Source organism: Streptomyces sp. NPDC004435, from assembly GCF_042873895.1.
Taxonomy (GTDB): Bacteria; Actinomycetota; Actinomycetes; order Streptomycetales; family Streptomycetaceae; genus Streptomyces.
Window position 1 is genome coordinate 113,269 of record NZ_JBIAMB010000010.1, and the last position, 55,224, is coordinate 168,492.

At 72.5% G+C, this 55,224-nt stretch carries 52 protein-coding genes, 3 pseudogenes and 1 riboswitch (2 of these 56 cut by a window edge); of the genes and pseudogenes, 21 read left to right on the forward strand and 34 right to left on the reverse strand.

From position 1 onward, the window contains the following. Both ACFYT9_RS19745 and ACFYT9_RS19750 read right to left on the reverse strand, forming a co-directional pair. A protein-coding gene (locus tag ACFYT9_RS19745; protein ID WP_389165499.1) for a DUF885 domain-containing protein crosses the window boundary here: on the reverse strand, window positions 1-565 show its beginning. 1,145 nt of this gene lie to the left of the window's left edge; only the first 565 of its 1,710 coding nucleotides appear in the window; its start codon is at window positions 563-565; its stop codon lies off the left edge, out of view. A gap of 40 nt (window positions 566-605) precedes the next feature. Further along, a complete protein-coding gene (locus ACFYT9_RS19750) occupies window positions 606-1,103 on the reverse strand; it encodes an Lrp/AsnC family transcriptional regulator (protein WP_376597386.1) in 498 nt (165 codons plus the stop codon). A 59-nt stretch (window positions 1,104-1,162) separates the two neighbouring features. Here ACFYT9_RS19750 and ACFYT9_RS19755 point away from each other — a divergent pair, with 59 nt between their 5' ends. Next, the gene (locus ACFYT9_RS19755) at window positions 1,163-2,374 is read left to right on the forward strand and encodes a trans-sulfuration enzyme family protein (RefSeq protein WP_376597384.1); all 1,212 of its coding nucleotides are present in this window, start codon (window positions 1,163-1,165) and stop codon (window positions 2,372-2,374) included. On the opposite strand, the gene ACFYT9_RS19760 is transcribed toward ACFYT9_RS19755, so the two are convergent. The 5 genes from ACFYT9_RS19760 to ACFYT9_RS19780 all read right to left on the reverse strand — a co-directional run bounded on the left by ACFYT9_RS19760 (window position 2,301) and on the right by ACFYT9_RS19780 (window position 11,317). Further along, complete coding sequence (locus tag ACFYT9_RS19760; protein ID WP_389165502.1) at window positions 2,301-3,728, reverse strand: GNAT family N-acetyltransferase; 1,428 nt, start codon at window positions 3,726-3,728, stop codon at window positions 2,301-2,303. The genes ACFYT9_RS19755 and ACFYT9_RS19760 overlap by 74 nt on opposite strands. Before the next feature lie 88 nt (window positions 3,729-3,816). Then, complete coding sequence (locus ACFYT9_RS19765; protein WP_389165504.1) at window positions 3,817-6,531, reverse strand: DUF6493 family protein; 2,715 nt, start codon at window positions 6,529-6,531, stop codon at window positions 3,817-3,819. Window positions 6,532-6,583: 52 nt separating this feature from the next. Beyond that, a complete protein-coding gene (locus ACFYT9_RS19770) occupies window positions 6,584-7,951 on the reverse strand; it encodes an SWIM zinc finger family protein (RefSeq protein ID WP_389165829.1) in 1,368 nt (455 codons plus the stop codon). Between the two features lie 83 nt (window positions 7,952-8,034). Next, window positions 8,035-9,690, reverse strand: coding sequence for an alkaline phosphatase D family protein (locus ACFYT9_RS19775; protein WP_389165507.1), 1,656 nt, complete (start codon window positions 9,688-9,690; stop codon window positions 8,035-8,037). A gap of 154 nt (window positions 9,691-9,844) precedes the next feature. Further along, entirely contained in the window at window positions 9,845-11,317 is a 1,473-nt protein-coding gene (locus ACFYT9_RS19780) for a PLP-dependent aminotransferase family protein (RefSeq protein ID WP_389165509.1), read from the reverse strand. A 284-nt stretch (window positions 11,318-11,601) separates the two neighbouring features. Here ACFYT9_RS19780 and ACFYT9_RS19785 point away from each other — a divergent pair. After that, window positions 11,602-12,201 (forward strand): annotated as a pseudogene (locus tag ACFYT9_RS19785) (EamA family transporter); the annotation flags it as partial. 54 nt (window positions 12,202-12,255) lie between these two features. Here ACFYT9_RS19785 and ACFYT9_RS19790 read toward each other — a convergent pair. Further along, window positions 12,256-13,092, reverse strand: a complete 837-nt coding sequence (locus ACFYT9_RS19790; RefSeq protein WP_389165512.1) for an alpha/beta fold hydrolase — start codon at window positions 13,090-13,092, stop codon at window positions 12,256-12,258. Window positions 13,093-13,495: 403 nt separating this feature from the next. On the opposite strand from ACFYT9_RS19790, the gene ACFYT9_RS19795 reads away from it, so the two are divergent. Then, window positions 13,496-14,236, forward strand: coding sequence for a GntR family transcriptional regulator (locus tag ACFYT9_RS19795; RefSeq protein ID WP_376606221.1), 741 nt, complete (start codon window positions 13,496-13,498; stop codon window positions 14,234-14,236). Between the two features lie 150 nt (window positions 14,237-14,386). Here ACFYT9_RS19795 and ACFYT9_RS19800 read toward each other — a convergent pair whose 3' ends face one another. Next, a complete protein-coding gene (locus ACFYT9_RS19800; RefSeq protein WP_376603710.1) occupies window positions 14,387-15,544 on the reverse strand; it encodes an ROK family transcriptional regulator in 1,158 nt (385 codons plus the stop codon). 223 nt (window positions 15,545-15,767) lie between these two features. Between ACFYT9_RS19800 and ACFYT9_RS19805 the strand changes: the two genes are divergently transcribed. Then, window positions 15,768-16,205, forward strand: a complete 438-nt coding sequence (locus tag ACFYT9_RS19805) for a hypothetical protein (protein ID WP_389165516.1) — start codon at window positions 15,768-15,770, stop codon at window positions 16,203-16,205. Window positions 16,206-16,253: 48 nt separating this feature from the next. Here ACFYT9_RS19805 and mug read toward each other — a convergent pair whose 3' ends face one another. The 3 genes from mug to ACFYT9_RS19820 form a co-directional block, all read right to left on the reverse strand. After that, window positions 16,254-16,820 (reverse strand): G/U mismatch-specific DNA glycosylase, encoded by a 567-nt coding sequence (gene mug, locus ACFYT9_RS19810; RefSeq protein ID WP_389165519.1) that lies wholly within the window; start codon window positions 16,818-16,820, stop codon window positions 16,254-16,256. 62 nt (window positions 16,821-16,882) lie between these two features. Then, window positions 16,883-18,325: an adenylosuccinate lyase gene (purB, locus tag ACFYT9_RS19815; RefSeq protein ID WP_389165522.1), complete on the reverse strand. Its 1,443-nt coding sequence runs from the start codon at window positions 18,323-18,325 to the stop codon at window positions 16,883-16,885. A gap of 99 nt (window positions 18,326-18,424) precedes the next feature. Continuing rightward, window positions 18,425-19,207, reverse strand: a complete 783-nt coding sequence (locus ACFYT9_RS19820; protein WP_389165525.1) for an SGNH/GDSL hydrolase family protein — start codon at window positions 19,205-19,207, stop codon at window positions 18,425-18,427. Window positions 19,208-19,271: 64 nt separating this feature from the next. Between ACFYT9_RS19820 and ACFYT9_RS19825 the strand changes: the two genes are divergently transcribed. Next, window positions 19,272-20,291 (forward strand): maleylpyruvate isomerase N-terminal domain-containing protein, encoded by a 1,020-nt coding sequence (locus ACFYT9_RS19825; protein WP_389165527.1) that lies wholly within the window; start codon window positions 19,272-19,274, stop codon window positions 20,289-20,291. A gap of 188 nt (window positions 20,292-20,479) precedes the next feature. Here the strand turns inward: ACFYT9_RS19825 and ACFYT9_RS19830 are convergent, their stop codons facing one another. From ACFYT9_RS19830 to bioB, 7 genes are all read right to left on the reverse strand, one after another. Beyond that, entirely contained in the window at window positions 20,480-21,499 is a 1,020-nt protein-coding gene (locus ACFYT9_RS19830; RefSeq protein WP_389165528.1) for a hemolysin family protein, read from the reverse strand. Further along, window positions 21,496-22,836: a hemolysin family protein gene (locus ACFYT9_RS19835; RefSeq protein ID WP_389165530.1), complete on the reverse strand. Its 1,341-nt coding sequence runs from the start codon at window positions 22,834-22,836 to the stop codon at window positions 21,496-21,498. Before ACFYT9_RS19835 ends, ACFYT9_RS19830 begins: the two co-directional genes overlap by 4 nt. 209 nt (window positions 22,837-23,045) lie before the next feature. Continuing rightward, a complete protein-coding gene (locus ACFYT9_RS19840) occupies window positions 23,046-23,477 on the reverse strand; it encodes a GNAT family N-acetyltransferase (protein WP_389165533.1) in 432 nt (143 codons plus the stop codon). 87 nt (window positions 23,478-23,564) lie between these two features. After that, entirely contained in the window at window positions 23,565-23,909 is a 345-nt protein-coding gene (locus tag ACFYT9_RS19845; protein WP_376600919.1) for a VOC family protein, read from the reverse strand. A gap of 86 nt (window positions 23,910-23,995) precedes the next feature. Further along, window positions 23,996-24,712, reverse strand: coding sequence for a dethiobiotin synthase (gene bioD / locus ACFYT9_RS19850; protein ID WP_389165536.1), 717 nt, complete (start codon window positions 24,710-24,712; stop codon window positions 23,996-23,998). 68 nt (window positions 24,713-24,780) lie between these two features. After that, a complete protein-coding gene (locus ACFYT9_RS19855; protein WP_376600923.1) occupies window positions 24,781-26,061 on the reverse strand; it encodes an adenosylmethionine--8-amino-7-oxononanoate transaminase in 1,281 nt (426 codons plus the stop codon). Window positions 26,062-26,070: 9 nt separating this feature from the next. Further along, complete coding sequence (gene bioB, locus ACFYT9_RS19860; RefSeq protein ID WP_387270198.1) at window positions 26,071-27,366, reverse strand: biotin synthase BioB; 1,296 nt, start codon at window positions 27,364-27,366, stop codon at window positions 26,071-26,073. A gap of 205 nt (window positions 27,367-27,571) precedes the next feature. Here bioB and ACFYT9_RS19865 point away from each other — a divergent pair, with 205 nt between their 5' ends. Both ACFYT9_RS19865 and ACFYT9_RS19870 read left to right on the forward strand, forming a co-directional pair. Further along, window positions 27,572-28,759 (forward strand): 8-amino-7-oxononanoate synthase, encoded by a 1,188-nt coding sequence (locus ACFYT9_RS19865; protein WP_389165541.1) that lies wholly within the window; start codon window positions 27,572-27,574, stop codon window positions 28,757-28,759. Window positions 28,760-28,959: 200 nt separating this feature from the next. Further along, window positions 28,960-29,397 (forward strand): ATP-binding protein, encoded by a 438-nt coding sequence (locus ACFYT9_RS19870; RefSeq protein ID WP_376600927.1) that lies wholly within the window; start codon window positions 28,960-28,962, stop codon window positions 29,395-29,397. An 18-nt stretch (window positions 29,398-29,415) separates the two neighbouring features. Here the strand turns inward: ACFYT9_RS19870 and ACFYT9_RS19875 are convergent, their stop codons facing one another. The 4 genes from ACFYT9_RS19875 to ACFYT9_RS19890 form a co-directional block, all read right to left on the reverse strand. Beyond that, window positions 29,416-29,595, reverse strand: a complete 180-nt coding sequence (locus ACFYT9_RS19875) for a hypothetical protein (RefSeq protein WP_389165544.1) — start codon at window positions 29,593-29,595, stop codon at window positions 29,416-29,418. Window positions 29,596-29,727: 132 nt separating this feature from the next. Beyond that, entirely contained in the window at window positions 29,728-30,204 is a 477-nt protein-coding gene (locus tag ACFYT9_RS19880; protein WP_387270202.1) for a C40 family peptidase, read from the reverse strand. A gap of 3 nt (window positions 30,205-30,207) precedes the next feature. Continuing rightward, window positions 30,208-30,414: riboswitch (cyclic di-AMP (ydaO/yuaA leader) on the reverse strand. 314 nt (window positions 30,415-30,728) lie between these two features. Further along, complete coding sequence (locus tag ACFYT9_RS19885) at window positions 30,729-31,034, reverse strand: hypothetical protein (RefSeq protein ID WP_389165547.1); 306 nt, start codon at window positions 31,032-31,034, stop codon at window positions 30,729-30,731. A gap of 7 nt (window positions 31,035-31,041) precedes the next feature. Continuing rightward, a complete protein-coding gene (locus ACFYT9_RS19890; RefSeq protein WP_389165549.1) occupies window positions 31,042-31,665 on the reverse strand; it encodes an ATP-dependent Clp protease proteolytic subunit in 624 nt (207 codons plus the stop codon). Between the two features lie 58 nt (window positions 31,666-31,723). On the opposite strand from ACFYT9_RS19890, the gene ACFYT9_RS19895 reads away from it, so the two are divergent. Beyond that, window positions 31,724-32,023 (forward strand): type II toxin-antitoxin system Phd/YefM family antitoxin, encoded by a 300-nt coding sequence (locus ACFYT9_RS19895; RefSeq protein ID WP_389165552.1) that lies wholly within the window; start codon window positions 31,724-31,726, stop codon window positions 32,021-32,023. A 142-nt stretch (window positions 32,024-32,165) separates the two neighbouring features. On the opposite strand, the gene ACFYT9_RS19900 is transcribed toward ACFYT9_RS19895, so the two are convergent. After that, the gene (locus ACFYT9_RS19900; RefSeq protein WP_389165555.1) at window positions 32,166-33,182 is read right to left on the reverse strand and encodes an ABC transporter permease; all 1,017 of its coding nucleotides are present in this window, start codon (window positions 33,180-33,182) and stop codon (window positions 32,166-32,168) included. A 190-nt stretch (window positions 33,183-33,372) separates the two neighbouring features. Here ACFYT9_RS19900 and ACFYT9_RS19905 point away from each other — a divergent pair, with 190 nt between their 5' ends. The 8 genes and pseudogenes from ACFYT9_RS19905 to ACFYT9_RS19940 all read left to right on the forward strand — a co-directional run bounded on the left by ACFYT9_RS19905 (window position 33,373) and on the right by ACFYT9_RS19940 (window position 40,792). Beyond that, on the forward strand, window positions 33,373-34,005 hold the full coding sequence (locus ACFYT9_RS19905; protein ID WP_389165557.1) for a TetR/AcrR family transcriptional regulator: 633 nt from the start codon (window positions 33,373-33,375) through the stop codon (window positions 34,003-34,005). A gap of 162 nt (window positions 34,006-34,167) precedes the next feature. Beyond that, window positions 34,168-34,470: an urease subunit gamma gene (locus ACFYT9_RS19910; protein WP_376603278.1), complete on the forward strand. Its 303-nt coding sequence runs from the start codon at window positions 34,168-34,170 to the stop codon at window positions 34,468-34,470. A gap of 15 nt (window positions 34,471-34,485) precedes the next feature. After that, window positions 34,486-34,791: pseudogene (locus tag ACFYT9_RS19915) on the forward strand (urease subunit beta); the annotation flags it as partial. A gap of 223 nt (window positions 34,792-35,014) precedes the next feature. After that, window positions 35,015-36,736 (forward strand): urease subunit alpha, encoded by a 1,722-nt coding sequence (locus tag ACFYT9_RS19920; RefSeq protein WP_389165560.1) that lies wholly within the window; start codon window positions 35,015-35,017, stop codon window positions 36,734-36,736. Beyond that, a complete protein-coding gene (locus ACFYT9_RS19925) occupies window positions 36,736-37,404 on the forward strand; it encodes an urease accessory protein UreF (RefSeq protein WP_389165563.1) in 669 nt (222 codons plus the stop codon). The genes ACFYT9_RS19920 and ACFYT9_RS19925 overlap by 1 nt, the downstream gene beginning before the upstream one ends. 134 nt (window positions 37,405-37,538) lie before the next feature. Then, on the forward strand, window positions 37,539-38,234 hold the full coding sequence (gene ureG, locus ACFYT9_RS19930; RefSeq protein ID WP_376603275.1) for an urease accessory protein UreG: 696 nt from the start codon (window positions 37,539-37,541) through the stop codon (window positions 38,232-38,234). After that, on the forward strand, window positions 38,231-38,977 hold the full coding sequence (locus ACFYT9_RS19935) for an urease accessory protein UreD (RefSeq protein ID WP_389165566.1): 747 nt from the start codon (window positions 38,231-38,233) through the stop codon (window positions 38,975-38,977). Before ureG ends, ACFYT9_RS19935 begins: the two co-directional genes overlap by 4 nt. Window positions 38,978-39,123: 146 nt before the next feature. Further along, window positions 39,124-40,792 (forward strand): annotated as a pseudogene (locus tag ACFYT9_RS19940) (alpha/beta hydrolase). Window positions 40,793-40,899: 107 nt separating this feature from the next. On the opposite strand, the gene ACFYT9_RS19945 reads toward ACFYT9_RS19940, so the two are convergent. After that, window positions 40,900-41,577: a lysophospholipid acyltransferase family protein gene (locus ACFYT9_RS19945; RefSeq protein WP_389165569.1), complete on the reverse strand. Its 678-nt coding sequence runs from the start codon at window positions 41,575-41,577 to the stop codon at window positions 40,900-40,902. 95 nt (window positions 41,578-41,672) lie between these two features. Here ACFYT9_RS19945 and ACFYT9_RS19950 point away from each other — a divergent pair, with 95 nt between their 5' ends. Then, entirely contained in the window at window positions 41,673-42,725 is a 1,053-nt protein-coding gene (locus ACFYT9_RS19950) for a DUF3048 domain-containing protein (protein WP_389165572.1), read from the forward strand. A gap of 116 nt (window positions 42,726-42,841) precedes the next feature. Here ACFYT9_RS19950 and ACFYT9_RS19955 read toward each other — a convergent pair whose 3' ends face one another. The 5 genes from ACFYT9_RS19955 to ACFYT9_RS19975 form a co-directional block, all read right to left on the reverse strand. After that, the gene (locus ACFYT9_RS19955) at window positions 42,842-43,057 is read right to left on the reverse strand and encodes a hypothetical protein (RefSeq protein WP_389165843.1); all 216 of its coding nucleotides are present in this window, start codon (window positions 43,055-43,057) and stop codon (window positions 42,842-42,844) included. A gap of 162 nt (window positions 43,058-43,219) precedes the next feature. After that, window positions 43,220-44,167 carry a cytochrome c oxidase assembly protein gene (locus ACFYT9_RS19960; protein ID WP_376598236.1) on the reverse strand — a complete coding sequence of 316 codons (948 nt, stop codon included), beginning with the start codon at window positions 44,165-44,167 and terminating at the stop codon, window positions 43,220-43,222. Between the two features lie 164 nt (window positions 44,168-44,331). Beyond that, window positions 44,332-45,360 (reverse strand): 6-phosphofructokinase, encoded by a 1,029-nt coding sequence (locus ACFYT9_RS19965; protein ID WP_376598234.1) that lies wholly within the window; start codon window positions 45,358-45,360, stop codon window positions 44,332-44,334. Window positions 45,361-45,548: 188 nt separating this feature from the next. Then, window positions 45,549-46,277 (reverse strand): type 1 glutamine amidotransferase, encoded by a 729-nt coding sequence (locus ACFYT9_RS19970; RefSeq protein WP_376598232.1) that lies wholly within the window; start codon window positions 46,275-46,277, stop codon window positions 45,549-45,551. 31 nt (window positions 46,278-46,308) lie between these two features. Beyond that, window positions 46,309-47,556: a MurT ligase domain-containing protein gene (locus ACFYT9_RS19975; RefSeq protein WP_376598231.1), complete on the reverse strand. Its 1,248-nt coding sequence runs from the start codon at window positions 47,554-47,556 to the stop codon at window positions 46,309-46,311. Window positions 47,557-47,680: 124 nt separating this feature from the next. Between ACFYT9_RS19975 and def the strand changes: the two genes are divergently transcribed. Next, window positions 47,681-48,241: a peptide deformylase gene (gene def / locus ACFYT9_RS19980; RefSeq protein WP_376598229.1), complete on the forward strand. Its 561-nt coding sequence runs from the start codon at window positions 47,681-47,683 to the stop codon at window positions 48,239-48,241. A 118-nt stretch (window positions 48,242-48,359) separates the two neighbouring features. On the opposite strand, the gene ACFYT9_RS19985 is transcribed toward def, so the two are convergent. Further along, a complete protein-coding gene (locus tag ACFYT9_RS19985) occupies window positions 48,360-49,007 on the reverse strand; it encodes a TetR family transcriptional regulator (protein ID WP_376598227.1) in 648 nt (215 codons plus the stop codon). 173 nt (window positions 49,008-49,180) lie between these two features. On the opposite strand from ACFYT9_RS19985, the gene ACFYT9_RS19990 reads away from it, so the two are divergent. Beyond that, on the forward strand, window positions 49,181-50,395 hold the full coding sequence (locus ACFYT9_RS19990; protein WP_389165578.1) for an acyl-CoA dehydrogenase family protein: 1,215 nt from the start codon (window positions 49,181-49,183) through the stop codon (window positions 50,393-50,395). A 21-nt stretch (window positions 50,396-50,416) separates the two neighbouring features. Here the strand turns inward: ACFYT9_RS19990 and ACFYT9_RS19995 are convergent, their stop codons facing one another. Next, window positions 50,417-51,013 (reverse strand): hypothetical protein, encoded by a 597-nt coding sequence (locus ACFYT9_RS19995; protein ID WP_387270216.1) that lies wholly within the window; start codon window positions 51,011-51,013, stop codon window positions 50,417-50,419. A gap of 118 nt (window positions 51,014-51,131) precedes the next feature. On the opposite strand from ACFYT9_RS19995, the gene ACFYT9_RS20000 reads away from it, so the two are divergent. After that, window positions 51,132-52,451, forward strand: a complete 1,320-nt coding sequence (locus tag ACFYT9_RS20000; RefSeq protein WP_389165581.1) for a phytase — start codon at window positions 51,132-51,134, stop codon at window positions 52,449-52,451. Between the two features lie 16 nt (window positions 52,452-52,467). Here the strand turns inward: ACFYT9_RS20000 and ACFYT9_RS20005 are convergent, their stop codons facing one another. After that, on the reverse strand, window positions 52,468-52,953 hold the full coding sequence (locus ACFYT9_RS20005; RefSeq protein WP_387270218.1) for a VOC family protein: 486 nt from the start codon (window positions 52,951-52,953) through the stop codon (window positions 52,468-52,470). Between the two features lie 141 nt (window positions 52,954-53,094). On the opposite strand from ACFYT9_RS20005, the gene ACFYT9_RS20010 reads away from it, so the two are divergent. Then, entirely contained in the window at window positions 53,095-54,468 is a 1,374-nt protein-coding gene (locus ACFYT9_RS20010; RefSeq protein WP_387270219.1) for a cytochrome P450, read from the forward strand. A gap of 92 nt (window positions 54,469-54,560) precedes the next feature. Here ACFYT9_RS20010 and ACFYT9_RS20015 read toward each other — a convergent pair whose 3' ends face one another. Continuing rightward, a protein-coding gene (locus tag ACFYT9_RS20015) for a helix-turn-helix domain-containing protein (RefSeq protein WP_387270220.1) crosses the window boundary here: on the reverse strand, window positions 54,561-55,224 show its 3' portion. 548 nt of this gene lie beyond the right edge of the window; only the last 664 of its 1,212 coding nucleotides appear in the window; its start codon lies off the right edge, out of view; its stop codon occupies window positions 54,561-54,563.

Genomic DNA, 55,224 nt, shown 5'->3' on the forward strand with positions numbered 1-55,224 from the left:
CGAACCAGCCCGGCTCGCCCTCGCCGCCGGCCCAGTCGGCGAGCTGGCCGACGAAGGTCGCGGTGGCGCGCGGCCCGCCGTACAGCTTGCGCTCCAGACCGAGCGCGAGCGATGCCCGGTACCCCTCCAGCGCGGCCGGTACGGCGCGCAGCCGCTGGGCGACGGCCGCCCAGTCGTCCTCGGTGTCGGTGGGCATCACGGTGAAGACGATCCGGACGCTGTGCACCGGCGAGCGCATGTTGCTGACCGCGCACAGGCCCTCGTCGGCCTCGTGCACGGCCAGTTCGGCGGTGAGCCGCTCCCGGAGCAGGCGGGCGCAGCGCCGCTCGGCGTCGCTGTCCGCACCCGGTGTCCGCTCGGCCTCGTCGAGCAGAACGAGGGTCCGGCGGGCGAGGTCGGCCACGGCCTCCTGGCCTTCGGGGGAGAAGTCGGGAAGCCGCCCGGCGCTCTCCCGGACTCCCAGGTGGGTGCCGGTGATCGGGTCGAGGGCGATGAGGTCGTCGACGAAGGCGTCGGCGACCTGACGGGGCAGATTGCTGAGGGAACTCTCTGGCATGTGTCTCATCCTGATGCCTCCGGCAGCCTCCCGTCACTCTCGGCAGACGTCACACGGCTGACAAGGACGGTCCCGCGCCCGGCGGCATCAGTGGTCCGCAGTCCCACTGCTGGAAGATCAGCCGGGTTTCGACCCGCGCCACCTCGCGTTGCGAGGTGAACTCGTCGAGGACGAGTCGCTGCAGGTCGGACGGGTCGGCGACGGCCACGTGCACGAGGTAGTCGTCAGGGCCGGTGAGGTGGAACAGCGCCCGGGACTCGGGCAGGGCCCGGATCCGGTCGACGAACGGACCGATCAGTTCCCGTCGGTGGGGCCGCACCTGCACGAGGAGCAGCGCCTCCAGACCGCGACCGAGTTTGGCCGGATCCAGTCGTAGCTGGTGCCCGAGTACGACCCCGGTGCGACGGAGGCGGGCGACCCGGTCCAGGCAGGTGGAGGGCGCGACGCCGACTTCGGCGGCGAGCTCGCGGTAGGTGGTCCGGGCGTCGTTCTGCAGAAGGCGGAGAATGTGCAGATCGACCGTGTCCAGTACGACAGATTCGGCCATCGGTCGAACGTAGCACGGACATTCGATGCTACTTCCGGGTATCGGTTCACAGTGCCGCCATGGACGCCATGGATCACGCCCCTTCGGCCACCCCGAGGGCGCTCGCCACCGAAGCCGTGCACGCCGGCCGGGAAGACCTCGCCGCGCTCGGGGTGCACGCCCCGCCGCTCGACCTGTCCACCACCTACCCGTCGTACGACGCCCGGGCGGAGGCCGCCCGCATCGACGAGTTCGCCGCCACCGGCGCGCGCCTCGAAGGCCCGCCGGTCTACGCCCGTCTCGACAACCCGACCGTGGCCCGCTTCGAGGAGGCACTGGCCCGACTGGAGGGCACCGAGGCCGCCGTCGCCTTCGCGAGCGGCATGGCCGCCCTGACAGCGGTTCTGCTGGCCCGTGCGAGCCAGGGCCTGCGCCACGTTGTCGCGGTCCGCCCGCTGTACGGCTGCAGCGACCACCTCCTGGACGCCGGGCTGCTCGGCACCGAGGTGACCTGGACCGACCCGGCGGGTGTCGCCGACGCGATCCGCCCGGACACCGGCCTCGTGATGGTCGAGTCCCCGGCCAACCCGACGCTGGCCGAGGTCGACATCCGGGCCGTCGCCCACTCCTGCGGCGCGGTCCCGCTCCTCGTCGACAACACCTTCGCCACCCCGGTCCTGCAGCGCCCGGCCGGACTCGGCGCGCGCATCGTCCTGCACAGCGCCACCAAGTACCTGGGCGGGCACGGGGACGTCATGGGCGGCGTCGTCGCCTGCGACGAGGAGTTCGCCCGCGAACTCCGTCGCGTCCGCTTCGCCACGGGAGGTGTCCTCCACCCCCTCGCCGGCTACCTGCTGCTCCGGGGCCTGTCCACCCTCCCGGTTCGCGTCCGGGCCGCCTCGGCGACGGCCGCGGAGCTGGTACGCCGGCTGGCCGGCGACCCCAGGATCGCCCGCGTCCACTACCCGGCGATCGGTGGCGCGATGGTCGCCTTCGAGGTCTACGGCGACCCGCACGAGGTGATCGCCGGAGTCCGGCTGATCACCCCGGCGGTGAGCCTGGGCAGCGTCGACACCCTGATCCAGCACCCGGCCTCCATCAGCCACCGCATCGTGCACGAGGGCGACCGCCGTGCCGCGGGTGTCAGTGACCGGCTGCTGCGGATGTCCGTCGGCCTAGAGGACGTCGAAGATCTCTGGCGGGACCTGACGCAGGCGCTCAGCGCTCGCTCTGCCGAGCCTGCCGCTGGGACCGCTCGGCCCGTACCGGTGCCGAGTCCAGCCGAGCGGTGATCACCAGGGTTCCCTCCTCGATCTGGTAGTCGAGGGGCAGGTTCAGCGCCCGCATGGCGGCGACCATGCCGGTGTTGGACGACTGCGTCACGGCGTAGACGCTATCGCAACCGGCCTCCTCGGCCATGGCCACGAGCCGGCCGAGGAGTTCGGAGCCGATCCCGCGCCGCTGCCAGTCGTCCTCGACCAGCAGGGCGACCTCTGTCTCGTCACCGTCCCACAGCAGGTGCCCGAGGGCGACGAGTCGTCCGGACGCTGTCTGTACGGCGAGGGTGCGTCCGAAACGCGGGCTGAGCAGGTGATCGAGGTAGCGGTCCGCGTCGCCGACCGGCCCGTGGTAGCGCAGGCTCAGCGTGCGTGCCGAGCAGCGGTCGTGCATCGCTCGCGCCGCCACGAGATCGCGCTGATCGGCGCGCCGGACGGTGATCTCGTTCCCTTCGGGAAGGGTGAGCACGTCCTGGCTGTGGGGCACGCGCGGCCCGAGTCGGGCGTCGAGTTCGACGAGCGCACGGGCCCGCGCGAACTCTGTCGGCGTGAAGGGAAGGTAGGGCCGTTCGATCAGGAGTGTGCCGCCGCTGGGGTCACGCAGTTTCATGACGGTCTCCTCGAGCACGCCTTCGACGGGTGCCTGCTCGCCGGTCGGGCGTCCGGTGAGAGACACGGCCGGAACGGAGTGCAGGGTGCACCTGCCGAGGAGCTGGCGGAGCGCGAGCGGCAGTTCGGCGGCGTCGAGGGCGGTACGCGTGGCGAGGCCGAGGACCCGGGTGGGTGTGTCCACCAGGTCGTGCGCGTCGGCCCGTTCGGTCCAGGGGTCGCGACCGCCCGCTGCTTCGATCTCCCTGGCGAGACGGTCGGCCGAGAGGTGGGCCGGCGCGCGGAGCAGGAACTCGTCGACCGTTCCCTCCGTCAGCGGGTGCGTCTGGAGCGTGAGGATGTCGACGCCGAGCCGCGCGAGCACCGTGCAGAGCGCGGCCAGGCTGCCCGGGGTGTCGTCGACCGTGGCCCTCATCCGCCACAGCACGGTTGCGACGACTTCCGCTGCCTGGTCCGACGCCGGCTCCGAAGGCTGTCCCACGTGCGCGTCCGGGATGTGCACGGTCCTGGGCGTCCCGGCGGACGCGGTGGCAGGTGGCGCATGACTGTGCCTTCGTGCCCACCACGTGTGGAATCCGGCGGTGGCGACCAGTGCGATCGCCGAGAACACCAGGAGGTACGGGCCCTCGGGACCCTTCACGATGGTCTTGGCGATCGTGTCGGCCACCACCACAGCGGTGAACAGGGCCGCGAGCTCGATCAGGTCGTGCCGCCAGTGGTGCGGGCGGCGGGTGCTCTTCGAAGACGTCACATCGGTCATGCCTTCACTGTGACCGAGAGGTGTTGCGTGATCACGAACGCTTTGTGACTGGCGGGTTAAGTGGCGATCTGGAAGATTTGCGACTGATTCAGGACGTTTCTGTCGTGCCTTGATCGGTGCCCTGGCGGAGTGCGTTCCTCAGCCGCTTGGACTGCGTCACCAGCTGTGACGTCCCCCGTGCCGAAGCGTGCCGATCGAGTCCTGCAAGCTCCCCGGTCGCTCCGCAGCGCTCCACACAGTCCGCCGCGATGGCCAGAAGCTCACCCAGACCGCGCATGGGCGTTTCCGCCTCGAGCAGCGTCGGCAGCGCCTCCGACAGGATCGTCCACACGGTCCCGTACGCACCGGTCGCAGCCGCGGTCCGGGCCGCGTCCGCGAGGCGGTTCGGCTTCATCGAGCGTTCGGCGAGGAGCCAGGCCAGATCCCTGCCCACCTGCCGGGCGTCGAGATCCCCTCGCGCGGCCAGCACGAGCAGCGCGTCCACGGCCCGGAGCCGATCGTCCGCGTCCCGGCAGCCGAGTCCGAACGCCAGCACCAGTGCGACCGCCCTGCCCACCTGTCCCTCACCCTCGGCGAGCAGGGTCAGAGGCCCGGTCACGTCACGTGCCGAATCGCCGTCCACCCCGCTCGCCATCGAGGAGAGCAGACAGGCCGCGAGCAACTCACGGTCGGCGGGAAGCAGCGTGGCCCAGCGCTCGGGGACCTGCTCCCAGTGGTAGCAACGACGGGCGTTCGGCAGCAGACCACCACCGAGCCAGTGGAACGTCCTCGGGAACTCCTTCCGGAAGTCCTGGCGCTTCGCCATCTCGACCAGGACCCGGTCCACGAGCCACCAACGCCCCGAGCCCTTCTCCTTCGCGCGGGGATGGAAGCGCACCGTCGCCTCCAGCGGGTTGCCGCAACGCAGCCACGCGGCCAGCCGCGCACCCGCCTCGCTGCCCAGGGCGTCCGCTTCGTCGGCCGCCTGACTCGCCGACGCGTCCTGCCGGCGCACCCGCAGCAGGGCATGGCCCAGATCCACCGGCGCCGGCTCCAGACCGGCATCGGCGTACTCCTTGAGCCGTCGCACCAGCTCCAGCGGGTCGATGCCCCCGGTGTGCCGGGTCGGGGTGGCCAGAAGCAGAGGCAGTGTCCCCCCACCGATGAGATGGGCGATCTCCCAGATCCGGGTGTCCTGCGTCACCTCCATCGCCCCGTGTACACAGGTCGTCATCGGTACGGTCTGGGTCCGCCCGGCTTCGACCCGCTCCCGCTGTACCTTCCCGACGAGCGCGGCGAGGACGCCGTCCAAGCCGCGTGAGCCGTGTTGAAAGAAGTCGACGTCGGTGTGTCCGGTGGGACCGCTCGTGTCCTGCCAGTACGCGTCGGAGAAGGCCTCCCGTACCCGCTCCGCCACGCCGTCCCGGTCCTGGTGCGCATGCCGTACCAGTCCGTCCAGCGCGCGCTCGAACTCCATGGCGCCGCTCGACCGCCGCTGCTGCACCAGCAGGTCTTCCACCAGCTCCTCCAGACACCCCTGCGGCCCCGGCAGGTACTGAGGCTCCGGCACGGGCGGAAGGATCTCCTCGTACGGCAGGAACTCGCGTTCCGCGATGCGGCGGCCGAATACCGCCTCCGCAGCGGACCGGTGCACGGGACCGAGGAGCGAGGCGGCCTCGGCAAGCCCATATCGTGTCTCGTCGTCGACGGAGTTCAGATGGCGAGCGACGACCTGCAGTGCGCGCTGCTGCATCTCCGTGTCGTCGTGGCCGAAGACGTCGGCCACCACCGGTAGCACCTCGGCCGCAAGTGCGGGATGCCTGGTGAGGACCTTGTTCACCAGTGACAATTGAGCCCGAAGCAGCTTCTTCTCTTGACGGAAGAGCACGCCTGCCGTCATCTCCGCGAACGCCCCACCCGGCAGCGCCCCCTCAAGTGCCAGTCCGGACAGAGTCTTCTGCGCGTATCCCGCGACCGGCGAGGTCGCGTCAGCGGTCATACCGATCCAGTCGGCGATCCTGTCCCGTCGCTCCTCCGCGGTCGGCGGTACCAACTGCAACAGCGCCAGGGGAAGCCGCAGGTCACGCTGGCGTCCGCCGCGAAGCAGACGCGAGACGCACAGATCGACCAGCTCCGCGCGGTCGAGCACTCCCTCCTCCGTCAGTGCGGCCAACGCTGTCGTCCAGTGCGTCGCGGCGCCGCTCGGCCCCGACCCGGTCAGCTGATCCGGTGTCTCCTGCATCGAGAGGGCGTGGGCGACCAGCACCGGAGTCTGCGGATCCGCCCGCAGGTTCTCCAGAAGCCTGCTGTCCGTGATCTGCCGCATCCAGCCGAGTACGTAGCCGTCCGTCGCCGGCACCGCGGCCCCGGATCCCTCCACCAGCCCTCGGATCAGGCCGTAGCTGTCCTCGGCGACCGCCGGCTTGGCCGCCAGTCGAAGCGCCACGTCAGCACGCCACGCAGGCGTCCGATCCGCGAGGACCCGCAGGGCCAGGACGCCGTTCTCGGTACGCCAGCTCAGCAGATCCCGTCCGCCCAGCCAGCCGGCGGCCGCCGCCGCACCGGTATGACAGCCTGCTCCCGCTACGTACAGTGCCCGCCGCACCCGAGTGGTCTCCTCCCACCGGTTCCAGTCCCAGGAACGCACCTCGGACCGCAGCGCCTTCAGTCGCCCCAACGCTTCCAGTCGCGCGGCGGCGTCCAGCGATTCCAGGAGTGCCGGAACCTCGGCTGCGCGCCCGGCGCGCACTGCTTTCATCAGAGCGTCGACGCCCCATTCGTCGCTCGTCGCGCTGAGTACCCCGGTATTCATCTCCGCCCCCATGCCTTCTGTGATTCGTCCTTCGCCGCCGCCGTTCGCGGCTCGACACCCGTCGTCATGCCGCCGACGCCACTACCGCTCCACGACGCACCATCCGTACCGCCAACGCGTGCTTGCACGGTCCGCGCTGGCCCCGGCTGTCCGTCCACCACGCGCACGTGCAGCTCTGCACCCCGTCCGTGACCCGCACGCGGTAGCGCCGTCCGCCCGAGACCACCGCCGCCAGCTCTCCGTCAAGACTCACGGCTCCTTCCTCGGCCAGCCGCCGGGCGGAGACGAGTCTCGGATTGTGCCGTTCGGCCCGGTCCGCTTCGTACGGGAGCTCCCGGTGGAAGTACGCGGCGTCCGCGACGTCGTAGCCCACCCGCCCGGCCGTGCCCAGCCGGGTCAGTGCGCTGCGCACCCGCTCACCGGTGAGGCCGGACTGCTCCGCGAGCTCGGCCGGATCGATCCTCGGCTCCCAGGCGAGGAGGACGGAGATCAGCTCTGCGTCCGCAGCGGCGTCGTCCGTGGCGAGCGCTTCCAGCACTCCGCCCTCCCCGGAGAAGCCACGGGCAGGATCGGGCGACAGGGCGAGCGTCAGCCGCATGCCCGGCAGGGCCACCTCCCAGGCGCCGGCCGTGGGCAGGCCGTCGGCAGTCGGCCCGTACACCCGAAGCCCCGTGGCGAAGCGCAGCACCCGCTCCAGAGCGACCAGCCGTTCGGGTCCCGGCAGGCATACGGCCCCGGCTCCCGGACGGAGCGTCGGACGCAGTGTCCGGCCGGACTGGACTACCCACAGCGGCGCCCGACCGCGGCTCTGCGAACGGGGCAGCCCGCGCAGGAACCGAACGGCTTCCGAGCCGGTCAGCTCGGCCCGCAGGTCGAACCCCGCCGAGGCGACCTGCGCCTCCGCGAAGCCGCGAAGCCAGCGGTCCGGCAGAGGAACCCTCTTCTCCACCACCGATCCGCCGAGCGTGGTGACAGCCATCTCGTCGGGGCCCACCCGCAGATGCATCGGATCGTCACCAGTCATCCGGGAAAGCGCCTCGCGCAGCGGATCGTTCACATCGACGTTGGTGGTGCCATGGCCCGTCTCCGCGCCGCCCAGGCCCTCGTCGAGCACGTCGAGCCGCGCGTACACGCCACCGCAGCCGGAGAAGGACTCGAACCGCAGTCGGTCCCCGTTCCCCGTCACGACCGGATCCAATGAGCCCGGTCTTGTCCGTTGGTGGTATCGGGCCCGAGCCACGTCGGCCACCGCCAGAAGACCGCGCGCGGCGATCTGAGGCGCGGCCAGGAAACCGGCGAAGAAGCGGGGGTGTGCCTCGGCCCCGCGAGAGGTGAGGCCGCCGGCCGTCTCCAGGCAGAGGAGTCGGCCGGAGGCGGTGGACTCGAGGAAAGAGGGGCGCGCGTAAGCCAGCGCCTGTACGGATCGCGTCATGGAAACGACCGTAGAGCCTGCCGCCGACATCCCGCTCAATCCACAGGCCGTCTGTGGATAACTCCGTTCGGAGGTCAGAGGCGCTACTGTCCGACGAGGCCCGGTCGCAGCACCTTCGTGAACAGCACGGAGTCGTCATCCCCTCGCAGACGAACCGTCAGGTCACCACTCCCTCCGTCGATGTCCACCTCGCCGAAGTACTGCGGGCTCTCCATCGGCGACACGTTCGCCCGCTCGGGCGCCCGGACGAACACGCGCTCCGGCCCGAACGTCGAGTCCAGCTTGTTGGCAGGAAACCCTCCCGCGGCGAGTGGACCCGACACGAACTCCCAGAAAGGAGCGAAGTCCTGGAAGGCTGCCCGCTCCGGCGCGTAGTGCTGCGCCGAGGTGTAGTGGACGTCCGCCGTCAGCCACACGGTGCCGGTGATCCGACTGTGCTTGACGAAACGCAGCAGCTCGGCGATCTGGAGTTCTCGTCCGAGCGGCAGACCAGGGTCACCTTGTGCAATCGCCTCGAAGGCGACGGAGCCGTCCGGGACGACAAGCCCGATGGGCATGTCGGCGGCGAGAACCTTCCACACCGCCCGCGATCGCGCGAGCTCCCGCTTCAGCCAGGCCAGTTGCTCGGCGCCGAGAATGCCGGTGGTGTCGTCTGCCTGCCGACCGGGCGAGTTGGCGTTGCGGTACGAGCGCATGTCCAGCACGAAGACGTCGAGCAGCGGCCCGTACCGCACCACCCGGTGCATCCGGCCCTCTGCGCCGGTTTGGGCATCTGCCCTGAGCGTCGAGACGGGGAAGTACTCGGCGAAGGCGCGTGACGCGCGGGCCGCGAGCACGTCCACGTTCTTCTCCGCATAGCGTGCGTCGTCGAGGATCTGCCCCGGGTACCAGTTGTTGCGCACCTCGTGGTCGTCCCACTGCACCACCGCCGGCACCTGGGCGTTGAAGGCCCGGACGTTCCGGTCGAGCAGGTTGTAGCGGAAGTTGCCGCGGTACTCGTCCAGCGTCTCGGCGACCTTCGCCTTCTCCGGCGTCATCAGATTGCGCCAGATCCGTCCGTCGGGGAGCGTCACCGTCGGCTGGAGCGGACCGTCGGCATAGACGGTGTCCCCGCTGCACAGGAAGAAGTCGGGGTCGAGACGGCGCATGGCCTCGAAGGCGCGGAATCCGCCGATCTCCTGGTTGATTCCCCAGCCCTGGCCCGCGATGTCCCCGGACCAGAGGAAGCGCACGCCGTCGCGACGCCGCTCCGGAGCCGTGCGGAACGTGCCGATCACCGGCTCGCCCGTACGACGCGGATCGTCGATGTCGGCGAGGACGACCCGATAGTGGATCTGCTCACCGGCCGGCAGTCCCCGCAGGAACGCCGATCCCGTGAAGTCCGTACCCGCCCCCAACAGCGGTCCACGATGCCGGCGGACCCTTCGGAACGATTCCGTCGCCGACGTCTCCACGATCATCCGGGCAGGCCGGTCGGACCGGGCCCACACCAGCCCCGAACGCGCCGTGACATCGCCGGTCTGTACGCCCCACCGCGCCTCGGGGCGACCGGCCAGGGCGAAGGCCGGCGCCACGAAGCCTGCGCCGCCCAGTGCCAGTCCGGCGGAGGCCGCGAGCGAGCCGCGCAGCACACTGCGACGTGCGGGCGTGGCGGGCGTGGCGGGCGAAGGCGGCGAGAGAGGGACGGCGGGGCGGGAACCGGACGGGTTCGAGGACATACCGGGCGGGTTCGCGGACATGTGGCCTCCGGGAGCGGGTCGGGTCCGACACGTCGCCGTGGCGGCGACGCCAAGGTCGGCTGTCGGCGCGAGTGTTCGCGCCCGACCCTGCCTAGTCGCCCGGAGCAGCGGTCGCGCGAACCCCGCGTGAACAGAACACCCCGGCCGCCTGGCGTCAGCCCAGGGCCATTGCCGTCCGGCCCAGCCCCGCCCCGATGGCCGTAGGCGTCAGATGCGCGTATCCGATGACGAGCCGTACGGCACCGTCGGACGGCCGGGCCGTTCCGTACTCCTCCAGAGCGCGCAGGGAGACGCCGACACGCGCCGCCTCCGCCAGGAAGCGTTCCGCCGGCCCGTATCGCGCGGGGACGCGCGCGATGACGTGCAGTCCGGCAGCGATGCCCGTCACCGACGTCCCCGGGAAGTACTTCTCCAGCGTGGCCAGCAGAGCGTCCCGCCGCTCCCTGTACACGCGCTGGCAACGACGCAGCTGCCGGTCGTAGCCCCCGCCCGTCACCATGAACGCCAGCGCAGCCTGGTCGAGTGCCGGATGGCCCAGGTCCATCGTCCGCTTCCGCTCGACGACCTCGTCCGTCAGGCTTTCCGGTACGACCATCCAGCCGAGCCGCAGCCCTGGTGCGAGCGACTTGCTCACCGAGCCCGTGTACACGACCCGCTCGGGATCGAGCCCCTGAAGCGCGCCGACCGGCGCCCGGTCGTATCGGAAGTCGCCGTCGTAGTCGTCCTCCAGGACGTATCCGTCCACGGACCGTGCCCAGTCCAGGAGCATGCCGCGCCGCTCCGCAGACCACGCGATTCCGGACGGGAACTGATGCGCCGGCGTCACCACCACCGCCCGCACCCCCGCCTGCGTGAGCGGCTCCGGAGACAGCCCCTCCTCGTCGAGCGGCAGCCACACGGTCTCCAGGCCGGTCGACGCGAAGAGCCGAGCGTGCTCGGGGCTGCCGGGATCCTCCACGCCCACCCTCCCGTGTCCCCGTGTCCGGAGCACGAACCCGAGCAGCGTCGCCGCCTGCGCCACGCCCGAGCACACCACGAGCCGATCGGGGTCGACCACGACGCCCCTGCGCCGGGTGAGCATCGCCGCGAGCGCGGAACGCAGTACCGGCAGTCCGCGCGGGTCCGGATATCCGAGCGCCTGGTGCGGCAGCTCGGCGAGCACCGCGCGCTGCGCCGCGGCCCAGGCCGCGCGCGGGAAGAGCGACAGGTCGGGGACGCCGGGCCGGAAGTCGACGGTCGCGCCCGAGTCGCACGGCTCCGACCCTTCCGGAGCCCGCGGACCGGGCGCTGGCGCCGCGCGCGCCGTGCGGACCGCGTCGCTCACCCACGTACCCGAGCCCCGGTCGCTGCGGAGGTAGCCCTCCGCCGTCAGTTGCTCGTACGCCTCCGTGACCAGGCCGCGGGAGACCCGCAGGTCCGCGGCGAGCGCGCGGCTCGACGGCAGGCGAGTGCCGGAGGCCAGTCGCCCCGTCCGGACGGCCTCGCGCAGGGCTTCCTGCAAGGCGCGTCCGCGCCGGCGTGCCGGTGCCGCCGCGGCGGGAAGCAACAGCTCCCAGGCCGGCTGCGCGCCGCTGTCCCGGCCCGCCCGCTGTGGCGCCGCACCAGAAGTGGTCCCCGATGGCGTCATGAAAGTGGACCTTAACCCGGACCGCCCTGCTCCCTAGCGTCAGGACCATGAACGCGAACGCCCTGCGCGGTGTCCTGCTCGTCACCCTCGCCTACGCCCTCGTCGGCGCCTCCTTCACAGCCAACGGCCTGCTCGGCGACTACCCGTACGCGGGTGGGCAGGCACTCCGTTACGGTGCCGCCTGTCTGCTCCTGCTCCCTCTCCTCGGCCGCGGTGGACTCGCTCCGCTCCGGCTCCTCGGTTTCGGCGCGTGGGTACGGATCGCCGTCCTCGCGGGGGTCGGCATGGTCGGCTTCAACCTGGCCGTCCTCGCCGCCGAGCGCACCGCCGAACCCGCCGTCCCCGGAGTCGTCGTCGGCTGCGCCCCGATCGTCGTCGCCGTCCTCGTCCCCCTGCTCGAAGGGCGCAGGCCCGCGCGGCCCGTGCTGTACGGGGCCCTGCTCGTCGCCGCCGGCGCCTTCACCGTGCAGGGGTGGGGGCGCACCGACCTCGCGGGGCTCGGCTGGTCGGTGGCGGCGCTCGTCGGCGAGGTCGGCTTCACGGTGCTCGCTGTGCCCGTGCTCCGGCCGCTCGGCCCACGGCTGCTCACCGTCGCCGTCTGCGGGGTGGGTGCGGTGGAGGCGACGCTGATCGGGCTCGTCGTGGACGGGTCCGGGTTCGTGCGGATGCCGACGGGGGTGGAGGCGGGCGCGCTGCTGTGGCAGACGGTGCTCGCGACCGCCGTCGGTTTCGTCCTCTTCTACATGGCGGTCCAGCGGATCGGTATGGAGCGCGCCACGCTCTATACCGGCGCGATCCCTGTGGCGGCAGCGCTCAGCGCCGCCGCGGTCGGGGAGGCGACCTTCGGTCTGCCGCAGGCCGTGGGCGGGGTGCTCGTCGGAGCGGGGGCCGCGCTCGGCACCGGACTGCTCACCCGGCGGAGGAAGGCGGCGGCCGGTTCAGTCGGCGGAGCTGCCGTCGAGGAGCACGCGGGCGACGAGCGCGGGGTCGTCGTTCATCGGGACGTGACCGCAACCGGGCAGCCGCACGAGGCGGGCGCCGGGGATGGTCTGCTTGGCGCGGACGCCCTGGCGGCGCAGCAGCAGTCGGTCCCGGGTGCCCCAGGCGACGGTGACGGGCAGGGACGGGATGTCGTCGCGGAAGAGGACGTTCCGGCCCGCGGCGAGGGTCTGGTGGAAGCCGGTCGCTTCACGCAGCGCGAGCGTTTCGGCGACGACCGCATCGGGTGAGCGGCGGCCGGGCCGGGCGTAGATGGTGCTGGTGAGGGCGGTGCGTCCGGCCGGGGTACGGGAGAGGCGGTCGATCAGGGGGACGGGAAGCGACAGGGCCGCGCCGCGCATGGCGCGCAGGGTCCCGAAGGCGTACCGGCGCTCGCTCTCGGTCCAGAACCCGGCGGGGGAGAGGGCCGTGACCGAGCGGACCGCCTTCTCACGGCCGAGTTGGAGGGCGAGCAGCCCGCCGAGCGAGTTGCCGGCCACGTGCGGCCGCTCGATGCCGATGGCCGCACAGAACGCGGCCAGCACGGGCGTGACGGTCGTCAGGTCGTAGGCGCAACCCTGCGGGAGCCCGTCGGACGCGCCGAAGCCCGGCAGGTCCACTGCGATCACGTCGCGTTCCGAGGCCAGGACGTCGAGGACCGGCTCCCACGCCTGCCAGTGGTGGCCGATGCCGTGGAGGAGGAGCAGCGGCGCGCCCGAGCCGCGGCGCTCGTACGTCAGGGATGTGGTGCGGCGACCCAGCGGGGTCTCGAACTCGAACGCGATCCGTGCCGGCATGGAGGCTCCCTCGTACATCCTCTTAGACGTCCCGTCAGCAAGGATTACCCGTCGGTAGCTGCGAGTTCAAGAGTCCTGCGGGAAGTGGTGCCGCCGGATCCCGCCCCGGGGCCGCACCACTCCCCCCTCCCCGATTCCCTATCCCTTCATCGCCGGAGCTCCGACCACCCCAGAAGCCCCGCCCACCGGACCAGTGGGCGGGGCTTCTGGCTGCGCGCTGCTCACGGGGGTGCGAACGTCCTGTGAACGATCAAGGTCAGAGGGTCACATTTCCGGACGTTCGACGGAGGATTGGTCTTGACCAAGGGGGTGGCTCGCCTTATGGTCGCAGAGTTAGTGCAGGAACCTTTAATAAACAAGGGCGCGGAAACGCCGCGGGACACGGCGAATTGCGGAGGACAGGGTGGGGACCACGCAGCTGGAATCGGTCCAGGAACCGAAGTACCAGCACCTCAAGACGGTGATCGGCGAAGCTCTCGACTCCGACTTCGCGGTCGGTGAGATCCTGCCCAACGAGCGCGAGCTCGCGGCCCGCTTCGGCGTCGCTCGGGCCACGCTCCGCCAGGCTCTGGAGCAGCTGGAGCTGGAAGGACGCCTCCAGCGTCGGCGCGGCGTCGGTACGACGGTCGCGCCCCCGCGCGTCGGCGTCGACGTCTCGACCACGCAGCACGCATGGCCCGGTGTCGGTGACGACGCCTGGCAGGCCCAGGACTCCGTCCTCGGCACGGCGCCCGCCGCCGTCGCCCGCCTGCTGGACACCCCGGCCGGCGAGGACGTGCACGTGGTCCGCCGGGTGCGGCTCAGCCAGGGCCAGGCCGTCGCCGCGGAGCTGCTGTACGTGCCCGCGGGCTCGGTCGCCGGCCTCGCCGCGATCGACGCTCCCGCCGGACCCACGCGTGCGCGTGCCGTGCTGCGCGAGCTCCAGCATCTTGCCCTCGACGGCCAGGACCGTTCGGTGGAGCTGGGCTCCGCGCGCGCGGAGGACGCCAAGGAACTGGACCGCCTGCCGGGTTCGCCGGTGCTCGTCGTGACGACCCGCTACCTTTCGGGCGGTCGTACCGCGGCAGTCTCCGTCGCCACGTACCGCGCCGACACCTGCCGCCTCACCTTCGGCGACTCCGCCGACCTGGCCATGGCCTCCTGACCCACCCACCCGCAGCGCGCGGCCCTTTAACCCCGTCGCCGTGCAGCTGAGCAACAACGAGGACCCGGCCTTCCCAGGCCGGGTCCTCGTTGTCTCGGCCACCTCCGGAACCCGCCGACGGCGATTCCGTACGGGCTCGCGCCGCGCGGTCTAGCGCCGGGCCGTCACGCTGCCCTCGACCGCGAACAGCTGCTCCTCGACGTGGTCGAGCGCGAGCCGCAGCGCACCCGTGCCGACGGCGGCCTCGCCGAGCAGCGACAGCACCACACGCGGCGGCCGGAGGCAGAACCGCGCCAGCTCCTCGCGGAGCGGCTGCAGCACCCCGTCCAGACCGGCCGCCCAGCCGCCGACCACCACCAGCTCGGGATCGAGCGCCAGGACGAGGGCGCCGACGTCGTGGACCAAGCGCTGGATGAACCGCTCGACGGCCGCCTCGGCCCGCGCGTCACCCTTCCTCGCCAGCGTGAAGACCTCCGCCACCGCCTGCTCGTCGAGCGGATGCAGCGGTTCGTCGGTCGTCGACAGCAGGTGCTCCGGAGTCACTCCGCGCCCCAGCAGGTGCAGGGCGCCGATCTCGCCCGCCGCGCCGCCGTAACCGCGGTGCAGACGGCCGCCGATCAGCGAGCCCGCCCCGGGGCTCAGCCCGGCGAGGACGAAGACGATGTCGTCGGAGTCGGTCGCGGCGCCCTTCCAGTGCTCGGCGACGGCCGCGGCGTTGGCGTCGTTTTCCACGATCACCGGGCAGCGGAAGGAGCGGCGCAGCCGCTCGCCGAGCGCCAGGCCCGTCCAGCCGGGCAGTGCGGTGCCGAGCCGCACCGTGCCGTCGGCCTCCACGATGCCGGGGGTGCCGACACCGACGGCCCGCAGGTTCGACCGGGGCACGCCGGCCCGGCGCAGGACGTCGGCGACGACCGTACGTACCTTGTCCAGACGCTCGTCCTCGGGCGCCGTCTCCGACACCTCGCGCGCGCCCGCGCTGATGATGCGGCCGTCGAGGCCGGAGAGGAGCGCGGCGACGCGGTGCGGGCCGATCTCGATACCGAGCAGATGCCCGGCCTCGGCGCGGAAGCGGAACCGCCGGGCGGGCCGGCCCTGCCGCCGGGCCTCTCCCTCCTCGGGCGCGGTCTCGACGACGAGACCGCCTTCGATGAGTCCTTCGACGACGCCCTCGACGGTGGGCCGGGACAGCCCGGTGATCCGGGTCAGGTCCGTGAGTGTGCGCGCGTCGGAACCGCGCAGCGCATGGAGTACCACCGCGGAATTGATCCGCCGCAGCAGCGACGGATCCCCGCCGGTCAGCCTCCCCACCGTGTGTCCTCCCAGCTAGTGCCCGTCTCAGCGGATCGTACTCAATGGTTCCGGAAGCGGCGAGGGCCGCCCCCAGGACGTGTCCGCGCCGTGTCCGCCCCGAGACCCGAGGCCGCTCCGACATCCTCGGCAGCGACGGGACGCGCGGCGGCCCGAGAGTGCGTTGCGGTCGCTGCGGACTGACGTGGCGCCAACTGTCAGTGCCGGGCGGTTTACTGGGCACATGACCACGACACGCCTCCTGGCGGACCTCGACTTACTGCGGTCGAGGGAGTTCCCGGCAGGTCCGGAGCGCTCCGGCCACGTCGACAGCGGGCCCGGGTTCCATGTCGCCGCGCTCGCCACCAGCGAGGAGTTCTGGGAGGACGGCGGGAGCCTCCGGGAGCTCGTCGGAGACCAGTACGAAGCCGAGCGGGACGGGCTGGCCGCCGTGCTCGCCGCGCGCTGGGGCGAACCGGACCGGATGAGCCTGTGGCCGCTGCAGGACCGCTGCACGGAGGGTGAGCGTCTGCCGGAGCCCTGGTCCCACCTGAGCGCGCACGTGCCGGACCTCATGCTCTGGCGTGTGGACGCCCGATGGATCGGACTCGGCGTCTCACAGTGGGACGCGGAGCTGCCGTTCCAACTCCTCGTCGTCATCACGGACGTGGATCCGCCGTAGCCGTAGCCGTAGCTGAGGCCTCAGGCCTGAGGCCTCAGGCCCGAGCCCTCAGCCGGGGCCGGGGCCGAAGTCGGAGCTCGGCGTCGGGTCGCCCCCGGAGTGAGGCTGGGTGCCCGGCTCCGCGGACGGCAGGCCGGCGGCCTCCCGGAGGCGGGCGTACTCCTCCGCCATCGTCTCCGCAGTCCAGTGCGCGTTGAGCCCGCTCGGATTGGGCAGCGCCCAGATCCGGGTCGTGCCGATCGTCCGTTCCTGCGGCCCGATCGCCGCCTTCGGTTCCCCGAAGGCCGTGCGGTACGCGGTCACGCCGACGACCGCGAGCCAGCGGGGCTTCAGCCGCAGGACCTTCGCGGTGAGGATCCGGCCGCCCTCGACGTACTCCTCGCGGCTCAGTTCGTCGGCGCGCGCGGTCGGCCGGGCGGCGACGTTCGTGATGCCGAGGCCGTACGAGAGCAGCTCGTCCTGCTCGTCGGGGCGCAGCAGGCGCGGGGTGAAGCCGGCGAGGTGTAGCACCGGCCAGAACCGGTTGCCGGGGCGGGCGAAGTGGTGGCCGGTCGCCGCGGTCATCAGGCCCGGGTTGATCCCGCAGAACAGAACGGCGAGGCCGCCCTCGGCCACGTCGGGGACGACGCGGTCGCGGGCGGCCTCCAGTTCCTCACGGGTGAACCGGCGGGTCCGGGTCAGAGGATCGCCCCGGGGGCGTAGGCAGCGGCCTCCGGGTGCTGCTTGACGAGCTCATCGATCCGGGACACCACGGTGGCGACCTGGTCGGCGGCGGCGCCGGTGAAGGAGAGCTTGTCCGCCATCAGCTCGTCGAGCTGCGCGCGGTCCAGCGGGATGCGGTCGTCGGCTGCGAGCTTATCGAGCAGCTCGTTGCGCTCGACGCCCTGCTCACGCATGGCGAGGGCGGAGGCGACGGCGTTCTCCTTGATCGCCTCGTGGGCGAGCTCGCGGCCCACGCCGGCGCGGACCGAGGCCATGAGGACCTTGGTGGTCGCGAGGAAGGGGAGGTAGCGGTCGAGCTCACGGGCGACGACGGCAGGGAAGGCACCGAACTCGTCGAGCACGGTGAGGAAGGTCTCCAGCAGGCCGTCGAGCGCGAAGAACGCGTCCGGCAGGGCCACGCGGCGGACCACGGAGCAGGACACGTCGCCCTCGTTCCACTGATCGCCGGCCAGCTCGCCGGTCATCGAGGCGTAGCCGCGCAGGATGACCATGAGGCCGTTGACGCGCTCGCAGGAGCGGGTGTTCATCTTGTGCGGCATCGCGGAGGAGCCGACCTGGCCGGGCTTGAAGCCCTCGGTGACGAGCTCGTGGCCGGCCATCAGGCGGATCGTCTTGGCGATCGAGGACGGGCCGGCGGCGAGCTGCACGAGCGCGGTGACCACGTCGTAGTCGAGCGAGCGCGGGTAGACCTGGCCGACCGAGGTGAAGGCGTGCGCGAAGCCGAGGTGGCCGGCGATCCGCTGCTCCAGGTCGGCGAGCTTGCCCGCGTCGCCGCCGAGCAGGTCGAGCATGTCCTGGGCGGTGCCGACCGGGCCCTTGATGCCGCGCAGCGGGTAACGGCCGAGCAGCTCCTCCAGGCGCGCGTACGCCACGAGCAGCTCGTCCGCGGTGGTCGCGAAGCGCTTGCCGAGGGTGGTGGCCTGGGCGGCGACGTTGTGCGAGCGCCCAGCCATGACCAGCTCGCCGTACTCGGCGGACAGCTTGCCGAGACGGGCGAGGACGGCGACCGTACGGTCCCGGACCAGCTCCAGGGAGAGGCGGATCTGGAGCTGCTCGACGTTCTCCGTGAGGTCGCGGGAGGTCATGCCCTTGTGCACGTGCTCATGGCCGGCAAGGGCGTTGAACTCCTCGATACGTGCCTTCACGTCGTGCCGGGTGACCTTCTCGCGCTCGGCGATGGAGCCGAGGTCGACCTGGTCGAGGACGCGCTCGTAGTCGGCGATCGCCGCGTCCGGAACCTCGATCCCGAGGTCCTTCTGGGCACGCAGCACGGCGAGCCACAGCTGGCGCTCCAGCTTCACCTTCTGCTCGGGGGACCAGAGGACGGCGAGCTCCGCGGAGGCGTAGCGGCCGGCCAGGACGTTGGGGATACGGGGCTTCACAGTCGCAGCAGTCACGGGTCCAGAGTTTACTGGTGATTTCTGCAGGCCAGCGCCGTGGTCCAGGCTGGAGCTTGCTACGAGACGCAGCTCACGCGTCCGGTGGCGGCGACCAGCTCAGACCTCGGACCCGCTCTCGTACGGCAGCAGGTCGGGCCGCTTCGGCGGGCGGCCGTCGCCGGACGAGCGCCCGGTGAGCCGGCGACCGATCCACGGGCCGAGGTGCTCCCTGGCGAACCGGGCGTCCGCTGTGCGGCGCGCCACCCAGCCGGGCCGTACGGAGGCGGGGAGCGGGGTCCGCCAGTCGTCCTCGGCGGTGAGACCCAGGGTCTGCCACACGGCCTCGGCCACCCGGCGGTGGCCGTCGGCCGTGAGGTGCAGCCGGTCCACGTCCCAGATGCGGGGGTCGGCCAGGACGGGCGCGCCGTACAGGTCGACGACGAGGGCGCCGTGCCGGGCGGCGAGCTCGTCGATGTGGGCGAAGAGCTCCTCCATCCGGGGGCGGAAACGGTCCAGCACCGGACCGTTCCGGCCGGGGCTCCGCATCAGGACGAGCTGCCCGCAGGCAGGTGTGAGGTGTTCCACGGCCTGGGTCAGGAGGTCCTTCACACGGACCATGTCGACCTTGGGGCGGAGCGTGTCGTTGAGGCCGCCGACGAGGGTGACCACATCGGCCTTCATCTCGGCGGCCAGGGGCACTTGCTCCTCGATGATCTGTCCGATGAGCTTCCCCCGGACGGCGAGGTTCGCGTAGCGGAAGCCCGGCGTGCGGGCCGCGAACCGGCCCGCGAGGACGTCCGCCCAACCCCGGTAGGACCCGTCGGGCCTCAGGTCCGACATACCCTCGGTGAAGCTGTCCCCGACGGCGACAAGACTGTTGTACGTGGCATTGATCTCCATGGCGGAGCCGATCATACCGTGCGGTATGCGCGAGTGCCGTGGAGAACCCGGGAGGGGAAACCCGATGAGCGACGCGCTCCTGAACGCCCTGGCCGAGGCGCTGGCCGGGCTGGTGACCGCGGTCGAGACCAGCGACGAGGACACCCTCGACCCCGACACGGCGGTGAAGTGGCTGGAGGAAACCGCCCACGTGTTCTCCGGGCTCGGCCGGACCGACCGCAGCACCCTCGACGGCCTCTTCCGCGCCGCCGCGCTGCGGCAGCCGCCGGGCGCCCGGCGCGACGAGCTGCTCAAGGTCCCCGGGGGCTTCTGGCTCGCCGAGGACGCCCACCTCGCCGTCGTCGATGCCGTCGCCGAGCGGGCGGGCCGCTACGCGGACACCATCAGGGACGCCAATCCCGCGACGCCCGTGCCGACCTGCCCGGGCTGGACGCTCGCCGACCTGACCCGCCACCTCGGCACCGTCCACGGCTGGGCCGCGCACCTCGTGACCGCGCGCCCCGCCACTCGCGTCCGCGCCGGCGACCTGGGCCTCGAACCGCCCGCCGACCCGTCCGCGTACCCGGGCTGGTTCACCGCCCGCGCGGAGGGGTTCGCCGCTGCCGCGCGCGCCGCCGACCCGGACGCGCCGGTGTGGTCGCCGGGAGCCGACCCGTCCGTGCGCCACTACCCGCGCCACGTTCTGGCCGAGACGGTCGTCCACCTCGCCGACGCCGAGATCGCGCTCACCGGCGCGGCCCGGCCGCTCGACCCCCGTACGGCCGCTGACGCGCTCGACCACTTCCTCACCACTGCCCCCTACGTGCCGTGGATCGCCGAACCGCTCGCCCACCTCGACCGCGACGGCGCGGTCCTGCGTCTGGCCGCGCGCGACAGCGGCGCCGTCTGGACGCTCGTCCTCGGCGGGGGAGGCTTCGCCTGGAGCCGGGGGAGCGACGGCACCGAGCCGACCGCGAGCGTGACGGCGGACGCGGGCGAACTCCTCCTTCTGCTCCACCGCCGCTACACGGCCGACGACCCCCGCTTCACTCTCACCGGTGACCGGGACCTCCTCGACGACTGGCTCGCGGCCGGCGCGCTCTGACACCGCACGCGAAACGGCGACGGAACAGCGGGCCGGCGCGGCGCTTCGCGGCGTCAACCGAACGCACGGTGTCACCCGTCGCCGGAATGCGGCCATGTCGCAGGAGGAACGACAGCGGGAAGGGCCCCGGGATCCGAGATCCCGGGGCCCTTCTTGTGCATGTGCCAAACGCCGAGGCGGGCGTCGCGTCACGACGCCGCCGGGCGCCCCACCAGCTCGCGGAGGACGTCCTCCATCGTCACGAGGCCGGCCAGCTTGCCGTCCTCGTCGAGCACGGCGGCCAGATGCGTACGGCTGCGGCGCATCGCCGTCAGCACGTCGTCCATCGGTGTGGCCGCCCGCACCCGGGCGATCGGCCGCAGCGCCGACACCGGGAACGGCAGGTCGCGCGGTGTGATGTCCAGGGCGTCCTTCACATGGAGGTAGCCCAGGATCCGGCGGTCGGAGTCCACCACGGGGAACCGGGAGAAGCCCGACACGGCGGACAGCGCCTCCAGCTCTTCCGGAGTGGTGCCCACCTGCGCGTACATCACCTTCTCCACCGGCATGACCACATCCCGCACCGGGCGGCGGCCCAGCTCCAGGGCATCGTGCAGACGCTCGGTCGCGCGGTCGTCGAGCAGACCGGCGTCACTCGCGTCGGTGACCATCCGCGCCAGCTCGTCGTCCGAGAACGTCGCCGACACCTCGTCCTTCGTCTCCACGCGCAGCAGCTTCAGCAGCGCGTTCGCGAAGGCGTTGATGGTGAAGATGACCGGCCGCAGCGCGCGGGCCAGGGCCACCAGCGGCGGGCCGAGGATCAGCGCGCTCTTGGTGGGTTCGGCGAGCGCGATGTTCTTCGGGACCATCTCGCCGAGCAGCATGTGCAGATAGGTGGCCACGGTCAGCGCGATCACGAACGAGATCGGGTGGACCAGGCCGTGCGGCACACCGACGGCGTCGAAGACGGGCTCCAGCAGGTGCGCGATGGCCGGCTCGGCCACGATGCCGAGCACCAGGGTGCACAGCGTGATGCCGAGCTGTGCCGCCGCGAGCAGTGCGGAGACGTGTTCCAGACCCCAGACGACGCTGCGGGCCCGCCGGTCGCCGGCCTCGGCCAGCGGCTCGATCTGGCTGCGCCGGACCGAGATGAGGGCGAACTCGGCGCCGACGAAGAAGGCGTTCACGACCAGTGTCAGCAGGCCGATCAGCAACTGGATCGCGATCATCGGCGCGTCTCCCCGGTCTCGTCCTCGTCCTGGGGGAGCGGCGCGTGCATCAGTACGCGCGCGGCGCGGCGCCCGGAGGCGTCGACGACGTCGAGGCGCCATCCGCCCAGTTCCACGCTGTCGCCGACGGCGGGGATCCGGCCGAGGTCCGTCGCGAGGACACCGGCGAGGGTCTCGTACGGTCCGTCCGGCACCTTCAGACCGATGCGTTCCAACTGGTCGGTACGAGCGGCTCCGTCGGCCGACCACAGTACGCGGCCGTCCTCGTCCTCGCCCGCGTTCGCCAGGTCGGGGGTCTCGTGCGGGTCGTGCTCGTCGCGCACCTCGCCGACGACCTCCTCGACGATGTCCTCCAGGGTCGCGACGCCGGCCGTGCCGCCGTACTCGTCGATGACGACGGCCATCGTCTGCCTGCCGGCGAGCCGGTCGAGCAGCTTGTCCACCGTCAGCGTCTCGGGCACGAGCAGCGGCTCGCGCGCGATGTCGCCGACGCGGCGCAGCCGCCGCGCGTCGGCGGGTATGGCCAGTACGTCCTTGATGTGGGCGATGCCCACGACCGTGTCGAGGTTGCCCCGGTAGACGGGGAAGCGGGAGAGGCCGGTGGCGCGCGTGGCGTTCGCGACGTCCTCGGCGGTGGCCTGCACCTCCAGCGCGGTCACCTGGACGCGCGGCGTCATCACGTTCTCGGCCGTGAGCTCCGCGAGGTTCAGTGTGCGAACGAACAATTCCGCCGTGTCCGCCTCCAGGGCGCCCTCCTTCGCCGAGTGGCGTGCGAGCGCCACCAGCTCCTGGGGAGAACGCGCGGACGCCAGCTCCTCCGCGGGCTCCATGCCCAGGCGGCGCAGGATCCGGTTGGCGGTGTTGTTGAGGTGGCTGATCAGCGGCTTGAAGGCGGCCGTGAACACGCGCTGGGGCGTCGCCACGACCTTCGCGACAGCGAGGGGCGAGGAGATCGCCCAGTTCTTGGGAACCAGCTCGCCGACCACCATGAGGACCACGGTGGACACGGCGGTGCCCAGGACCAGGGCGACCGAGGAGGCCACCGTCGGGGAGAGGCCGAGTGCCTCGACCGGGCCCTTGATCAGTTTGGAGATGGAGGGCTCGGAGAGCATGCCGACGACCAGGTTGGTGACGGTGATGCCGAGCTGCGCGCCGGAGAGCTGGAACGTGAGCGACTTGACGGCTTTGAGCGCGCCGGCCGCGCCGCGCTCTCCGCGCTCGACGGCCGCTTCGAGCTCGCCCCGTTCGACGGTGGTCAGCGAGAACTCCGCCGCCACGAACGCGCCGCACGCGAGGGAGAGCAGGAGGGCCACCAGGAGCAGAAGCACTTCGGTCATCGGTTCACCTCCGTCCCATGATCAGTCAGCGGGATGCGGAGCGCGCGATGTCGGTCGCCGGAATCGGAACCGGTGCTTTCGGTGAGAGAGGCACCAGTGCTACTGGGAGGCTCGCCCATGGGCGGACGTTCACACCTTTCGGTCGTCTCGGTCGTGGAGGTGGTCTGAAGGAGATCCCATGGTAAAGGATCGGCAAAACAGCCCGCTGATCACCCCGCGAAGGGCTTCACCCAGCGGCGCCACTGGTCCTGGCGCTCGTACCCCGCCGCGCCCCAGGCATGATGCGCCCGCTCGTTCGCCTCCAGGACCATCGCGTCCACGCGGCGCCCGCCGAGTGCGGCGAAACGATCCTCCGACGCCTGCAGCAGGGCCTTGGAGAGACCGCGCCTGCGGTACGACGGGAGCACCGCGAGCCGGTAGAGAGAAGCGCGCCAGCCGTCCCAGCCGGCGATCACGGAGCCGACGATCCGGTCGCCGTCCACGGCGAGGATCAGGGCCTCGGGGTCGCGGTCGAGGAGCCGCCGCACCCCGTCGACGTCGTCGGAGATGGACGTGCCCTCGGCGGACTCCCGCCAGAAGGCGAGCACGGACTCGGCGTCGGCCGGCACGGCGGTACGGATCTGTATAGGTGTCTCGATCACGGCTCGATCCCACCACGCGGGTACGGGCGTCGCCAGCACATTCCGCACCGTGGGCAACCGCGGCAGGCGCCACCACGAACACGGGCGTCACCCGGTGACGAAGCAGAACTCGTTGCCTTCCGGATCCCGCATCACCTGGAAGGACCCCTGCTCATCGGCGACGAGCCCGCCTACGCGGACCGCGCCGCGCGGCGACCACGCGTCGGCCGCCGCCTCCGGGTCGGGCACCTCCAGGTCGAGGTGGAGCCGGTTCTTCACCGCCTTGCCCTCGGGCACGCGCTGGAACGCGACGCGGACGAACCCGGGCGGGTCCACGTACGACCAGTCGGCGCTCCGGTCGACGGGCTCCCCGCCGAGGAGCCCCGCCCAGAAACGGACCAGCGCGGCCGGATCGCCGCAGTCGAAGACGAGTTCCTGAACGTGTGCGCGCATCCCCTCACTCTACGGAGGGAGGGGACGCGCGGGAGGGTTCGGGACTCAGGGGGTGGCCCCGACGGCTTTAAGCGGCGGCCGGCGACTCAGGCCCCGGCGCCGCGCGCGAACACGGCCGCGTCCCACGTGCCGCCGAGGGCGGGCGCGAGCCAGCCGCCCGCCGCCGCGCGGAAGGCCGCCGGGTCGAGCGCGCCGGAGCCCTCCGGAACCGCTCCGAGCAGGGGCGCGCCGGCCGACTCCGGCAGATCGGCCAGATTACACAGCGCCGCGAGGTCCGGTGCCGCCGGCCAGCTGCCGACGACCACGCCGAGCTGCTCGATCCCGCGCGCCCGCAGCGCCTCCGCCGTCAGCGCGGTCGAGTTCAGCGTCCCGAGCCCGGCCGGCGCGACCACGAGGACGGGCGCGCCGAGAAGCCGTGCGGCGTCGGCGAGCGTGCCGCCGTCCTCGTCGAAGCGGACGAGCAGCCCGCCCGCGCCCTCGACGAGCACCAGGTCGTGCTCCTCGGCGAGCGCCCGGGCCGCTTCCGCGACCTGAGCGGGTCCGACGGCGGCCATGCCGGCGCGCCGGGCCGCGGTGGCCGGGGCGAGGGGTTCGGGGTAGCGGGCGAGCTCGGCGGATGCCTTGGCGCCCGAGAGCCGTACCACCTCGTCGGCGTCGCCGCGCTCCTCGGGCGCCAGGCCGGTCTGGGCGGGCTTGAGGACCGCGACCGACCGTCCGGCGGCGACGGCCGCGGCGGCGACCGCCGCCGTGACGACGGTCTTGCCGATCTCCGTCCCCGTCCCGCTGACGACGACGATGCTCATGGTGGTTCCTTTCTCTGCGCCTGTGCGGTGGTGCCCGGAGTCGTCCGGACACCACCGCACAGGCGGAATCAGCCCGCGGTCGCCGCGGCGCGCACCGCCGTACAGATCCGCGCCAGGTCGGCGTCGTCCGTCACGTACGGCGGCATCGTGTAGATGAGGTCCCGGAACGGGCGCAGCCAGACGCCCTCCCGGACGGCCGCCCGGGTCGCCGCCGCCATGTCGACCTCGTGGTCGAGCTGGACGACGCCGATCGCGCCGAGCACCCGCACGTCGCGGACGCCCGGGACGTCCTCGGTGCCGGCGAGGCCGTCGCACAATCCGCTCTCGATCCGCTTGACCTCCTGCGCCCAGTCCCGGGAGAGCAGCAGGTCGATGGAGGCACAGGCGACGGCCGAGGCCAGCGGGTTGCCCATGAACGTCGGCCCGTGCGCGAGCACCGGCACCTCGCCCTGGGAGATGCCGTCGGCCACTGTGCCGGTGCACAAGGTCGCCGCCATCGACAGATAGCCACCCGTCAACGCCTTGCCCAGGCACATCACATCGGGCGAGACCCCGGCCTGGTCCGCGGCGAAGAGCGTGCCCGTGCGGCCGAAGCCCGTGGCGATCTCGTCGAAGACGAGCAGCACGCCGTGCGCGTCGCACGCCTCGCGCAGCACCCGCAGATAGGCGGGGTCGTGGAAGCGCATGCCGCCCGCGCCCTGCACCACCGGCTCCACGATGACCGCGGCCAGCTCGTCCGCGTGCCGCGCGATCGTGGCGCGGAGCAGTTCGGCGTACGACTCCTCGTACGCGACCGGCGGCGCGTCCACGAAGACCTGCTGCTGGAGCACGCCGGACCACAGCTGGTGCATCCCGCCCTCGGGGTCGCACACCGACATCGGCTGCCAGGTGTCGCCGTGGTAGCCGCCGCGCCAGGTCAGCAGCCGCCGCTTGGCGGGGCGGCCGAGCGAACGCCAGTACTGCAGGCACATCTTGGCCGCGACCTCGACCGCGACGGAGCCGGAGTCGCTGAGGAAGACGTGCCGCAGGGGCTCGGGCGTGATCTCGACGAGCCGGGCCGCGAGACGTACCGCCGGCTCGTGGGTGAGACCGCCGAACATCACGTGGCTCATCTTGTCGAGCTGGCCGCGCGCCGCCTCGTTGAGCACCGGGTGGTTGTAGCCGTGCACAGCCGACCACCACGAGGACATGCCGTCGATCAGCTCGGTCCGTCCCTCGGCGGGCTCGGCGAGGTGCAGTCGCACACCGGAGGCCGACGACACCACCAGCGGATCCGTACGGCCCGGCATGGGACCGTACGGATGCCACACGTGCGCCCGGTCGAGGGCGAGGAGTTCGTCGTTGCGCATCGTCACCCGTTACGCGTTCGGCGCGAGGTCCGTGCCGGCCCCGCGGCGGCGCACCGCCACCAGGTCGGTCCTGGCCTCCGAGGCACCGGCGAGCACCGTGGCCGGAGCCTCGGCCGGAGGAGCCGCGAGGCCACCGCCGCACGGACCGCAACCGCCACCGGCACCGGCCGTCGCGTCCGCGCCCGCCTCGGCGTGCGAGCCGCAGCCACCCGCCGCTCCGGAACCGCAGCCGCCCGCCGACGCGTGCGAACCGCAGCCGCCGCCGGCCGCCGCGAGCGCACCTGCGGCCGCGAGCGCGTCGGCGCGGTGGGCGGGCAGCGTGGTCGTCCCCGCGCCCTCCACCTCGAAGCCGGCGTCCGCGATCATGTCGAGGTCGGCCTGGCCGGCCTGGCCCTCGCTGGTGAGGTAGTCGCCGAGGAAGATCGAGTTGGCGATGTTCAGCGCCAGCGGCTGCATCGACCGCAGGTGGACCTCGCGGCCGCCCGCGATGCGGACCTCCACGTCGGGGCAGACGAAACGGACCATGGCGAGGATCCGCAGGCAGCGCTGGGGGCTGAGGTGCCACTCCTTCGCCAGCGGCGTCCCCTCGAAGGGGATGAGGAAGTTGACCGGCACCGAGTCCGAGTCCAGCTCGCGCAGTGCGAAGACCACGTCGACCAGGTCCTCGTCGGTCTCGCCCATGCCCGCGATCAGGCCCGAGCAGGCCGAGAGGCCGGCCGCGTGCGCCTTCTGCACGGTGTCCACCCGGTCCGCGTAGGTGTGGGTGGTGGTGATCTCGCCGTACGTACCCTCGGAGGTGTTGAGGTTGTGGTTGTACGCGTCGGCGCCGGCCGTCTTCAGCCGCTCGGCCTGGCCGTCGGAGAGCAGACCGAGGCAGGCGCACACCTCGACGCCCTCGTTCTGCTCCTTGATCGCCTCGATGGTCCTGCCGACCCGCTCGACGTCCCGGTCCGTCGGGCCGCGGCCGCTCGCCACCAGACAGACCCGCTTGGCGCCACCGGCGATGCCCGCCGCGGCCGCCTGGGAAGCCTCGTCCGGCTTCAGCCAGGTGTACTTGAGGATGTCGGCCTTCGAGCCGAGCCGCTGCGAACAGTAGGAGCAGTCCTCGGGGCACAGCCCGGACTTCAGGTTGACCAGGTAGTTCAGCTTCACGCGCCGCCCGAACCACTGACGGCGCACCTTGCCGGCCGCCGCCACCACATCGAGCAGATCGTCGTCGGAGGTCGCCAGCACGGCGAGCGCTTCTTCACGGGTCGGCGACTCGCGCCGCAGCCCCTTCTCCACCAGCGTGTTCAGCAGGTCCATAAGCGCTGATCCTTGCTTACGGCACACCCCCCGGCCAAGGAGGAACTGAACAAACGACTCCGATCGAGGTGTGTGTATGACCACATCCCGACCGCGACCCGCTGCCGTTAGGGTCTGTGCGCTGCCTACAAAAGGTGTCGGCACAAAACGCCGACAGGGGCGCCGGAACCGGCGCCGACACAGGTGCCGACCGAAGGAACGCCGTATGTCCCAGGCCCAGCCGACCGAGCCGACCCGGCCCCCGCACCGCTCCGCCTTCGACTGGACAGGGGCGGAGGCCCGCCGCCGGGCCGAGGCCGGGCTGGTACGGACGCTGCGGCCGCGCCCCGCCGAGTCGAACCTGCTCGACCTGGCGGGAAACGACTACCTCGGCCTCACGCGGCACCCCGAGGTCACCGCGGCGGCCGCCGAGGCCGCCTCCCGCTGGGGCGCGGGCGCGACCGGTTCGCGTCTCGTCACCGGCACGACGCGGCTGCACACCCGGCTGGAGGAGGAACTGGCCGCGTTCTGCGGCTTCGAGGCCGCCCTCGTCTTCTCCTCCGGCTACACCGCCAACCTCGCCGCGCTCACCGCGCTGGGCGGCCCGGGCGCGCTGATCGTCTCCGACGCGGCCAACCACGCCTCGATCGTGGACGGCTGCCGGCTCGCCCGCGCGGAGGCGGCCGTGGTTCCGCACGCCGACCCCGAAGCCGTACGCAAGACGCTGGAGGCGCATCCGGGGCGGCGCGCTCTCGCCGTCAGCGACTCCGTCTTCTCCGTCGACGGCGACCGAGCACCACTGGAGGAGCTCGCCGCCGCCTGCCGTGAGCACGGCGCCGGGCTGGTCGTGGACGACGCGCACGGTTTCGGCGTGCTCGGCACGGGCGGACGCGGCGCGCTCCACGGCGCCGGGCTCGCGGGCGACGAGGACGTGGTCGCCACCCTCACCCTCTCCAAGTCGCTGGGCAGTCAGGGCGGCGCGGTCCTCGGCCCGGCCCGGGTGATCGAGCACCTGGTCAACTCGGCGCGGACGTTCATCTTCGACACCGGACTCGCACCGGCCGCCACGGGTGCGGCGCTCGCGAGCCTCCGGCTCATCGGCGCCGACCCTGGCCTCGCCGCGCGGGCGCGTACGGTCGCGACGACCCTGCACCGGACGCTCACCGAGGCGGGGTTCACCTCGGCCCGGCCGGACGCGGCCATCGTGTCGGTCCGCGCGCCGGGGCCGGAGGAGGCTCTGCGATGGGCGGCCGACTGCCGCGAACGGGGCCTGTCCGTGGGGTGTTTCCGGCCGCCGTCGGTGCCGGACGGCATCTCGCGGCTGCGGCTGACGGCCCGCGCCGACCTCACCGACGCGCAGCTCGCGCGAGCGGTCGAGACCATCGTGCGGACCGCGCCGGCCGGGGCGCGCTGACACCGTCTTCCGGACGGTTCTCCGTGGGCCATGGCCCACGGACGGTCCCAAGAGCGTTTCCGTGGCCGAGAGTTCACCGCTTCGAGCGACAGAACGGGGCATATCTCGGGAGAACGCCCCACCAGGGCCCGGGATCGGTGACAGTCTGACGCGGAGCGCGATCCGGGGCGACTGCCTCGGCGGGAAAGGGACGACTCGCCATGGCAGATCACCAGGAAGCATCCGTCACCCTGCCGAGCGAGCCCGCCGCGGTCGCCACGGCGCGGAGGTTCGTGGCGGACGTGCTCGGCCGCTGGGGTCTGGACGACGGCGAGGACGTGGCGGACTCGATCCGGCTGATGGTCTCGGAGCTCGCGACCAACGCCGTGCAACACACCTTTGGGCAATCGCCCACCTTCACCGTCGAGCTGGGGCTCGACCGCGAGGGCTTGCTGCGGATCGGAGTGACCGACAGTCACCCGCGGTTCCCGCGCCGGCTTCCCGCCGCCGTGCAGCAGGACAACGGACGCGGCATGCGGATCATCCGGGTCCTGGCGGCGGAGGCCGGTGGCCGTCTTTCGGTCACGCCGACCGTCGAGGGCGGGAAGACCGTATGGGTCACGCTGCCGTGGGCCACGGCAGCGGTCCCGGCCTGCTGACCGGCCTGACGCTTCCGCTCATTCGGAGTGCATCCTCGTCGGCGGCCATGTGCCGCCGGCGAAGTGAGGGGCCCAGTGGTACGGGTTCACCTCGATGAGCGTGCGGGCGAGCCATCGGGTCGAGTCCTCGGGATCGGGTACGCCGACCTCGACGTCCGGGCCCCAGGGCGCCAGGCGCTCACTCCGATCAAGTGTCATCGACGCATTCCAGGAAGGGCCTGTGCCGATGCACAGGGGCGCTTGCGGAGAAGCGTGGGCGGGCTCCGGCGCCCGCGGTGCGGGGTGCGGCGGCGCCACCGCACCCTGGGGACCACCGCGGGCGCCGGTGGGTCAGCGCACGCGCCCGTAGTAGACCTTCGAGGACCAGATCTTGTCGAGCTTCACCCAGGAGCCGGTCTTGGGCGAATGCCAGATCTTGCCGCCGCCGGCGTAGAGCCCGACGTGGTAGACCCTGCCGCCCGAGTGGAAGAAGACCAGGTCGCCCTTCTGTCGGCTGGAGGCGGAGATGTGCCGGGTCTTGTTGTACTGCTGCTGCGCGGTGCGGGGCAGCGACTTGCCCGCCTTCTTGTACGCGTAGAGCGTGAGCCCGGAGCAGTCGAAGCGGGTGGGTCCCGCCGAGCCGTACCGGTAGGGCGCGCCCTTCTTGGCGGCGGCGACGCCCAGTGCCTTCGTCGCGTGGGAGGTCGCTGCCTGGGCCTCGGGTGCCGCTCCGGGTGCGAGGAGCGTGCCGCCGACGGCGGCGAGGGTGAGAGCCGAGACGGCTCCCGCCCGGGACAGCAGGGACGGGACATGCATCTGCGCAGTCATGCGCAACCCTTCGTCAGCCGCCTGTGAAGGATGACCTGTCGGGTTCGGGCAGGCGAAGATGCCCGGCCGCGGCTGCGGCTTCACCCCGAGGGACGATCGCGCTGGGGATTCAGCGCGATCGACCCGTACTGCTCGGGTCCTCCACTCCTGCCGATCCAATCCTGTCGACCAGACGTCCGGGGCAGCGGCAGGACTCGGCGTCCGCCCGGACCGCCCCGCCTGGGTGGCGGGGGCTTGTCGTCGTCGAGGATCTTGACCCACAGGACGGTCGAAAACCGAGCGGAAACGGCGTTATGTGAGGCTCCTCACGACTGATCCATACGGGTGGACAAGAGGGTTTCGTGATCGTCGTAGGTTTGGCCGACGAGCCCCGTACCAGCGTCGGAATGTCCCATTCCGCCAAATGCGTACACCTGTTGCGCAACTTTCCCGCTCCGCCTGCCGGTCTCGCGACTACGCCGAACGGGGGACGGTTTCTGCGTTCCCTGTCGGCCGTCCGGGGCTCGACACGACACGGAGGAATGTCAACTCGCCCGTGATCTGGGCACGGTGACTCGGGCCGCTCGCCGCTCGCCGCCCAACACCCGCAGCGCGCAGGCCAATGTCTCGGCGTGGACCTCGCTCTCGCCCCGCATATGCATGAGCGTCAGGGCGTCGCGCAGCGCCTCGACCCGGCCGGCCAGCGCCTGCGCGGCGCGCAGGGCCCCATACGTATGCGAGGTCCTGGATGGATTGATCTTTCCCAGGAGGTCGACGACTTCGAGGTAGGCGTCGATGAACTGCCCCTCGGCGCGCGTCAGGGCGGGCAGCGGCGGGAGCTCCGGGACCATCGCGCCCTCACCCGGCGGTCGGGCCGGAGGCGGCCCGGCGGTCGCTGATGACGTGGTCGACCAGGCCGTAGGCGAGCGCGGCCGGCGCGTCGAGGACGGTCGGGCGGTCGGTGTCGGCGGCGATCCGTTCCTCGTCGTGGCCGGTGTAGGCGGAGAGCAGGCGGGTCATCACGTGGCGCAGCCGGTCCAGTTCGCGCGCCTGGAGGTCCAGGTCGGAGGGCTGGCCGGTGAACGGCTCGTCCTGCACCGGCTGCCGAAGGGTGACGCGCGCGCCGGGCAGCATCATCCGCTTGCCGGGCGTGCCCGCGGCGAGCAGCACCGCCGCCGTGGAGCCCGCCTGGCCGAGGCAGGTCGTCTCCACGTCGCTCGCGAGGCTCCGCATCGTGTCGTGGATCGCCGTCATCGCGGTCATCGAGCCGCCGGGGGAGTTGAGGTACAGCGCGATGTCCTGCCCGGGGGCGGCGTGGTCGAGGTGCAGGAGCTGGGCGATGACGTCGGTCGCGGCGACGTCGTCCACGGGTGTGCCGAGGAAGACCACCCGGTTCTCCAGGAGCTTCGCGTACGGATCGAGGGTGCGGGTGCCGTACGAGGTCCGCTCCGAGAATTCCGGCAGCACGTGGCGTGCGTACATGGGGAGCAACTCCTTCTGTAAAAAATGTACAGGACGTACAGACCGTAAGATGAGGAGCATGACCTACGAGATCCCGGTGACGCAAGCGCGGGCGGAGCTCGCCGACCTCATCAACCGCGTGGTGTACGGCGGCGAGCGCGTGGTCGTGACCCGCCACGGGAAGCCGCTCGTCGGCCTGGTGTCCGCCGCCGACCTGGAACGACTCGAGAAGCTGGAGGCCGAGACGCAGGAGACGCCCGTCGAGTCGGTGCTCCGTTCGCTGTCCGATACGGGTGTTGTCGGCGGTCTCGGTTCCGCCACAGGTGAACAGCGCCGCTTCGGCATCGCCGCCCACCATCGCGAGCCCGGCACGAGCTGACCGCCGGACCCGTCCGCTGTCCTCCCCGCTGCCTGCCCCGCCTCCGCCGCCCGTTTCGGGTGTCGGCCCGCCAACGTCATGAGAAAGCCGCGTGCCCCCGTCCGTCAGGTCGGGGGCACGCGGCCGTCAGGGTCCGGGCGGGTCAGCCCGCCGCCGGAGCTCGGACCGGGGTCTGGGGTCCGGTCGTCGTCGGCGCGGACGCCGGGACGGTCCGCCGTCGGCCGCCCAGGGCCAGCGCCGCCAGGCCGGCGGCGGCCCAGAGGGAGAGGACGAGGAGAGGGCCGCCGGCGCCGGCGCCGTCGAAGAAGGAGACGGAGCGCAGGGCCGTACCGCCCGCGCCCGGCGGGAGCCACTGGCCGATCAGGCCGATCCCGGACGGCAGGAGCTCCGGCGCCCCGGCCATGCCGGAGAAGGCGTTCCCCGCGAGGACGGTGAGCACCGCGGCGAGTCCGAAGCCGGGCTTGCCGAGCAGGGTGGCGAGTCCCGCGAAGATCGCACCGATCGCCAGCACCGTCAGGGCCAGTACTCCCGCCTCCGCCCAGAAGTTCCCGGTCAGTGCGCCGAGCCAGCCGTGCGCGAGCGCGGCGGCGGTGAGCCCCGCGAGCGCGGCGGCGCCGACGACGGTGGCGGCCGCGCGGGCACCGCGCAGCCCGAGGAGCACGGTGACCACGCCGCTGGCGGCGCCCGCGAGGGCGAGCGGGAGCAGGCTCGCGCCCAGGACGGCGCCGCGCGGATCGCCGGAGGGCAGGGCGACGACGTCGGTCACCGGCACCGTCCGGCCCTCGGCGGCGGCCGGTCCGGCGACCGCCTCGCGCAGCAGGCCCGCCACGACCGGGCCGCCGGCGGATGCGGTCAACAGTTCCGGTCCGGACGGGGTGACGACCACGGCTCCATAGACCTCCCGATTCTCTATGGCGGAGCGCGCGGAGGCGGCGTCCTCGTACCGGTGGATCTCGAAGGCTCCCTCGCGGCGGCCGAGCTCTCGGGCGACCCCGTCGGCCGCCGCGGCCGGTCCCGCCACGCCGACGGGCAGGTCGCGGGGCGCCGTGCGGGCTGCGGGCCAGGCGAAGGTCCACAGGGCGAGGGCGGCGAGGACCGGGACGAGCAGCAGTACCGCGAGGGGCTTGCGCCCCGCGGCGGGGGCGGTGGCGACGGACATGACGGCCTCGATTCGGAGGTGAGGAGGGGTGGAAGTTCGGAGGTTCGGAGATTGAAGGGTCCGGACTGGGATGCGCGGCGCAGTCGGAGGGAGGAAGTAAAGAGAAGGATCGTTCGTTTTTGCTGTGCCCCTCACTGTCCGCCGGGGTGGCGAGGTTGTCAAGAATGAATATTCGTTTTAGTTTCGGGGCATGGCCCGTGTCTCCCAGGAACACCTCGACGCCCGCCGCCGCCAGATCCTCGACGGCGCTGCCCGCTGCTTCGCCCGCAACGGCTTCCACGCCACCTCCATGCAGGACGTGCTCGCCGAGGCGGGGCTCTCCGCCGGTGCGGTCTATCGCTACTTCCGCAGCAAGGACGAGCTGATCGCCGCCATCGCGGAGGAGACCTTCGCGCGCATCCGCGGCGCCTTCGCGGAGGCCACCGGAGCGACCCCGCCGCCGACGCCGGACGTGTTGATCGCGAGGGTGCTGACGATCGTCCTGGAGGGGCGGATCGCGGGTGCCGAGCGGCAGGCGTTCGCCCGGCTGATCATCCAGGTGTGGGCCGAGACCCTCCGTGACGAGGCGCTGGCGAAGACCCTCGTCCAGGGCTTCGACGGTATGCGGGAGATCTGGACGGGGCTGGTCGACGCGTACCGCGCGAGCGGACTCGTCCCCGCCGACGTCTCCTCCGAGCACCTGGCCCGTACCCTCATCGCCACCGTCCAGGGCTTCATCGCTCAGCAGGCACTCTTCGGCGACGTGGAGATCGACGCGCTGCAGGAGGGGCTGCGAGGGCTCATGTCGATGGGAGGGTCCGCGCCCGCTTCGTCGGGCCGATGATCATGCAATCGCAAAGCGAGAGTTAACGCGCCGGAAAAACTTCCGCCCTAACGTGCAATGTCCGGCCGTCCACCGCATCTCCGCTGTTCAACAGAGTGTTGACGGTCGGTAGGGTCCGCAGCTGTCCGGGTGCGGCCCGGTGGACGACTGTGAGGTGGAAGAGTGCAACTGAGCCCGCACGAGCAGGAGCGCCTGCTCATCCATGTGGCTGCCGACGTGGCGGAGAAGCGTCGCGCGCGCGGGGTGAAGCTCAACCACCCCGAGGCCGTCGCGCTGATCACGGCGCACATCCTGGAGGGCGCCAGGGACGGGCGTACGGTGGCCGAACTCATGGCCTCCGGGCGCAAGGTGCTCACGCGCGCCGACGTCATGGACGGCATCCCCGAGATGATCCACGACGTCCAGGTCGAAGCCACGTTCCCGGACGGCACCAAGCTCGTCACCGTCCACGACCCGATCGTCTGACGGGGGCCGGCACCGATGATCCCCGGAGAGATCCTGTACGGGGACGGGCCCGTGCCCCTCAACGAGGGCCGCCCCGTCACCCGCCTCACCGTCCTGAACGCCGCCGACCGGCCCGTCCAGGTCGGCTCCCACTACCACTTCGCCGAGGTCAACCCCGGTCTCGACTTCGACCGACGGGCCGCCCGGGGCAAGCGGCTGAACATCGCCGCCGGTACCGCCGTGCGCTTCGAGCCCGGTATCCCCGTGGAGGTCGAACTCGTGCCGATCGCCGGCCACCGCATCGTCCCCGGCCTGCGCGGCGAAACCGCCGGCCCCCTCGACACCCCCGCCGACCCGCTCGCCGACCCCCTCGGCCCGGCCGAAGCCTCCGCCGCCCCGGTAAGACCGGCGGAAGCCTCCGCCGACCCCCTCGGCCCGGCCGAAGCCTCCGCCGATCCGGTCAGCCTGGCCGAGGCCTCCGCCGGCCCGCTCGGCGACGCCTCGCCCGGCGCCACACCGCTCGACGCCCCCGCCGGTCCTGCCGAAACCCCCGCCGGAGCTCCCCGTGCCTGACCTCCACCGCGCCGTGTACGCCGATCTCTTCGGCCCCACCACCGGCGACCGAGTCCGGCTCGCGGACACCGACCTGCTCGTCGAGATCGAGGAGGACCGCTCGGGCGGTCCCGGCCGGGCCGGCGAGGAAGCCGTCTTCGGCGGCGGCAAGGTCATCCGCGAGTCGATGGGCCAGGCCCGCACCACCCGCGCCGAAGGCGCCCCCGACACGGTGATCACCGGCGCCGTCGTCATCGACCACTGGGGGATCGTCAAGGCCGACATCGGCATCCGCGACGGCCGGATCACCGCCCTCGGCAAGGCCGGCAACCCCGACACCATGGACGGCGTTCACCCCGCGCTCGTCATCGGCCCCGAGACCGAGATCATCGTCGGCAACGGACGGATCGTCACCGCCGGAGGCGTCGACACCCACGTCCACTTCATCTCGCCGACCGTCGTCGAGCAGGCGCTCGCCACCGGCATCACCACCCTGGTCGGCGGCGGCACCGGCCCCGCGGAGGGCACCAAGGCGACCACCGTCACCCCGGGCCCCTGGCACACGGCCCGGATGTTCGAGGCGCTCGACACCTTCCCCGTCAACATCGGTCTCCTGGGCAAAGGCACAACCATGTCCCGCGAGGCCATGCACTCCCAACTGCGCGGCGGCGCCCTCGGCTTCAAGATCCACGAGGACTGGGGGGCCACCCCCGCCGTCATCGACGCCTGCCTCGGGGTCTGCGAGGAGACGGGTGCCCAGCTCGCCATCCACACGGACACCCTCAACGAGGCCGGTTTCGTGGGCGACACCCTCGCCGCCATCGCGGGCCGCACCATCCACGCGTACCACACCGAGGGTGCCGGCGGCGGGCACGCGCCCGACATCATCACCGTGGTCTCCGAGCCGTACGTGCTGCCCAGCTCGACCAACCCGACCCGGCCGCACACCGTCAACACCATCGAGGAACACCTCGACATGCTGATGGTCTGCCACCACCTCAACCCTGCCGTCCCCGAGGACCTCGCCTTCGCCGAGTCCCGGATCCGGCCCTCCACCATCGCCGCCGAGGACGTCCTCCACGACCTCGGAGCCATCTCGATCATCTCCTCCGACTCCCAGGCCATGGGCAGGATCGGCGAGGTCATCCTGCGGACCTGGCAGACCGCCCACGTCATGAAGAAGCGGCGCGGCGCGCTGCCGGGGGACGGGCGCGCCGACAACCACCGGGCGCGCCGTTACGTCGCCAAGTACACGATCAACCCGGCCGTCGCCCAGGGCATGGACCATCTCGTCGGCTCCGTCGAACCCGGCAAGCTCGCCGATCTCGTCCTGTGGGAGCCCGCCTTCTTCGGCGTCAAACCGCTCGTCGTCCTCAAGGGCGGCCAGATCGCGTACGCCCAGATGGGCGACGCCAACGCCTCCATCCCCACGCCCCAGCCGGTACTGCCCCGCCCCATGTTCGGCGCGCTCGGCAGGGCGGCCGCCGCCGGATCCGTGAACTTCACCGCCCAGGCGGCGATCGAGGACGACCTGCCCCATCGGCTCGGCCTGGGCAAGGAGTTCGTCCCGATCCGCTCGACGCGCCGCGTCACCAAGGCCGACATGCGGGAGAACGACGCCGTGCCGCGCGTCGAGGTCGACGCCGACACCTTCACCGTCACCATCGACGGCGAAGCGGTCGAACCCGCCCCTGCCGCGGAGCTTCCGATGGCACAGCGGTACTTCCTCTTCTGATGGGCGGCTCCCGTTCCGCGCTCCTGGTGCTCTCCGACGGGCGGTTCCCCGCCGGCGGGCACGCCCACTCCGGTGGCGCCGAAGCGGCCGTCAAGGCCGGACGCATCCGCGACGCCGCGGGGCTGGAAGCCTTCTGCCTTGGGCGCCTGCACACCTCGGGCCTCACGGCGGCGGGCCTCGCCGCCGCCGCGGCCCTCGGGCTCGACCCGTACGCACTCGACGAGGCCGCCGACGCCCGCACCCCCTCACCGGCGCTGCGCACCGCCAACCGCCGGCTCGGCCGCCAGCTGATGCGGGCGGCTCGCGCCACCTGGCCGAACCCCGAGCTCGACGCGCTCGCCGCCGCGTTCCCGCGCGGCGCGCACCAGCCCGTCGTCCTCGGCGCCACGGCACGGGCCGCGGGCCTCGGCCCCGAGGACGCCGCGCACTGCGTCGCGTACGAGACGGTCGGCGGTCCGGCGACGGCGGTGGTACGCCTGCTGGGCCTCGACCCGTACCAGGCGGCCGGCGTCCTGGCCCGGCTCGCCCCCGTGATGGACACGGTCGCCGAACGGGCCACCGCCGCCGCGCGCGAGGGCATCGACGCGCTGCCCGCCGCCTCCGCGCCGCTCCTCGACATCACGGCCGAGCAGCACGCGGCCTGGCCCGTCCGCCTCTTCGCCTCCTAGACCACCCGACGCCCCTCCCCATCCAAAGCCCCCCATCCGACGACCCCTCAGCCCCGTACCTCACCGCCCGCCACCCCCGCCACCCCCGGCGTTTTCGGCGGCCCACCCCGACCGACACAAGGAGCTGTCCTTCCATGCACCTCGACCACGGCCACACCCACCACGGCGCAGTCTCCGCCGACGCCCACCGGCCCGACGGCACCCGGCGCGCGCTGCGCGTCGGACTCGGCGGCCCGGTCGGTTCCGGCAAGACCGCCACCGTCGCCGCGCTCTGCCGCACCCTCCGCGACACGCTCTCGCTCGCCGTCGTCACCAATGACATCTACACCCGCGAGGACGCCGAGTTCCTGCTCCGCGAGGCCGTGCTGCCGCCGGAGCGCATCCAGGCCGTCGAGACCGGCGCCTGCCCGCACACCGCCATCCGCGACGACATCTCCGCCAACCTCGAAGCCGTCGAGGAACTGGAGGACAGCGTCGGACCGCTCGACCTCATCCTCGTCGAGTCCGGCGGCGACAACCTCACCGCCACCTTCTCCAGGGGCCTCGTCGACGCGCAGATCTTCGTCATCGACGTCGCCGGCGGCGACGACATCCCGCGCAAGGGTGGTCCGGGCGTCAGCACAGCCGACCTCCTCGTCGTCAACAAGACCGACCTCGCCCCGTACGTCGGCTCCGACCTCGGTCGGATGGCCCGCGACGCGGCCGACCAGCGCGGCGACCTGCCCGTGGCGTTCACCTCGCTCCGCTCGGCGGAGGGCGTCACCCCGGTCGCCGACTGGGTGCGCGCGCGGCTCGCGGAGTGGACGGCTGTGCAGGCGCCCACCGTATGAGCCTGCGCGCCACCGCCCGGATCGCCGCCGAGGCCGACGGCACCCTGCCGGTACTGGTGAGCGACGGGCCGCTCGCCCTGCGCCGTACCCGCGCCTCGGCGCCCGGCTGGTCGCGGGTGACGGTGGTCGGCGCGATGAGCGCGCCGCTCGGCGGCGACCGGCTCGCGATCGAGGCGGAGGTACGCGACGGGGCCAGGCTGCGGGTCGATTCGGCGGCCGCCACGCTGGCCCTGCCCGGCCGCACGGCGGAGCCCGCGGCGTACGAACTCCGGCTCCGCGTCGGCGCGGACGCCGTTCTGCACTGGCTGCCCGAACAACTCGTCAGTGCCCACGGCTCGGACCTCCGCGTGCGCACCGGCGTGGACCTCGCCCCCACCGCCCGGCTCGTCCTGCGCGAGGAACAGATCCTCGGCCGGCACGGCGAGCCGCCCGGCACCCTGTTCTCCCGGCTCACCGTCCGCCGCGGGGGCCGGCCGCTGCTCGACCAGGAGATCGCGTACGGCCCCGGGGCGCCCGGAGGATGGGACGGCGGCGCCGTCCTCGCAGGTCACTCGGCCACCGGTCAACTCCTCGTCGTCGACCCGGCGTACGAGAGGGCGCCGGTGGCGGCGCGCCCGCTGGGAGAGTTCGCGGCGCTCACCCCGCTGGCCGGCCCGGCCGTTCTCGTCACCGCCGTCGCCCCCGACGCGCTCGCGTTGCGCCGGATCCTCGACGCGGCCCTGGAGGAACTCACCGCCGGCTGAGAGGAGTCCGCGCTCCGGGTGCACCGCTCAGCGGATAAGGAACTCCGGTTATGGGTTCGGCAAAGAAACGCGTGTTCGGACTGACGTCGTCGCCTCCCTGACGAAAGGATCGCTCGAACAGACGACCACCTACAGGGGGAGGACCTGTGAGACGACGCACCGCAGTGCTCGGCTCCGCCGGCACACTCATCGTCGGCACGCTCGCCACCTCCCGGGGGGGTCCGCCGGGCGCCCCCCCCCCCCCCGGGGGCGGCCCCCCCCCGCGCCCCCCGCGGCCCCCCCCCCGGGGGGGGGGCGCCCCCGCCCCCGCCCCCCCCCCCCGACAGCGGGGCGCGCCACGGGCGCGTCACCGAGGCGACCGGCGTCGCCGTCGCGGCCGCCCAGGCCGCCCGCGCCGGCATCGACTGGCAGGACTGTCCCGCCGACTGGGGCCTGGAGAAGCCGATCCAGTGCGGCTGGGTCACGGTGCCGGTCGACTACGCGAAGCCGTACGGGAAGAAGATCAAGCTCGCCGTCGACCGGATCGCCGCCACCGGCACTCCGGCCGAGCGCCAGGGCGCGCTCCTCTACAACCCGGGCGGCCCCGGCGGTTCCGGCCTGCGCTTCCCGCGCCGCGTCACCACCGGGAACAAGATCTGGGCGAACACCGCGAAGGCATACGACTTCGTCGGCTTCGACCCGCGTGGCGTCGGCAACTCCGCGCCGATCTCCTGCGTCGACCCGACCGAGTTCGTGAAGGGTCCCAAGCTCGACCCGGTGCCCGACAGCGAGGCCGACAAGCGGGCGCAGCGCAAGCTCGCGGCCGAGTACGCCGAGGGCTGCGCCGAGAAGAGCGGCGACATGCTCCCGCACATGACGACGCCCAACACCGCGCGCGACCTCGACGTCATCCGCGCCGCGCTCGGCGAGCGGAAGCTCAACTTCGTCGGTGTCTCGTACGGCACCTACCTCGGCGCCGTCTACGGCACCCTCTTCCCGACCCACGTCCGCCGCATGGTCCTGGACAGCGTCGTCAACCCGTCGACCCGTTCCATCTGGTACGAGGCCAACCTCGGCCAGGACATCGCCTTCGAGGGCCGGCTCACCGACTGGATGACCTGGGTCGCCCGGAACGACGCCGTCTACCACCTCGGCGACACCCTCGCCGAGGTCCGGCAGCAGTGGGACACCCTGCGCGCCGCCGCGAAGAAGGCGCCGCTCGGCGGCAAGGTCGGACCGGCCGAGCTCGTCGGCTTCTTCCAGAACGCGCCCTACTACGACTCCATGTGGGCGCCCGTCGCCGAGGCGTGGAGCGCGTACGCCGCCGGCGACCCGCAGCCGCTGATCGACAACGCCGCCGCCGACCTCACCGACACCGCCGGCAACATCGCCGCCGAGAACGGCAACGCCGTCTACACCGCGGTCGAATGTGCGGATGCCCCGTGGCCGACCAACTGGAAGAAGTGGGACCGGGACAACTCCCGCCTCCACGAGAAGTACCCGTTCATGACATGGGCGAACGCCTGGATGAACCTCCCCTGCGCCACCTGGAAGGCGCCGAACCGGTACCCGGTGCAGGTGAAGACCCACAAGGGCCTGCCGCCCGTGCTCATCGCCCAGGCTGAGCGCGACGCCGCCACCCCGTACGAGGGCGCTGTGGAACTGCACAAGCGGTTCAAGGGCTCGCGCCTCATCACCGAGCGGGACGCCGGTTCGCACGGCATCACCAACCTCGCCAACCCGTGCCTGAACTCCAAGGTGGAGGCGTACCTGCTGGCCGGGAAGCTGGACGCCACGGATCAGACGTGCGCCCCGCACGCCGCTCCGCAGCCGTGACCACCGGCTGACGACGGAGGGGCGATCGCACAACGATCGCCCCTCCACCCGTGGCCGGACCAGTCGCACAGGAGCCGGATCAGCCGCTCAGGAGCCGGACCAGTCGCTCAGGAGTCGCCCGCCTTCACCACGGCCGCGTACTCGTCCACGTACTCCTGACCCGACAGCCGCATGATCGCGTACATGATCTCGTCCGTGACGGCCCGGACCACCGTCCGCTCGTCCGCCGAGCCCGCGAAGCGCGAGAAGTCCAGCGGCTCCCCGAACCGGATGGTCACCCGCCGGATCCGCGGCACCACCCGCCCCGGCGGCTGGATCTCGAAGGTGCCGACCATCGCGCACGGCACCACCTTCACCCCGGCCGTCAGGGCCATCACCGCCACCCCGACCTTGCCCTTGTACAGCCGCCCGTCGTGCGAGCGGGTGCCCTCCGGGTAGATCCCCAGCAACTCGTCCTTCGCCAGCACCCCCAGACCCTCGCGGATCGCCGCCTGGCCGGCCTCCTTGCCCGAGCGGTCCACCGGGATCTGCCCGGCCGCGCGGAAGAACGCGGCCGTCAGGCGCCCCTTGAGGCCGGGCCCGGTGAAGTACTCCTGCTTCGCCAGGAAGGTGATCCGCCGGTCGAGCACCACCGGCATGAGGAAGTGGTCGGAGAAGGAGAGGTGGTTGCCCGCGACGATCGCCGCGCCCTCCTCCGGGATGTGCTCGATCCCCTCCACCCGCGGCCGGAACAGCAGTTTCAGCAGCGGCCCGAGGAGTACGTACTTCAGCAGCCGGTAGAACACCGGGACCCCCGTTCGTCGTCCGTCTCGACCCGTTGTAACGCCCCGGCCGCCCGTGGTCCACTGGGAGGAGTGTCCCGACTCACCGGGAGGCCGACATGCCAGGCGCGCGTGGACCCCGGCGTCCCGGGCGTGTGCTCACCGCTTTGCTGTGCGCGGTGACCGCGGCCGGTCTGTACGGATGCTCCGACTCGGGCCCGCCGGAGCCGACACAGACGCCGACACCGACGCGCGCGCCCTCCACGGCCGCGCCCACCACACCCGTACCCTCCACGCCCCCGCCCACCACGAGCGCCCCCCGCGCGGTCTCGCCCTTCACCGGCCTGCCCGCCCGCGCCGCTCCCGTGCTCGCCGTGAAGATAGACAACGCCGCCGCGGCCCGCCCCCACACCGGCCTCGGCGCAGCCGACCTCGTCTACGTCGAACAGGTCGAGGGCGGCGTCACCCGCCTCCTCGCCGTCTACTCCTCCCGCCTCCCCGACAGCGTCGGCCCCGTCCGCAGCGCCCGCGAGTCCGACATCTCCCTGCTGCGCCCCTTCGGCCGGCCCGCCCTCGCCTACTCCGGCGCCCAGAGCAAGCTCAACCCGCTGCTGGAGGCCGCGCCGCTCGACCTCGTCTCCCCGGCGGACGCGCCCCGGGCATTCCGGCGCTCCTCGGACCGCCCGGCCCCGTACAACCTCTACCTGCGCCCCGAGCGCGCCCTCGCGGCCGCGCCCGACGCCTCCGACGCGCGCCCGATCGGACTGCGCTTCGGTGCCGCGCCCGCCGGCGGCACCCCGACCGCGTCGGAGACCGCCCGCTTCCCGGCCGCGCGGTACACCTTCACCTGGTCCGCCGCCGACCGCGGCTGGCGCGTCGCCATCGACGGCCGCGCCGCCACCAGCACCGACAGCGGCCCGCTCACCCCCGCCACCGTCGTCGTCCAGCGCGTGACCATCCGCTCCTCCGACTTCCGCGACGTCACCGGCGCTGTCTCCCCGTACACCGTGACCACCGGCTCCGGCACGGCCACGGTGCTGCGTGACGGACGGGCGTACGAGGCCCGCTGGTCCCGCCCCGACCCGGCCGGCGGCACCTCCTTCACCACCCCCGACGGGCGCCCCCTCGCCTTCGCCCCCGGACAGGTCTGGATCGTCCTCGCGCCCCGCTGAACCGGACGCCGCCACCGGCGGACGATCGCGCACCGCCCAAGTACTCGCTGGGCAAATGCACACTCGCCTGGCGAGGAGGAACGTCTACGCGAACCGTCACACGTGAGCCCCGCCGCTCAGCGCGGTGCCGAGCCCGGCCCGCCCGCGCGCGGCCGGCGCGGCACGGCCGTCGAGTCGGCGCTGTCCGCCGCCGCCATCCCGATCGTCGCGATGCCGAGCACGATCCAGCCGAACCAGAGCCAGCCGCTGCTGCCGAGCGCCACCGTGTACGCGGTGATCAGCACCAGTACGGCGCAGGTGACGTAAGCCATCGCCTTCGTGGAACCGGACATCTGCCCGCCCTCCTCCCGACCGCGGCCGGAATGCCTCCCTGCCATCGTGACGCCCCACAGGGGGCGCGCGCTACTCCCCGGACACACCCGGCGTGCGCCGGACAGCACGAGGCCCCCTGGACCGTGCGGTCCAGGGGGCCGTCCGCCCGTGCGGTGTCCGGCTCAGCGGCGCGCCTGGAGGGAGGCCAGGTACGCGTTGTACTCCTCCAGCTCCTTGTCGCCGTCCCGGTCGGCCTGCCGGTCCTTGCGGACCGCCTGCCGCTGCTCGGAGTGGTACCACTGGTAGACCAGCGCGATCAGCACCAGCACCGAGGGGATCTCGCTGAAGGCCCAGGCGATGCCGCCGGCGGCGTTCTGGTCGGCGAGCGCGTCGATGCCGAGCGAGGCCGGCGGGTTCTCGTACGCCTTCACCAGGGGCTGGCTCGCCATCATCATCGCGATGCCGAAGAAGGCGTGGAACGGCATGCCCGCGAAGAGCTCCAGCATCCGCATCACGTACCCCGGCCGGTGCGGGCCCGGGTCCACGCCCATGATCGGCCAGAAGAAGATCAGACCCACGGCGAGGAAGTGGACCATCATCCCGATGTGGCCCGGCTTCGACGCCATCAGAGTGTCGAAGAGCGAGGTGAAGTAGAGGCCGTAGAGGCTCGCGATGAACATGCTGATGGTGAACACGGGGTGCGTGATGATCCGCATGTACCGGCTGTGCAGCAGCTTCAGCAGCAGCTCGCGCGGGCCGAACGAGTCGCGGCCGGCGACCGGGAGCGCGCGCAGCGCCAGCGTCACCGGCGCGCCGAGCAACAGCAGGATCGGCGAGACCATGGAGATCACCATGTGCTGCACCATGTGCACGCTGAACATGACCATGCCGTAGTCGTTCAGCTTGGTGCACATCACGAGCGCGATGGTCAGCACGCCGGCCGTGAAGAGCACGGTCCGGGCGACCGGCCAGGCGTCGCCGCGCCTGCGCAGCCGGGCGACCCCCCACCCGTACAGACCGAGGGCCGCGAGGCACCCGATGAGGAAGAACAGGTCGGGAGAGAACTCCAGGCCCCGCCCCAGCGTGAACGGCGGCAGATCCGTGGTCATGCCGTGCCCGCTGTGATCCATCGCTTTACTCCTGGAGCCCATTGCGCGCCGAGCCCGTTTCGCGCTTGTTGTCCGCACCAGACTAGAACCGCCCCCGATCGCTCTCGCGACCGGGGGCGGGTGTCGTCCGGGAGGGTTCCCGGAGGGAGCTCAGAGCACGCCGAGGGTGCCCGGAGAGGGGTGGGTCAGAGCACGCACTCGGCCTCGGCGTAGCGGTCCTCGGGGACCGTCTTCAGCGTCTCCACGGCCTGCGCCAGGGGCACCATGACGATGTCGGTGCCGCGCAGCGAGGTCAGCATGCCGAACTCGCCGCGGTGCGCGGCCTCGACGGCGTGCCAGCCGAAGCGGGTGGCGAGGACGCGGTCGTACGCGGTGGGGGTGCCGCCGCGCTGGACGTGGCCGAGGATGACCGGGCGGGCCTCCTTGCCGAGCCTGCGCTCCAGCTCGACGGAGAGCTGGTTGGCGACGCCGGTGAACCGCTCGTGGCCGTAGATGTCGGTGCCCGCGGTCTTGAAGTCCATGGAGGAGCCCTCGCGCGGCTTGGCGCCCTCGGCGACGACGACGATGGCGAACCGCTTGCCGTCCTCGAAGCGGGCGCCGACCCGGGAGGTCAGCTCGTCGATGTCGAAGGGGCGCTCCGGGACGACGACGGCGTGGGCGCCGGCGGCCATGCCCGAGTGGAGGGCTATCCAGCCGGTGTGGCGGCCCATGACCTCGACGACGAGGACGCGCTGGTGCGACTCGGCGGTGGTCTTCAGCCGGTCGAGGGCCTCGGTCGCCACGGTGACGGCGGTGTCGAAGCCGAAGGTGACGTCGGTCGAGGCGATGTCGTTGTCGATCGTCTTCGGGACGCCGACGATGGGGAGGCCGGCCTCGGAGAGGAGGTTCGCCGCCTTGAGGGTGCCCTCGCCGCCGATCGGGATGATCGCGTCGAGGCCGAGGTCGGCGACGTGGCCGCGGGCCCGCTCGACCCCGTCGACGAGGTGTGCGGGCTGGACGCGGGAGGAGCCGAGGATGGTGCCGCCGCGGGCGAGGATGCCGCCCACCGCGTCGAGGTCGAGCTTCCGGTAGTCGCACTCCAGGAGGCCCTTCCACCCGTCGTGGAAGCCGATGACCTCGTCCCCGTGGTCCACGACGGCGCGGTGCACGACGGAACGGATGACGGCATTCAGACCGGGGCAGTCTCCGCCGGAGGTGAGCACACCAATGCGCATAGCCCAAAAACCTTTGCAACGTGGGCCGACTCCCGGACCACGTCGTCCGGCTGGATCCCCGCCACCCTATCGTTGCCGAGTGGCGGGGCCGAACCCGATGTCCGCAGATTGGACACCGTATTTACATGCGAATCCAATGTGCGCTACCCCGCTCAGAAGTGCGCCTGCGCGGGGCTGCCGACGGTCCGTCAGGCGGGCTGCGTGGCGGCCGCGATGCGCTCGGCGCGCAGCGCCTCGTACCACCGGTCGTCGGTCGGCGGCAGCGCGTTGACGTCGAGGGCCAGCTTCAGCAGCAGGTCCGCGATCTGAGGGTTGCGGGCCATCACGGGACCGTGCATGTAGGTGCCGAAGACAGTGTCGTTGTACGCGCCCTCGGTGCCGTCGCCGGTGCCGTTGCCGTTGCCGAAGACGGTCCGCGCGAAGGGGCGGGCCGTCGGGCCGAGGTGGGTGACGCCCTGGTGGTTCTCGAAGCCCGTCAGCTGGGGGAGGCCCAGGTGGGGGTCGATGTCGGCGAGCACGTCGCCGACGCAGCGGGCGCCCTCGCCGCGGACCGTCGTCACGTCGAGCAGGCCGAGGCCGGGCTCGCGCGCCCCGAGGTCGTTGATGAACTCGTGGCCCAGGATCTGGTAGCCGGCGCAGACCGAGAAGATGATCGCGCCGTTGGAGGCCGCCCGGGAGAGGCCGCCGTCGCGGCGCAGCCGCTCCGCCGCGAGCCGCTGGGGCCGGTCCTCGCCGCCGCCGATCAGGTAGATGTCCCCGGAGGTGGGGACGGGCTGGTCGCTGCGGACGTCGACGCGCTCCACGGCCAGGCCGCGCTGGCGGGCGCGGCGCTCGACGACGAGCACGTTGCCCTGGTCGCCGTAGGTGCTGAGCAGGTCGGGGTAGACCCAGACCACACGCAGATTGCTGTCACTCATGTTGCCACTCCTTCTGCGAGTCGGGGCGGGGTCAGTTGCCGACACGACGGCGGACATCCTGGAAGGCGGTGTAGTTGGCGATCAGTTCGATCTGCCCGGGCGGGGCCATGGCGACGGCCTCGTCGAGCGTCTCGCAGACGCGGAAGTCGACGCCTGCGACCTCCAGGCGGACCGCGAGGTCGAGCCGGCGGTCGCCGATCACCATGATCGGGTGGCCGGCGAGCCGGCCGTAGTCGACGTCCCACAGCCAGGAGGTGTCGGTGCCGTCGGCGCCGCGCGCGTTCACCGAGAGGATGACCGGGGTCGGCGGCGGGTCGATCAGGGAGAAGGTCTCCAGCCAGCCCGCCGGGTTCTTGGCGAGCAGCAGCCGCAGCTGCCGGTTCTGGAAGGAGACGACGTCGTAGCGGCCGGCCACGGCCTGCACCTGGTACATGCGCTCCAGGGCGACCTGCGGCGGCACGCCGAAGACGGCGGCGACGGCGGCCGAGGTGGCGGCGTTGGCCTTGTTGGCGCGGCCGGGCAGCTGGAGCCGGATGGGCCAGGCCGAGCCGTGCGGGTCGAGCACGTGGTCGCCGCTCAGCGCCCAGCTCGGGGCGGGGCGGCGGAAGCCGCACTCGCCGCAGAACCAGTCGTCGCCCGGGCGCTGGAGCACACCGCCGCAGGAGGGGCACGACCAGGCGTCGTCCTTCCACTCCTGGCCGACCGCGACCCACACCACGTTGGGGGAGGAGGAGGCGGCCCACACGATCAGCGGGTCGTCGGCGTTGGCGATGACGACGGCCTTGGAGCCGTTCAGTCCCTCGCGCCACTTCTCGGCGAGCATCCGCGTCTCGGCGGCGCGGTCGAGCTGGTCGCGGGAGAGGTTGAGCAGCGCGATCGCCTTGGGGGTGGTGTCGCGGGCGACACCGGCGAGGTACTTCTCGTCGACCTCGATCACGCCGAACCGGGCCTCGCCGCCGCCGGCCAGGGCGGAGGTGATGCCCGCGGGCATGTTGGCGCCGAGGGCGTTGGAGACCACCGGGCCGCTGGCCCGGAGCGCCTCGGCGATCAGCCGGGTCGTGGTGGTCTTGCCGTTGGTGGCGGACACGAGGACGACGTCCAGGTGCTGCGCGAGCCGTCCCAGCAGGTCGGGGTCGAGCTTGAGCGCCACCCGGCCGCCGATCACCGATCCGCTGCCGCGGCCGGCCGCCCGCGACACCGCGGCGGCTGCCTTGCCCGCGGTCACGGCCAGCTTGGCACGCGGGGACAGCGGCTCTGGATTACCGGGGTGTCCTGACATCGTCCTTGATCCTCCTTGCGTCGGTCGGGGCTCAGCCTATCGAGAACCGGCCAGGAGCCCGAACCACGGCACCGGGCCGACCGTATGAAATGAGGAGGTCACGGCGGACCGTAGGCTTGCCGCCATGCGAAACCGCCCCATCCCCGGCAGCTCCGGCATCGCCCGGACGATGACCCTGCTCGGCGACCCCGTGCTGCACGACCCCTGCGCCCCCGTCACCGAGTTCGGCCCCGAACTCGACGGTCTGGTCGAGTCGATGTTCGCCACCATGTACGCGGCGCACGGCGTGGGTCTCGCCGCGAACCAGGTGGGCGTGGGGCTGCGGGTCTTCGTCTACGACTGCCCGGACGACGAGGACGTGCGGCATCTGGGCCACGTGGTGAACCCGCGGCTGGTCGAGGCGGACGGCGACGAGTACCGCGGTCCGGAGGGCTGCCTCTCGCTGCCGGGGCTGGAGGCGCCGGTGGCGCGCTTCGACCGCGCGGTGGTGGAGGGCGTGCGCACGGACGGCAGCCCGGTCCGCGTCGAGGGCACCGGTTTCTTCGCCCGCTGCCTCCTCCACGAGATGGACCACCTGGAGGGCCGCGTCTACGCCGAGCACGTCACCGGGTGGCGTAGATCACGTCTCCTCCGTGCGATCCGCAAGCAGCCCTGGGGCGGCGGAGCCTCCGCCCTGGAGGCGTGACACAGGCCTTTCCGGTACGGCTCCGAGGCCGACCGCCCGCACTCGGCACGCCCTCGCCTTCCCGCCCCGCCGCCCTTCGGGCCCCGTACCCCGGAGATCCCCGGGCAGCCGGGGGTGGTCAGAACCCGGGGCCGTCGGCGCGGTCGTCCGCCTCGGCGAGCCGGCCCCAGAGGAGGTCCGCGAGGGAGTGGACGAGTTCGGCGCGGGAGCAGGGGCGCTCGCCGAGCCACCAGTCGCCGGCGGCGTGCATCATGCCGACGATGCCGTGGCCCCAGATCCGGGCCTGTGCCTCGGCGGCCGGACCGAGATCGACGCGCTCGGCGATGACCTGGCCGAGCTCCTCGCCCATGCGGCGGAGCAGCGGGGCGGAGTGCCGGCCGACGTCGAAGCCCTGCTCGGCCTGGTGGGTCTCCTCGGCCGGGTGCATCAGGAAGCGGTAGACCTGCGGCATCGCCTCGATGGAGGCGAGATAGGTGTCGAGGGTGGACTCGACCCGGCGGCGCCGGTCGGAGGGGGCGTCGAGGGCGGCCCGCAGCGAGGCGAGGAGGGCGTCGGTGTGGCGGGTGGCGAGGGCGCGGTAGAGGCCGCCCTTGTCGCCGAAGTGGCGGTAGAGGATCGGCTTGGTGATGCCGGCCTCGGCCGCGATCGCGTTCATGGATGCCTTGGGACCGTCGCGGAGCACCACCCGGTCCGCCGCCTCCAGCAGTTCGCGCCGCCGCTGTTCGGCGGGCTTCTGCTGGTCGGTGGTCCGGTGTGCGATGTCCATAAGCGTGTCTCCCCGCCCGTGCGATGACCTGAGGCTGTCGCAACGTAACACCCGACCGGCATGCTGTGCCGAACCGCCTGATCCGGTTCGCGGGGGAGGATCCGCAGGTTGACAGCCGTACCCGTCGGTAACAGACTGTTGTTACCGCAAGTAACGTACTGCTGGGAGGGAACATGGCCGAGTTCACGTTCGAGCTCAATGACGACCAGAAGGAAGTCCGTGACTGGCTTCACGGCTTCGCCGCGGACGTCATGCGGCCGGCCGCCGCCGAGTGGGACGAGCGTGAGGAGACCCCCTGGCCGATCATCCAGGAGGCGGCCAAGCTCGGAATCTACTCCCTCGACTTCTACGCCCAGCAGTTCTTCGACCCGACCGGCCTCGGCGTCCCGATGACCATGGAGGAGCTCTTCTGGGGCGACGCCGGCATCGCCCTCTCCATCGTCGGCACCGGCCTCGCCGCCGTCGGCGTCCTCGCCAACGGCACCGAGGAGCAGATCGGCACCTGGGTCCCGCAGATGTACGGCGACGCCAACGACGTGAAGGTCGCCGCCTTCTGCTCCTCCGAGCCCGACGCCGGATCCGACGTCGCCTCCATGCGCACCCGGGCCGTCTACGACGAGGCCAAGGACGAGTGGGTGCTCAACGGCACCAAGACCTGGGCGACCAACGGCGGCATCGCCAACGTCCACGTCGTCGTCGCCGTCGTCGACCCCGGGCTCGGTTCCAAGGGCCACGCCTCCTTCATCGTCCCGCCGAACACCCCCGGCCTCTCCCAGGGCCAGAAGTTCCAGAAGCACGGCATCCGCGCCTCGCACACCGCCGAGGTCGTCCTGGAGGACGTGCGCGTCCCCGGCTCCTGCCTGCTCGGCGGGAAGGACAAGCTGGACGAGCGCCTGGCCCGCGCCCGGGAGAAGGCGAGGGCGGGTGGCGAGCGGGTGAAGAACGCGGCGATGGCCACCTTCGAGGCGTCCCGCCCGGCGGTCGGCGCCATGGCCGTCGGCACCGCCCGCGCCGCCTACGAGGTCGCCCTCGACTACGCGAAGACCCGCGTCCAGTTCGGCCGCCCGATCATCGAGAACCAGGGCGTCGCCTTCCAGCTCGCCGACATGGCCACCCAGATCGACGCCGCCCGGCTGCTGGTCTGGCGCGCCTCCTGGATGGCCACCGCCGGCAAGCCCTTCACCAAGGCCGAGGGCTCCATGTCGAAGCTCTACGCGAGCGAGGTCGCCAAGACCGTCACCGGACAGGCGATCCAGATCCTCGGCGGCAACGGCTACACCCGCGAGTACCCCGTCGAGCGGATGCACCGCGACGCGGCGATCTACACGATCTTCGAGGGGACGAGCGAGATCCAGCGGATGGTCATCGGCCGCGCCCTCGGCAAGTAGCCCCCGGCGCGGGGCCCGGGCTCAGCCGAACCAGACGATCAGGCGGACGTTCTCGTCACCGTGGACGGCCGCCAGATCGCGCATCGACGCCCACACCGGACCCCAGCGCCCGCCGTCCGGCGGGGCGAACATCCGGGCCGTGTACACCACGGGGCGGTAGACCGCCCCGTCCCACCGGACCTCGCCGCCGGGCGGCCACTCGTACGGCCACAGATCCTCGCCGAACAGCTCCTCCGACGCGTCGAGCACCGCGAGCGGCGCCCACGTCACGTGGTCCAGGACGAGCTCCCCGTCCGGACCCGGCAGCCACACCCCGAGATGGTTGCCGTCGGCGCGGTCGTTCAGCGGCGCGTCCCAGTCGACGGCCGCCACCTCGGCCCAGGTGGCGTACGAGTGGCTGTGGTTGATCTCGTCGTCGGGGATGTCCCCGGAAGCCCCCTCGGGGACGCCCCGCGCGTCCCACAGCGGACGGTCCACCTGGAGCGCGCCGCCGTACCCGAACAGGACCTCCCGCGCGCTCCGGTCCCGCACCGACGCGCTCTCCGGAAGCCAGTCACGGACAGCCCAGCGCCCGTCTCGCCCCCGCGCCTCGATCGCTCCCTCGATATCGGTCCCCATGTCCGGGAGGCTATCCGTGTGCGCGGGACGGCCGCCCGGAGTTCACGGGTCCGCAAGGACCGCTCCATTCCGCCTCCGTAGCGTCTCGGCCCGTCCGAGACCGCTACCGAGGAGTACCGTGAGCGCCTCCGCCCTGACCGCCCTGGCCGCCGCATTCAGCGTCCTGGCCGCGGTCCCCGCCACCCCCCACCCCGTCACCGTCACCGCCCGCGTCGAGACGCCCGTCGTGTACGACGACGAGGCGGGCGGCAACGCGAACGCGGACGACCCCGCCGTCTGGGTCGACCCCACCCGGCCCGGCCGCAGCCTCGTCATCGGCACCCTCAAGGAGGGCGGGCTCGACGTCTATGGGCTCGACGGCCGCCGCCTCCAGCACATCGCCGCCCCGCAGGCCCCCGGCGAGGACGCCGCCCCCGGCCGCTTCAACAACGTCGACCTCGTCCACGGCTTCGAGCTGAACGGCCGCCGCACCGACCTCGCCGTCGTCAGCGACCGGGGCCGCGACCGGATCCGGGCCTACGCCATCGACCCGGTCGCCGTCGCCGCCGGCCGCCCCCCGCTCAAGGACGTCACCGCCGCCGACGTCACCCCCGTCTTCGCCGCGAACGAGACCGAGGTCGACGCGCAGCGCACCTCCTACGGGCTCGCCGCCTTCCGCGACGGGGACGACGCCTACGTCGTCGTCTCCCAGCGCGAGCGCAGCCGGCTGCGCCTCCTGGAACTGGAGGACCGCGGCGGCCGGGTCGGCTACCGCACCGAGTCCACCCTCGACCTGCCCCGCTCCTTCACCCTGCCGGACGGCACCGCCTGGCGCCCCTGCGCCGACCCCGGCGAGCTGCCGCAGGTGGAGGGCATGGCGGTCGACCAGGAGGAGCACGTCCTCTACGCCGCGCAGGAAGCCGTCGGCCTGTGGCGGATCGAGCTCGACGACGAGGAGTTCGAGCGGCCCGAACTCCTCGACCGGGTCCGCGAGTACGGCACCCCCTGGAGCTACGACGAGGCGGCGGAGGAGTGCGTCCTCGACACCGCGCACGACCCCGGCTTCGGCGGCGACCACCTGAGCGCCGACGCCGAGGGCGTCACCGTCTACCACGGGGACGACGGCGAGGGCTACGTCCTCGCCTCCAGCCAGGGCGACGACACCTTCGCCGTCTACGCCCGCGAGGATGACAACGCCTACCTCGGCTCCTTCGCCGTCACCGACGGCCCGGCCACCGACGGGGTCCAGCACTCCGACGGCGCCACCGTGGTGAACGTACCCCTCGGCAGCGCCTTCCCCCAGGGCCTCCTCGTCACCCACGACGGCGAGGCCACCCCCGCGGACGGCGACCGCGAGGGAACCAACTTCAAGTTCACCCGCTGGGACGCCGTCGCGGGAGCCTTCCCCGAGCCGCTGACCGTCGACACCCGCTCCTTCGACCCGCGCGACACCGACTGACCCCGCCCCCCGTCCGTCAGACCACGCAGAACTCGTTCCCCTCCGGGTCCTGGAGCACCACCGCGTAGTAGTCCATCCCGTGCGGCTCGTCCATCGTGCGCAGCACGGTCGCGCCGAGCGCGGTCAGCCGGGCCACCTCCCCGTCGACCCGCGCCCGGCGCACCGCGAGCGGCACCCCGCGTCCACCGCCGACCTTCAGGTCCAGATGGACCCGGTTCTTCACCGTCTTCGGCTCCGGGACCTGCTGGAACCACACCCGCGGCCCGACACCCTCCGGGTCCACCAGCGACTCCGGCAGGTCCCCCGCCCCGTCGCCCAGCTCCTCCTCCGGCACCCCCGTCGACGCCCAGTACGCGCGCCAGCTCGCGTGCCCGCCGGGCGGCGGCTCCGGCACGTACCGCAGCGCCTCCGCCCAGAACGGCACCAGCCGCGCCGGATCCGCGCAGTCGATCGTCAGCTGAAGGGTCATCCGGGGGCGCCCGCCCACCTCTTCCTCGTCCATGGGACGAGCCTCCCAGACACCACTGACAATCCCCCGGACCAGGCCGACGGGCCGGATCCGGACGGCCCGTACACGGAAGCTACCCTCCGGTCACCTCCTGCGGGAGAATCGCCGTGCCGTCGCGATCAAGGGGGAAGCCACATGGCCGCCGAAGCCGTCACCGAAGCACCCGTCCTCACCGGACTGCCCGTCATCGGCTCGATGTTCGACCTGAAGAACGACTCGCTCGGCACCTTCCTGCGGGCCCGCAGCGAACACGGCGACGTCGTCCGCATCAGCGCGGGACCGCCCGGCGTCCGCGCCCACGTCTACGCCGTCTTCTCCGCGGAGGGAGCCCAGCAGGTCCTCGCCGGCGAGTCCGTCAACTTCCGCAAGGACAACGCCTTCTACCAGGAGATCCGCGACTCCTTCGGCAACGGCCTGCTCACCAGCCAGGACGACGACTACCTGCGCCAGCGCCGACTCGTCCAGCCGCTCTTCACCAAGCGCCGCGTCGACGGCTACGCCGACGCCATCGCCACCGAGGTCGCCACCCTCACCACCGAGTGGGAGAAGGCCGGCCACACCACCGTCGACGTCCTCCACGAGTCGACCCGGCTCGCCCTGCGCGCCGTCGCCCGCATCCTCTTCGGCACCGACGTGGACTCCGCCGTGGAGGTCGTCGAGCGCTGCTTCCCCGGCGTCGGCTCGTACGTGCTCCGCCGCGGCTACTCCCCGGTCAGCGTGCCCCGCGAGTGGCCCACCCCCGGCAACCGCCGCGCCGCCGCCCTCCACCGTGCGCTCTACGAGGAGTGCGACCGGATCATCGCCGAGCGGAAGGCCGCCGGGCGGACCGACACGGACGGCGACGACCTGCTCAGTCTGCTCATGGCGGCCGAGAGCGCCGAGGACGGCGCCTTCTCCGCCACCGAACTGCGCGAGCAGGTACTCGTCTTCCTGCTCGCGGGACACGAGACCACCGCCACCTCGATCGGCTTCGCCCTCCACCTCCTCGCCCGTCACCCGGAGGCGCAGCGCCGCGCCCACGAGGAGGTCGACCGGGTCCTCGCCGGACGCGCCCCCGGCGCCGCCGACCTCGACGCCCTGCCGTACGTGACGCGGGTCCTGAAGGAGGCCATGCGGCTCTTCCCGGCCGCGCCGGTCATCGGCCGCCGGGCCGTCGCCGCCACCACGGTCGGCGGGGTCGCGATCCCGGCCGGCGCCGACGTCATCGTGGCCCCGTGGGTGACCCACCGCCACCCGGCCTACTGGGAGGACGCCGAGCGCTTCGACCCGGACCGCTTCACGCCCGAGGCGGAGGCCGGGCGGCCCCGCTACGCCTGGTTCCCCTTCGGCGGCGGGCCGCGGGCCTGCATCGGCCAGCACTTCTCGATGCTGGAGTCGGTGACCGCGCTCGCGATGATCCTCCAGCGCCACGGCTTCGAGGCGGTGGACCAGGAGGTGCCGGTGGCGCCCGCGATCACCCTCCAGGCGGCGGGCCCGGCCCGCTGCCGGCTCGTCCCCAGGGAGTTCTAGGGGAGTGCTGCCGCCCGGGCCGGGCCCGCGGTGCTCGTCGGCGGCGGCCCGGCCCCGCGGCGCTCCTGGGCGGCGGCCCTGCCCCTGCGGGCTCAGTCCGTGTGGGTGCGGCCGTGGAGGTGGAGCGAGCGCAGCGCCGCCTCCAGGGCGAAGCGGTGGTCCGGGTCCAGGAGCCGGTCGCCGAAGTGGTTGTCGAGGTTCCGCAGCCGGTAGCGGACGGTCTGGGCGTGCACGCCGAGCAGCTCGCCGACCTGCTCGGCGGGGGCACGGGTGGAGACGTGCACGCGCAGGGTCTCGATCAGCCGCTCCCGCCGGGTGCCGGAGAGCCCGTCGAGCGGGGCCAGTTCGCGCCGGGCGAGCTGGTCGATCAGGGCGGGGTCGGAGAGCAGCCACAGGGTCGTCAGATGGTCCTCGCAGAGCACCGCCGAGGCGTCCGGCACGATGCCGTCGTCGACCAGCTGGAGGACCCGCCGGGCCCAGCGCAGCGAGTGCGCGGCCTGCGGGGTCGCCACGGTCAGCCCCAGGACCGAGGGCGTCCCGGACAGCGCGGCGTCGAGCATCGCCCGGCGCTCGGCGGTCAGCGCGCCGGGGACGAGCAGATGGGGATGGGGCGGGCTGAGGTCGGCGAGCACGTCCCGGTCGAGCCGCGCCTGGAGGACGCCGGTGGCCGGCGGCCGCAGCGCGACCAGGGTGCACTCGGCGGGGAGCTGCCAGGACGCCTCCTGGCAGAGTTCGGCGATGGTCGCGCGGGGCAGC

Bases quoted from the DNA above. Each gene is read 5' to 3' on its own strand.
- ACFYT9_RS19995 (WP_387270216.1), bottom strand. From the start codon at position 51,013: ATGGGGACCGATATCGAGGGAGCGATCGAGGCGCGGGGGCGAGACGGG.
- ACFYT9_RS19870 (WP_376600927.1), top strand. From the start codon at position 28,960: ATGGCAGATCACCAGGAAGCATCCGTCACCCTGCCGAGCGAGCCCGCC.
- ACFYT9_RS19750 (WP_376597386.1), bottom strand. From the start codon at position 1,103: ATGGCCGAATCTGTCGTACTGGACACGGTCGATCTGCACATTCTCCGC.
- ACFYT9_RS19805 (WP_389165516.1), top strand. From the start codon at position 15,768: ATGACCACGACACGCCTCCTGGCGGACCTCGACTTACTGCGGTCGAGG.
- ACFYT9_RS19820 (WP_389165525.1), bottom strand. From the start codon at position 19,207: ATGGAGATCAATGCCACGTACAACAGTCTTGTCGCCGTCGGGGACAGC.
- ACFYT9_RS19790 (WP_389165512.1), bottom strand. From the start codon at position 13,092: ATGCCGGCACGGATCGCGTTCGAGTTCGAGACCCCGCTGGGTCGCCGC.
- ACFYT9_RS19855 (WP_376600923.1), bottom strand. From the start codon at position 26,061: ATGCGCAACGACGAACTCCTCGCCCTCGACCGGGCGCACGTGTGGCAT.
- bioB (WP_387270198.1), bottom strand. From the start codon at position 27,366: ATGGACCTGCTGAACACGCTGGTGGAGAAGGGGCTGCGGCGCGAGTCG.
- ACFYT9_RS19970 (WP_376598232.1), bottom strand. From the start codon at position 46,277: ATGAGTGACAGCAATCTGCGTGTGGTCTGGGTCTACCCCGACCTGCTC.
- ACFYT9_RS19825 (WP_389165527.1), top strand. From the start codon at position 19,272: ATGAGCGACGCGCTCCTGAACGCCCTGGCCGAGGCGCTGGCCGGGCTG.
- ACFYT9_RS19875 (WP_389165544.1), bottom strand. From the start codon at position 29,595: ATGACACTTGATCGGAGTGAGCGCCTGGCGCCCTGGGGCCCGGACGTC.
- ACFYT9_RS20005 (WP_387270218.1), bottom strand. From the start codon at position 52,953: ATGGACGAGGAAGAGGTGGGCGGGCGCCCCCGGATGACCCTTCAGCTG.
- def (WP_376598229.1), top strand. From the start codon at position 47,681: ATGCGAAACCGCCCCATCCCCGGCAGCTCCGGCATCGCCCGGACGATG.
- ACFYT9_RS19880 (WP_387270202.1), bottom strand. From the start codon at position 30,204: ATGACTGCGCAGATGCATGTCCCGTCCCTGCTGTCCCGGGCGGGAGCC.
- ACFYT9_RS19985 (WP_376598227.1), bottom strand. From the start codon at position 49,007: ATGGACATCGCACACCGGACCACCGACCAGCAGAAGCCCGCCGAACAG.
- ACFYT9_RS19885 (WP_389165547.1), bottom strand. From the start codon at position 31,034: ATGGTCCCGGAGCTCCCGCCGCTGCCCGCCCTGACGCGCGCCGAGGGG.
- ACFYT9_RS19960 (WP_376598236.1), bottom strand. From the start codon at position 44,167: ATGGATCACAGCGGGCACGGCATGACCACGGATCTGCCGCCGTTCACG.
- bioD (WP_389165536.1), bottom strand. From the start codon at position 24,712: ATGAGCATCGTCGTCGTCAGCGGGACGGGGACGGAGATCGGCAAGACC.
- ACFYT9_RS19765 (WP_389165504.1), bottom strand. From the start codon at position 6,531: ATGGGGGCGGAGATGAATACCGGGGTACTCAGCGCGACGAGCGACGAA.
- ACFYT9_RS19905 (WP_389165557.1), top strand. From the start codon at position 33,373: ATGGCCCGTGTCTCCCAGGAACACCTCGACGCCCGCCGCCGCCAGATC.
- ACFYT9_RS19975 (WP_376598231.1), bottom strand. From the start codon at position 47,556: ATGTCAGGACACCCCGGTAATCCAGAGCCGCTGTCCCCGCGTGCCAAG.
- ACFYT9_RS19770 (WP_389165829.1), bottom strand. From the start codon at position 7,951: ATGACGCGATCCGTACAGGCGCTGGCTTACGCGCGCCCCTCTTTCCTC.
- ACFYT9_RS20010 (WP_387270219.1), top strand. From the start codon at position 53,095: ATGGCCGCCGAAGCCGTCACCGAAGCACCCGTCCTCACCGGACTGCCC.
- ACFYT9_RS19925 (WP_389165563.1), top strand. From the start codon at position 36,736: ATGGGCGGCTCCCGTTCCGCGCTCCTGGTGCTCTCCGACGGGCGGTTC.
- ACFYT9_RS19895 (WP_389165552.1), top strand. From the start codon at position 31,724: ATGACCTACGAGATCCCGGTGACGCAAGCGCGGGCGGAGCTCGCCGAC.
- ACFYT9_RS19900 (WP_389165555.1), bottom strand. From the start codon at position 33,182: ATGTCCGTCGCCACCGCCCCCGCCGCGGGGCGCAAGCCCCTCGCGGTA.
- ACFYT9_RS19845 (WP_376600919.1), bottom strand. From the start codon at position 23,909: ATGCGCGCACACGTTCAGGAACTCGTCTTCGACTGCGGCGATCCGGCC.
- ACFYT9_RS19950 (WP_389165572.1), top strand. From the start codon at position 41,673: ATGCCAGGCGCGCGTGGACCCCGGCGTCCCGGGCGTGTGCTCACCGCT.
- ACFYT9_RS19890 (WP_389165549.1), bottom strand. From the start codon at position 31,665: ATGTACGCACGCCACGTGCTGCCGGAATTCTCGGAGCGGACCTCGTAC.
- ACFYT9_RS19990 (WP_389165578.1), top strand. From the start codon at position 49,181: ATGGCCGAGTTCACGTTCGAGCTCAATGACGACCAGAAGGAAGTCCGT.
- ACFYT9_RS19760 (WP_389165502.1), bottom strand. From the start codon at position 3,728: ATGACCGATGTGACGTCTTCGAAGAGCACCCGCCGCCCGCACCACTGG.
- ACFYT9_RS19955 (WP_389165843.1), bottom strand. From the start codon at position 43,057: ATGTCCGGTTCCACGAAGGCGATGGCTTACGTCACCTGCGCCGTACTG.
- ureG (WP_376603275.1), top strand. From the start codon at position 37,539: ATGCACCTCGACCACGGCCACACCCACCACGGCGCAGTCTCCGCCGAC.
- ACFYT9_RS19780 (WP_389165509.1), bottom strand. From the start codon at position 11,317: ATGACGCCATCGGGGACCACTTCTGGTGCGGCGCCACAGCGGGCGGGC.
- ACFYT9_RS19755 (WP_376597384.1), top strand. From the start codon at position 1,163: ATGGACGCCATGGATCACGCCCCTTCGGCCACCCCGAGGGCGCTCGCC.
- ACFYT9_RS19865 (WP_389165541.1), top strand. From the start codon at position 27,572: ATGTCCCAGGCCCAGCCGACCGAGCCGACCCGGCCCCCGCACCGCTCC.
- ACFYT9_RS19775 (WP_389165507.1), bottom strand. From the start codon at position 9,690: ATGTCCGCGAACCCGCCCGGTATGTCCTCGAACCCGTCCGGTTCCCGC.
- ACFYT9_RS19965 (WP_376598234.1), bottom strand. From the start codon at position 45,360: ATGCGCATTGGTGTGCTCACCTCCGGCGGAGACTGCCCCGGTCTGAAT.
- ACFYT9_RS19835 (WP_389165530.1), bottom strand. From the start codon at position 22,836: ATGACCGAAGTGCTTCTGCTCCTGGTGGCCCTCCTGCTCTCCCTCGCG.
- ACFYT9_RS19830 (WP_389165528.1), bottom strand. From the start codon at position 21,499: ATGATCGCGATCCAGTTGCTGATCGGCCTGCTGACACTGGTCGTGAAC.
- ACFYT9_RS19935 (WP_389165566.1), top strand. From the start codon at position 38,231: ATGAGCCTGCGCGCCACCGCCCGGATCGCCGCCGAGGCCGACGGCACC.